The sequence below is a fragment of the Achromobacter sp. 1011811831 genome (assembly GCF_059760905.1).
In genome coordinates this window covers 1-52,296 of the sequence record NZ_JCBANG010000043.1, presented here as the reverse complement: position 1 = coordinate 52,296, position 52,296 = coordinate 1, and the positions used below count along the sequence as shown (strand labels likewise).

Here is a 52,296-nt window from a genome sequence, read left to right as displayed (position 1 = left end):
CCCCGCGCGCCAGGAAGTGGGTAGAAAGCGCCCCCCGCCCCCGGGCCCCCCGCCCCCGCCCCGCGCGCCCGCCCCTCCCCCGCCACATCGCGGCCGGCGGCCACGCGCACATCGCGCGCCGCCTGCATCGTGCCACTGGGCGTGATCTTGACGTCGCCCGCCGCGCTGACTTCCAGGTTGCCCGTCAAGGCGACCAGGTTGCCGCCCACGTTCACGCCCACGCCAGCCTCGGTGCCGACCAGGCGGATGCTATTGGCATACATGCCGCCCAGCGCCGCCGTGTCCAGCGCCACCGTCGGCGCCGGGCCTTCGCCCTGGCCCGCCGATACCGCGCCCGTCGCGTAATCGACCTTGGCCGCGCCGGCCGTCACGTGCAGCTGGTCGGCCCAGATGCCCGCGTTGATCTCCAGCGTGCGCGCCATCAGGTCCACGCGGCTCAGGTTCGCGCCGTTCAGGCCCGCGCCCTCCACGCGCAGCTTGCCGCCCGCCACATCAAAGCCGATGCCGCCGTCCGGTCCCACCATGGGCTTGCCGGTCGTGAGCGTGGCGCGGTCCGCGTTCAAAAAGCCGCAGCCGTTGCAGGTGATGCCCGCCGGGTTGGCGACGATGATGTTGGCGCGGTTGCCGGCCACTTCCATCGTGCCCATCAGCTGCGAGGGGTTGGGCGCGGTGACCTGGTTCAGGATGGTGGTGGCGCGCTGGTTGCCCAGCATCGGGTTGCCCGCGACCTGCCCGGCCAGCTGCGTCTGGCTGGCGCCGCCGCTGTTGTTCAGCACCACGCCGGACGGACCGACGTTGAACTGCGTGAACTTGTTGTTCGAGACCCCGCCGGCCGAGGGCGGCGCGATGTTGACCACCGGCACGCCGTTGCTCGTGCCCACGATCGGCCGTTGACCCGCAACGTTCTTGTCCACGCTGATCGGCAGCGTCTGCGCCAGCACGGGCGTCCAGATCTGGGTGTAGAGCACGAGCCAGACGATGGCGGAACGGAACTTGGACATGATGCGGCGCGCCTCGCAGGCCAGGGGGGGGATGTCCGTCGGGGAGGTCCACTGAGAAGGCTCAGCTCCGGACAGAAAGGACGGATGAAGAAAGACTGGCGATACGCTATGGCCGTTGCCGCCGGCATGCCATGGGACGCTTCCGATTTTGGGCGAGGGAAGCTTCAGACTTCACGCCTGAAAAGGCGTGGTCGTTTATGTACGAAGCGGACGCTGGCGTATCGCGACCGGCCGCAGGCACGGCCCTGCTCGCGGCCGGCGCCACGAAGCCGGCAAGCGCGATCAAGCGCGGAATGGAAATGGATATCGGCCGCGCGCCAGCCCCCGCGCCCGGCGCGGCCCGGCTTCAGCCCGAGACGCCCAGCAGGCCGGGCTGCCCATCGTGCGCGGCCTGGGCGCGCCGCAGGATGTACTCGATCATCATGGCAATGGCGCGCGGATGGTGGCGGTTGGGCATGTACAGCATGTACATGGCGCGACCGAAGATGCTCAGCCGCCAATCCGGCAGCGCCTGCACCAGATCGCCGCGCGCCACGTCCTCGTGCACCACGTAGTCGGGCACGATGCCCACGCCCAGGCCGGCGCGCATGGCGTCGCGCAGGAAGGCGTAATTGCGCGAGAGCACGGTGGGCTCCAGCACCACATGCTGCCTTGGCTGGCCGCCGTAATAAGCCGACAGCCGCAGCGGCCGGCCGATGACGGCGGCGCTGATGACGGGGCGGCGCGCCAGGTCCTCGGGCGTCGCGGGCAGCCCCTGGGACTCGGCATAGGCGCGCGAGGCGCAGGCCACGTAGCGGACCTGTCCCAGTTCGCGCGCCACCAGGTTCTGCGGCGGTTCCGACATGATGCGCACCGCGATGTCGACCTCGTCGCGCAGCAGATCATCCACGCTGTTCTCGAACAGCACGTCCAGCACGATGTCGGGATAGTCGCGCTTGAACTCCAGCAGCCAGGGCGTCATGACGAACTGGCCGTAGCCGCTGGGCACGCTGAGCCGGACCTTGCCCTGCGGCGTCTTGCCCAAACTCTGCACCGACTCGCGCGCGGCGACCAGTTCATCCTGGATGCTGCGGCCGTGCTGGTAGAGCTTCAGCCCGATCTCGGTGGCTTCCACGCGGCGCGTGCTGCGCCGCACCAGCTGCATGCCGACCGAACGCTCCAGCTGACTCAGGTGGTAGCTGACATTGGCGCGGGTCATCTTGAGCCGGCGCGCGGCCTCGCTCAGGTTGCCCGCGTCCAGGATCTCCACCAGCAGGGTCAGGGATTTGGTGTCCATGTCGGCCTATCGTCGTTCGATTGCATTCCGCCACATTGTCAAATTTTATTGATCGTGGTGTCAATTATTGATGGCATTGTCAAGACTTCTTTGCTGATCAAGAATTAGGCGCAGGGCGTGGACCGTTTCAAACGGTCCATGAACCCAGCCCTTACGCCGCGCCCCCAGGGGTCTGTCGCCTGCGATGGCGGCCCGGCGATGAAGAAACCGGCCACGGAGATGGCCAAGGAGACGCAAGCCATGACAGCCCAAGCCAGCGCCGGCACGCGCCACGCGGACAGCCTCGCCGCCGGGGATCCGCAATCAACCTCCCAGGACGCCCAGGCCAGCGCCGCGCTGGACGCGGCGCTGCGCGAGGCCGGCCCGGATCCGGTGACGCGCGCCGCCATCGAGCACGCCTTCCACGCCGAACGGCGGACTTGGCGCATTCCCGAGCTGGAGCAGGCCAGGCCGCGCCGGCTGGAGCACGTCGGCGTGGTGGGCGGCGGCACCATGGGCGCCGGCATCGCCGTGGCGCTGCTGGACGCGGGGCTGCCGGTGGTGATGGTGGAACAGGACGAGGCGGTGCTGGCGCGCGGCCGCGCGCGGGTCGATCAGGTCTACGCTCGGCTCGTGGGCAAGGGCCGCATGAGCGAGGACGAACGCGCGGCCCGCATGGCCCGCTGGCAGGGCGCCACCACGTATGACGCGCTGGGCGAGGCCGACCTGATCATCGAGGCCGTATTCGAGGACATGGACGTCAAGCTGGCGGTGTTCGCCGAGCTGGACCGCGTGGCGCGGCCGGGCGCGGTGCTGGCGACCAATACGTCCTATCTGGACATCAACCGCATCGCGCGCGCCACGCGCGGGCCGGCCGACGTGCTGGGCCTGCATTTCTTCTCGCCGGCCAACATCATGAAGCTGTTGGAGGTGGTGGCGGGCCTGTCAACCGCGCCCGACACCGTGGCCACCGGTTTCGAACTGGCGCGGCGGCTGGGCAAGACGCCCGTGCGGGCCGGCGTCTGCGACGGTTTCATCGGCAACCGCATCCTGGCCGTGCACCGGCAGGCGGCCGACCTGATGATGCAGGACGGCGCCTCGCCCTACGAGATCGACGCGGCCGTGCGCGCCTTCGGCTATCCCATGGGTCCGTACCAGATGGCCGACCTGGCCGGCGGCGACATCGGCTGGGCCACCCGCAAGCGCCGCGCCGCCACGCGCGACCCGGCGCTGCGCTACGTGCGCATTCCCGACCTGCTGTGCGAGCGCGGCTGGTTCGGCCAGAAAAGCGGACGCGGCTTCTACCTGTATCCGGACGGTGCGCGCCAGGGCGAGCCCGATCCCGAGGTGCTGGCCCTGATCGACGAGGAACGCCGCCGCGCCGGCGGCTCGCCCCGTGCATTCAGCCAGGACGAGATCCAGCGCCGCTACCTGGCCGCCATGATCAACGAGGCCGCCAACGTGCTGCGCGAGGGCATCGCGCTGCGCCCCTCGGATATCGACGTGGTGTTCCTGTACGGCTACGGCTTTCCCCGGCTGCGCGGCGGCCCCATGCACTACGCCGACAGCGTGGGCCTGGACCGAGTGCTGGCCGATGTGCGCGCCTATGCGGCCGAGGATCCGGCGTTCTGGAAGCCTTCGCCGCTGCTGGCCGAGCTGGCGGCATCCGGGCGCGGCTTCGCCAGCCTGAACCGTTGAACGCGGCGCCGCCCGCCCCTTCCCCTTTCCTGCGAGTACGCGACATGAGAGAAGCCGTCATCGTCTCCACCGCCCGCACGCCCATCACCAAGGCGCAGCGCGGCGAATTCAACCTGATCGCCGGCCCCACCCTGGCGGCGCACGCCGTGCGCGCCGCGGTGGAACGCGCCGGCTTGGACCCGGCCCTGATTGAGGACGCGCTGATCGGCTGCGGCTACCCCGAGGGCGCCACCGGCCGCAACATCGGCCGCCAGACCGTGATCCGCGCCGGACTGCCCGTGTCCGTGGGCGGCGCCACCATCAACCGTTACTGCGCCTCGGGCCTGCAGGCCATCGCCTCGGCGGCGGCACGCATCGTGATGGACGGCGCGCCGGCCATGATCGCCGGCGGCGTCGAATGCGTTTCGCAGATCCGCACCCGCGACGACGGCGTGAGCGGCATGGACCCGTGGATCCTGGCGCACAAGCCCGAGCTGTATCTGCCCATGATCGAGACCGCCGACATCGTCGCCGCCCGCTACGGCATCAGCCGCGAGGCGCAGGACCGCTACGCGGCGCAAAGCCAGCAGCGCGCCGAAACGGCCCAGGCCGCCGGCCGCTATCAGGAAGAGATCATTCCGGTCACCACGGTCATGGCCGTGACCGACCGCGCCACCGGCGCCGTCAGCGAGCGCGAGGTCACCGTGGACCGCGATACCTGCAACCGCCCCGGCACGACCTACGAGGCGCTGGCCGCGCTCAAGCCGGTGCGCGGGGACGGCCAGTTCGTCACCGCCGGCAATGCCTCGCAGCTGTCCGACGGCGCGGCGGCCTGCGTGCTGATAGAAGCAGCCGAGGCCCGCCGCGCCGGCATCGCGCCGCTGGGCGTCTTCCGAGGCCTGGCCATCGCCGGCTGCGAGCCCGACGAGATGGGCATCGGCCCCGTCTACGCCGTGCCGAAACTGCTGGCGCGGCATGGCTTGAAGGTGGACGACATCGACCTGTGGGAGCTGAACGAGGCCTTCGCCTCGCAGGCGTTGTACTGCCAGCAGCGCCTGGGCATTCCGATGGAGCGGCTGAACGTGAATGGCGGCGCCATCGCGCTGGGGCATCCCTTCGGCGTCACCGGCGCGCGGCTGGCCGGCCACGTGCTGCTGGAAGGCCGCCGCCGGGGCGCGCGCTACGCGGTGGTCACGATGTGCGTGGGCGGCGGCATGGGCGCCGCCGGATTGTTCGAAATGTAGAGCCCACCCCGAGCGCTACGCGCTCCCCCTCAAGGGGCGCCGCCACGGACCGGCAAAGCCGGCTCCGCGCGGCCCCGGTCGAGGCATCAGTTTTTTGAACTACACCGGCGCTTGGCGCCACGGATGACTGAGATGGATCTGGAATTCACTGCCGAAGAAACCGCGTTCCGCGACGAGGTGCGGGCCTTCCTGGCCGCGCAACTGCCCGCCGCGCTGTCCGACAAGGTGTTGCGCGGCCAGCCGCTGACGCGCGAGGATATGGCTGGCTGGCACGCCGTACTGAACCGGCGCGGCTGGCTGGCCAGCCATTGGCCGGCGGAGTACGGCGGCACCGGCTGGAACAGCACGCGGAAGTTCATCTTCGACAACGAGTGCGCGCTGGCCGGGGCGCCGCGCATCGTGCCGTTCGGCCTGAGCATGCTGGGGCCGGTGCTGATCAAGTACGGCAACGAAGCGCAGAAGCGCTATTGGCTGCCGCGCATCCTGGACGGCACGGACTGGTGGTGCCAGGGCTACTCCGAGCCGGGCGCCGGATCCGATTTGGCCGCCGTCCAGACCACGGCGGTGCGCGACGGCGACGATTACATCGTCAACGGCCAGAAGACCTGGACCACGCTGGGGCACTACGCCAACATGATCTTCTGCCTGGTGCGCACCTCGCACGAGGGCCGGCGCCAGGAAGGCATCAGCTTCCTGCTGATCGACATGCGCAGCCCGGGCGTGGAAGTACGCCCCATCATCACGCTGGACGGCGAGCACGAGGTCAACGAGGTGTTCTTCTCGGACGTGCGGGTGCCGGCCGCGAACCTGGTGGGCGAGGAAAACCGGGGCTGGACCTGCGCCAAGTACCTGCTGACCTATGAACGCACCAACATCGCCGGCGTCGGGCAGTCGACGGCGGCGCTGGCCCGCTTGAAGGCCGTTGCCGCGCGCCAGCGCCGCAACGGCCGCCCGCTGGCCGACGACCCCGACTTCGCCGCGCGGCTGGCGCGGGTGGAGATCGAGCTGGCCAACATGCGTACCACCAACCTGCGCGTGGTGGCCGCTGTCGCCGGCGGCGGCGCGCCGGGCGCAGAAAGCTCGATGCTGAAGATACGCGGCACCCAGATCCGCCAGGAACTCACCGCGCTGAACCGCCGCGCCATGGGTCCTTATGCCCGGGTCGGCGACGCCGGGACGCTGCATGGCGCCGACGCGCGCATCGGGCCGGGCGGCGCCGACACCGCCGCGGCCCAATACTTCAACAACCGCAAGCTGTCGATCTTCGGCGGCTCCAATGAAATCCAGAAGAACATCATCGCCAAGATGATCCTGGGACTGTGAGGGCCGGCCATGAACTTTGAGCACACCGAAGACCGCCGCATGCTGACCGACATGCTGCGGCGCTTTGTCGCCGAGCAGTACGACATCGCCACGCGCCACCGCAACGCCGGCGCCGAGCGCGGCCACAGCCCGGAATTCTGGCGCCGCTATGCCGAGCTGGGCGCCATCGGCGCCCTGTTCGTCGAGCGCGACGGCGGATTGGGCGGCGCCGGCTTCGACATCGCCGTGGTGTTCGAGGCGCTGGGGCGCGGCCTGGTGGTCGAGCCCTTCCTGGACGCGCTCATGGTGGGCAGCGCCATCGCCCAGGCCGGCACGCCAGTGCAGCGCGAATCGCTGGACGGCCTGATCGCCGGCGAGCGGGTCGCGGCGCTGGCCTGCGCCGAACCGGATGCCGGCTACGAGCTGTCGCGCGTCTCGACCCGCGCCGAGCGCGACGGCGCGGGCTGGCGGCTGCACGGGACCAAGGCCGTGGTCAACGCCGGCGCGCACGCCGACCTGTACCTGGTGTCGGCGCGCACGTCCGGCGCCGGGGACGAGGAAGACGGCATCAGCCTGTTCCTGGTCGAGGCCAGCGCGCCGGGCCTGAGCGCCCGTGGCTACGCGCTGGTCGACGGCGGCCGCGCGGCCGAGCTGACGCTGGACCAGGTGCGCGTGCCGCAAGCGGCGCTGCTGGGCCAGGCCGGCGCCGGCCACGCGCTGCTGGAACACGCCACCGGACGCGGCCTGCTGGCGCTGTGCGCCGAGGCCCTGGGCGCGATGGACTGCGCCCGCGACGCCACGCTGGAATACCTGCGCACGCGCCGCCAGTTCGGCGCGCCCATCGGCAGCTTCCAGGCGCTGCAGCATCGCATGGCCGATCTGTTGCTGGAGATCGAGCAGGCGCGTTCGGCGGTGATCAACGCCGCCGCCGCGCTCGACCTGCCCGACCGGCTGGCGCGCGAACAGGCGCTGTCGGCGGCCAAGTACACCATCGGCCGGATCGGCACGCTGGTGGCCGAGGAAAGCATCCAGCTGCACGGCGGCATCGGCATGACCTGGGAGCTGCCGCTGGCTCACTACGCCAAGCGGCTGGTCATGATCGACCACCAGCTGGGCGACGAGGACCACCATCTGCGGCGCTACATCGCGCTGGGCCGCCAACGCGACGGGAGCGCGTCATGACGGCCGCCCCCGCCTCTGCCACCGCGCAGGCGCAGGAACCGCCGCTGTCGCCGCCCTTTGCCGCGCCCTTCCCCGTGCGCGGCATCGAGGATGTGCGCCGATTGGAAGCCCGGCCCCTGGCCGAGACGCTGACGGTGCAAAGCACCTACGAGATCTTCCGCAACTCGGCCGCCGCCTTCGGCGACAAGACGGCGCTGACCTTCCTGAAGACCGCCGACCCGGACGGCGATACGGTGAGCTGGAGCTACCACGAACTGCTGGCCGGCATCCACCAGACGGCCAACCTGCTGCACAGCCTGGGGCTGGGTCCGCGCGACGCCGTCGGCATCCTGCTGCCTGGCTGCCTGGAGTACCACCTGGCGCTCTGGGGCGGCGAGGCGGCCTGCGCGGTGCAGCCGCTCAACCCGCTGCTGTCCGAGGACAAGCTGGCGGCGCTGCTGAACGCCACCGGCGCGCGCGCGCTGATCGCCTACGGCGCCGAGGCCGACTGCGAATCCTGGACCAAGGCGCTGCGCCTGCGCGAGCGCGTGCCCAGCCTGCGCAGCCTGCTGCGCGTCGCGCCGATGGACGAGTCCCCGTCGGCGCGGCCGGCGCTGCCGGAAGGCGCGCTGGACTTCAACGCCGCGCGCGCCGCCCTGCCCGCCGACCGTCTGGCCAGCGGCCGCCGCATCCAGGGCGGCGACGTGGCCGCCTATTTCCATACCGGGGGCACCACCGGCGCGCCCAAGCTGGCCATCCACACGCACGCCAACCAGGTCTTCACCGCCTGGGCCGCGGTGCAATTGCAGAACGCCGGCCCAGGCGACGTGGTCATCAACGGCTATCCGCTGTTCCACGTGGCCGGCGCCCTGCCCGCCTCGCTGGCCGCGCTGTCCGCCGGCGTCGCCACCATCATCCCCACGACCCAGCTGCTGCGCAACCGCGAGGTGCTGCGCAATTACTGGCGACTGGTCGAGCGCCACCGCGCCACTTCGCTGCAAGGCGTGCCGACCATCCTGGCGGCACTGGCCGACGTGCCGCTCTACGGCGCGGACATTTCCTCGCTGCGCTACTGCCGCACCGGCGCCGCGCCGCTGCCGGCCGAACTGGCCGCGCGCTTCGAGCGGCAATTCGGCCTGCACGTCAACGAGAGCCTGGGCATGACCGAAATGGCGGGGATCTCGTCCATCAGCCCGCCTGGCTCGGCCTTTCCGGTCAACTGCGTGGGCTTTCCGCTGCCCTACGTGCAGGTGCGCATCGCCGCGCTGGACGCCGCGCCCGGCCGGCCCACGCGCGATCTGCCGCCGGGCGAGGCCGGCATGGTGCTGTTCAAGGCGCCCAACGTGATCCCCGGATTCGTCGATCCGGCGGACACGGCACAAGCCTTCACCGAGGACGGCTGGCTCATCAGCGGCGACATCGGCCGGCTGGACGAACAAGGCCGGTTGCATCTGCAAGGCCGGGCCAAGGACCTGATCATCCGGGGCGGCCACAACATCGATCCCAAGACCATCGAGGACGCGCTGGCCTCGCATCCGGCCGTGCGCCTGTGCGCCGCGGTCGGCGCGCCGGACGCCTATGCCGGCGAGCTGCCGGTCGCCTTCGTCACGCTGGTCGAAGACGCCCGGATCACCGAGGCCGAACTGCTGGCCCATGCCGCCGCCACGGTCGACGAAGGCCCGGCGCGGCCGCGCCGCGTCATCGTGCTGGAACAGATGCCCATGACCAATGTGGGCAAGATCTACAAGCCCGACCTGCGCCGCCTGGCCGTCGCCGTGTCGGTCCAGGCGCTGGTGGCGCAGGCGCTGCGCGAGAGCGGCCTGCCCGAGGACAGCCCCTGCCTGCGCGTGCTGGCCGACGCGCAGCCCCAGGTCGCGGTGCAGGCCCTGCCGGACGCGCCCGCCACCTTGCGCGCACGGCTGCGCGAGATGCTGGCGCGGCTGCCCGTGGCCGTGCCGTTGCTTGAATGAACACGGAAAAAGACTAGCGCGCACAGACGCGCAGCCCGCCAGGACGCGGCCCGGGAGCCGCGCCCGCACATCCCCCAAGGAGACCCCGCCATGCCCAAGCAGTCCCTGCGCCGCGCCCTGCTCGGCGCCGCCCTGTACGCGCTCGCCGCCGCCCTGCCGGCCGCCGCGCAAAGCGCCTTTCCCGCAAAGCCAATCACGCTGATCGTGCCCTTTCCGGCCGGCGGCTCCACCGACCGCCATCTGCGCATCGTGGCGCAGGATGCGTCCAAGTACCTGGGCCAGCCCGTCATCGTGGAAAACCGGCCGGGCGCCGGCGGCACGCTAGGGCCGGCCAACATGGCCAAGACCGCCAAGCCGGACGGCTACACCATTTCGCTGTACACCCTGGCCATGCTGCGCATGCCCTACATGCACAAGACCAACTGGGACCCGATCAACGATTTCACCTTCATCATCGGCCTGTCGGGCTATACCTTCGGCTTCACCGTGCGCGCCGATTCGCCGTACAGGACCTTCAACGACTACATCGAGGCCGCGCGCAAGGCGCCTGGCAGCATCGACTACGGCTCGACCGGCGCAGGCTCGTCGCCGCACCTGCTGATGGAGGAAGTGGCGCGCAACGCCGGCGTCCAGCTCAACCACGTGCCGTTCAAGGGCAATGCCGACATGCAGCAGGCGCTATTGGGCGGACACGTGATGGCGCAGAGCGACGCCACCGGCTGGGACCAGTTCGTCGACGCCGGCAAGATGCGCCTGCTGATCACTTTCGGCGAACAGCGCACCACGCGCTGGCCCGACGTGCCCACGGCGCAGGAGCTGGGCTACAGGGTCGTGTCGACCTCGCCCTATGGGCTGGCCGGTCCGAAGGGCATGGACCCGGCCGTGGTGCGAACCCTGCACGATGCCTTCAAGCGCGCGCTGTACGACCCGGCCAGCCTGGACGTGATGCAGCAGCTGAACCAGCAGCCCGCCTATCGCGACAGCCAGGACTACCGCGAATGGGCGCGCGCGACCTACGCCAGGGAGAAGAGCCTGATCGAAGCGCTGGGCCTGATGGCCAAGGACTGAAGCGCCCGCGCCCTGCCCTGATTAGTTCCGGATTCCCGGTTTAAGCAAATGAGAATTCCTTGTTTGTTCGGCCTGTCCGCGCCGTACCACAATGCACGCCTTTTCCGCCGCCGCGCCGCCTGGCGCGGCGCGGCAACCGCAGTGATGGAGCAGCAACGTGGCAGGCATGAAAGGAATGATTCGGGCGGGCATGGCGGCATTGGCGGCCGTCGCCCTGTTAGGCGGCGCGGCGCGCGCCGAGAAGCCACTGACGCTGGGCGTGTCGGTGGGCCTGGGCAATGTGGCGATGGAAATCGCGGTGCGCGAGGCGCGGGCCCAGGGGTTGGACGTCAAGCTGGTGGAGTTCTCCGATTACATCAGCCAGAACGAGGGCGTGAACGACGGCTCGCTGGACGCGAACTACTACCAGCACCTGCCCTACCTGGAAAGCATGATCGCCGCCAAGGGCTACAAGCTGGTGCCCATCGCTCTGGGCTACACGTCGCGGATGGCGATCTATTCCAAGAAGCACCGCGCGCTGGCCGAGCTGCCCGAGGGCGCCGCCGTCGCCTACCCCAATGATCCGGTCAACACCGGCCACGCCCTGCTGATCCTGCAGGAAGCCGGCCTCATCACGCTCAAGCCGGACGTGGGCACCAAGGCCACGCTGCGCGACGTCACGGCCAATCCGCGCAAGCTGCGCTTTCGCGAGCTGGAAGGCAGCATCGTGGCGCGCGCGCTGGACGACGTGGACGCGGCCGTCATCTACCCTGGCTTCGTCGCGGTGGCCGGCGTCAAGCCGGAATCGGCGCTCTACGCCGAAAAGGACAGCTCGCTGTACGCCATCCGCTGGGTCACGCGGCCGGACAACGCCCAGGATCCGCGCCTGCTGAAGTTCATCGCCATCTATCAGGGCTCGGAGGAAGTGCGCGCCACGCTGCGCCGCCTGTACCACGACCTGATCGCCTTCCCCTGGCTGGAACAGGCGGGCTGAGATATGGGCAAGCAGATCAGGCTCAATGCCTTCGACATGAACACCGTCGGGCACATCGCCCACGGCTACTGGGCGCATCCGCGCGACCAGTCGCGCAACTACCGCGACCTGGACTACTGGGTCGAGCTCGCCGGCATCCTGGAGCGCGGCAAGTTCGACGGCCTGTTCCTGGCCGACACGCTGGGCATGGTGGACGGGCTGGAAAGCGATCCCGGCATCACGTTGCGCGAAGCGGTGCAGGCGCCGATGAACGATCCGCTGCTGCTGGTGCCGGCGATGGCGCACGCCACCCGCCACCTGGGCTTTGGCGTCACCGCCAATCTGAGCCACGCCTATCCCTATGTGTTCGCGCGCAGCATGTCCACGCTGGACCATCTGACGCGCGGACGCATCGGCTGGAACATCGTCACCGGCCACCAGGCCAGCGCCGCGCGCGCCCTGGGCCAGGAACTGGCCGCGCACGACGACCGCTACGCCATCGCCGACGATTTCATGGAAGCCGTGTACAAGCTGTGGGAAGGCAGCTGGGACGACGACGCGGTGCGCGTGGACCGCGAACGGCGCATCTTCGCCGACCCCGCCGGGATCCGCGTGCAGCGGCACGCGGGGCCGTACTACCGCTATGAGGGCGTGCACCTGTCCGAGCCCTCGCCGCAGCGCACGCCGGTGCTGTACCAGGCCGGCGCCTCCAGCCGGGGCCAGCGCTTCGCCGCCGCGCATGCCGAATGCGTGTTCCTGACCGGCGCGCAGCCGGCGGTGCGCGACATCGTCGCCGCGCTGCGCAAGCAGGCCCAGGACGCCGGCCGCCGGCGCGAGGACATCCAGGTCTACGCCATGGCCAGCGTCATCGTCGGCGAAACCGACGCCCAGGCCTGGGAAAAGCATGCCGAATACGCGCGCTACGCCAATCCCATGGCGGCCCTGGCGCACTACGGCAGCCAGGTCCATATCGATTTCTCGCGCTACGGCCTGGACGAGCCGATCCAGGCCCAGGCCACCCAGGGCATCCAGACCCTGCTGGACTCGATCACCACGCGCAGCGCGCAGACCTGGACCGTGCGCAAGCTGCTGGCGCAGATGCAGAACGGCTACCGGCTGCCCCCCATCGTGGGCAGTCCGCAGACCGTCGCCGACGCGCTGGCGGGCTGGATGCGCGAGACCGACATCGACGGTTTCAACCTTACCCGGCTGGTCGCGCATGAAAGCCTGCGCGACTTCGTCGAGCTAGTGGTGCCCGAGCTGCAATCGCGCGGCCTCTACAAGGAAGACTACGCGCCCGGCACGCTGCGCGAGAAACTGTTCGGCGCGGGCGGCGCGCGGCTGCCGGCCTCGCATCCGGCCGCCGGCCACCGGCCCGGCGGCGGCGCCTGAACCCGGGCGAGCGGGACATGCGGACGCCGGCCGGAGGCGCGGAGTTTGATAGACTGGCGGCCCCAAGCCCGCACCCGCCGGCCCGCGTGCCGCCGCCCATGACCCAGGACGCAAGCCCAGCCCCCAGCCCGGACCCCAGCGCCGACGATATCGCCAAGGACGTGTCCGCCGCCATCGTCGCGCACCGTCTGCCGCCCGGCACCCGCCTGCGCGAGGAAGCGCTGGGCCGGGCCTACCAGGTCAGCCGCACCAAGATCCGCGCCGCGCTGCTGATGCTGTCCAAGGACAAGCTGATCGATATCGTGCCGGACAAGGGCGCCTTCGTCAGCAAGCCCAGCGCCGACGAGGCGCGCGAGGTCTATGCCGTGCGCCGCATCCTGGAAACCGCGCTGGCGCGCGAGTTCACGGCCCGCGCCCGCCCGGCCGACTTCCGCCGCATCGAGGCCCACCTGGCCCAGGAGCGCCAGGCGCTGGAGAGTGGCGACGCGCAGGCGCGCAACCGCCTGCTGGGCGACTTCCACCTGCTGCTCGCCGAGATCGTCGGCAACCAGGTGCTCACCGACATGCTGCGCGAGCTGCTGGCGCGCAGCGCCGTCATCACCGCGCTGTACCAGAGCACGCACGACGCCGGCTGTTCCTCGCGCGAGCACCGTGCCTTCATCCAGGCTGCGCGCAAGGGCGACGCCGACGCCGCCAGCGCCCTGATGGACGAACACCTGCGCCATGTGCTGGACGCCCTGGATTTCCAGGCCGGCGCGCAAGGCAACGCCGACCTGGTCACCGCGCTGTTGCGCTGACGCGCCGTCCCCTCGTCCGCTTGATCCAGCGCAAGGCGCGGCGCCGGCAAGCCGATACAGTGTTACATGCAGCCGGCGTCCGCCGGATGCCGCGTCAGGCGCCCCGCGCGGGCGGCCAGCGCCGCGCGCCCGCAACAACCACACGCATGCCGGGAGACGCCATATGTACAAACACATCCTGATCCCCACCGACGGTTCGGCCCTGTCCAATGAGGCGCTGGTCCGCAGCCTGCAACTGGCCAAGACCTTCGGCGCCGCCGTCACGATCCTGACGGTCGAAGAACCCTTCCATGTGTTCTCGATGGGCTCGGCCCAGCTGGCCGCCAGCCTGAACGACTACCAGGACCAGATCCGCTCCCAGGCCGAACGGCTGCTGAACGAGGCCGCCGCCCAGGCGCGCGAGCTGGGCCTGTCCTGCGAGACCTTGCGGGTTTCGCACGAAGACCCGTACCAGGCCATCATCGACGCCTCCGCCAAGCGCGGCTGCGACCTGATCGCCATGGCCTCGCACGGCCGTCGCGGCATGGCCGCCGTGGTGCTGGGCAGCCAGACCCAGAAGGTGCTGACGCACTCGACCACGCCGGTGCTGGTGTATCGCAAGCAGTCCTAGGGACCGATCGCCACATCCGAGACCGGCACCGCGCAACAGGTCAGCACCTCGCGCGGGCCCAGCGGAAACGGCGGGTCCAGCAGATGGGCCACCTGCCCGGCGCGCAGGGTCTGGCGGCAGGCGCCACACACGCCGGCGCGGCAGTTCGCCGGCGGGTTCAGGCCCTGCGCCTCGGCCAGCTCCAGCAACGTGCCATCCTGCCGGCGCCACGTAGCCCGCACGTCCGTGCCGTCGAAACAGACCGACAAGGGGCCGTCCACCGGCGCGGGCCGGCGCGCCTGCTGCGTCGCCGAAGGCGAGGCGAACACCTCGCCATGGACGGCGTCCGGCGATACGCCCGCGTCCAGCGCCCAGCGGCGCACATCGGCCATGAAGCCGGTCGGCCCGCAGACATAGACCTGCGCATCGGCGGACAAGCCCGCGAATGCGTCGGCGCCCGGCCTGCCTGCCTCGGCCCGCAACGCGGGCCGAGCGCCATCCCCCCGACTCAGGAACAGTCGCGCGCGCGCTTCGGGCAGCGCGTCGACGAGCTCGCGAACCTCGTTCCACAGCGCCAGCGATTGCGCGTCGCGCGCCACGTGCAGGACCCGCACCGGCCGGCCCCGATCCTCCCTCGCCGCCAGCGCCCGCAGCATGGCCACGGCCGGCGTGATGCCGATGCCGGCGGTCGCCAGCACCAGCGGACGCATGTCGGACGGTCCCAGATGAAAGCCGCCGTGGGGGCCTGAAATCAGCAGCTGCGCGCCTTCCCGCAGTCCGGCATGGAGCTGGCGCGACACGGCGTCGCGCTCCCTCTCGTTCTTGATGCTCAGGCGCAGCAGCCCGTCCTCGACCGCCGAGATGGTGTAGGAACGCCAGTACGGCCGCGCGTCCGGCGCCGGCAGGCCGACGCGCAGATGCTGGCCCGGCAAGGGCGCCGGGCGCAGGCGCGCCAGCGGGTCGCGCAGCCAGAAGCTGTCCACCTCGGCGCTTTCGCGCACGCGCCCGACCACCTGCGCATAGCGCGGCCACTGCGCCGGCGGCGGCGCCAGCGGATGCGCGGCATCGGCCGGTGGCGCCGCCAGCGCCGGGCCGGCCGTATCCGCCAGCGTGATGGCGTCGCCCGCATGCACCCGGCCCGCGCGCAGCACGCGCGCATAGACGCCGCAATAGATATGGCCCTCGCCGCCCGCCAGCAGCGCGGGCAGGTTCAGGTCGGCGCGCGCGCTGGTCGGATCGATCGAGGTCGCCTTGCAACGCTCGATGGGCCGCAGGATCTCCAGCTCGACCTCGGCGCCGATGCGCACGCGCCGTCCGAGCCAGGCGAATTCGCGCCAGGCCGGCAGGCCGTCCAGATACAGGTTGCCGCGAAAGCGCAGCGGGTCCAGCTCCTTGCCGGCCTTGCGCGACAACGCGCGCACGGTCTCCTGGTTGATGAGTGACAGCGGCGCGTCGTCGAAGTCCCACCAGCCCAGGCCGCCCTGGCGACGCGCGAAGCGCGGGACGTCGAGCGCGCCGCGCGGGAACCAGGAGGCAATGGTCCGGTTGGCGGCGTCCCAGGTCGCGGGCGCGGCCACGTCGATGACGGCGTGCTCGCCTCCCGGCGACGCCAACGTCAGGCGCGCGCCGTCGCCCTGCTCTTCCAGGCTCAGGCGATAGGCCGGCAATCCTTCGTTGCGGGTCATGCGCACGAAGCCCTGGCACGGCGCCCAGCCCTCGCCCGGGATCACGGCATGGCCGTTGGCGATGCCCAGGCAACGGTCCAGCGCGATGCCCCGGCCGGGCTGCAAGGCCGCCTCGGCCAGCGACTGCCCGCTGAAACCCTTGACCGGATAGCGGTACAGCGCGGCCAGCACGGGCGCGGCGGCTTGCGGCGGCAACGGGCCGCCGTCCATCGGATCATGGCTCATCATTCAGCGCGCCGGCTCCATCGCCGTCAGCGCCTGCGCCAGATCGGCCTTCAGGTCCGCGCACTCTTCCAATCCCACGTTCAGGCGCACCAGCCGGCCCGCGTAGTCGCGGCCGGGCCGTTCCAGCGCGGGATAGACCAACGCCAGGCTGGTCACCCCGCCCCAGCTCATGCCGATCTTGAACAGCCGCAGCGCGTCCACGAAGGCCTCGATCTGGCGCGCGCTGTGGCGATCGTCGAACAGCACCGAGAACACGCTGGCCGAGCCGCTGAAATCGCGCTTCCAGGTCTCGTGCCCGGGGCAGGACGGCAGCGCCGGATGCAGCACCGTGGCGATGCCGGGCTGGCCGGCAAGCCAGCGGGCGATCTCCAGCGCCGAGGCCTCCAGCCGCTCCAGCCTCAGGCCCAGCGTCTGCAGGCCGCGCAACGCCAGGCTGCAATCGTCCGGCGAGACCGCCAGCCCCAGTTGCTTGAAGGTGTCGCCGACGCGATCCTTGTACGCCGCCTCGCGCACCGACACCGAGCCCAGCAGCAGGTCGCTATGGCCGCCCACGTATTTGGTCAGGGCCTGGATGCTGATGTCCACGCCATGCGCGAAGGCGTCGAACAGCACGCCGGCGGCATAGGTGTTGTCCAGCGCCACCGGTACGCCGCGCGCGTGCGCCGCCTCGCAGATGGCCGGCACGTCCTGGACTTCCATCGTCACCGAGCCGGGGCTTTCGGTCCAGACCAGCGCGGTGTTCGGACGAATGAGCGCGGCGATGCCGGCGCCGATGAGCGGATCGTAGGCCTCGACCTCGATGCCCAGGCGCTTGAGCATGCTGGCGGCCATTTCCTTGTTGGGACCGTAGGCGCTGTGCGGCACCAGCGCGTGCGAGCCCGCGCCGCACAAGGCCAGGTAGACCAGCGCGATGGCGGCCTGCCCGCCGGGCACCACGAAGGTGTGCAGCGCGCCTTCCAGCTGGCCCACGCGCGCCCCCAGCTCCAGCGCGGTGGGCGTGCCGTACAGGCCATAGGTGTAGCCCTTGTCGCGATGGCGCCAGTCGTCGGCCACGTCGGCCTGCCGCTCGAACAGCACGGTGGAACCGCGATGGGTGGGCACGGCCAGCGAGGCGAAACCGCCACGGGCCAGGGTCTGGGGTTGGACGAGCCGGGTGCGCCAATGCATGGGAAAGTCTCGCAGCGTAGAGTTCGGAGCGTGATAATTTAATTCGCGCGGCCCGACGATTTCCCTCTAAATTCACCCTTCAATCGATGGATTCCGTCAATCCTCCAGGGATTGCGCTGAATCAGCGCGACGCCGCGCCACGCCAGGGTCGCCCGCGCGCAGCAGCTGTTCCATACGTCCCAGGATCCAGCCGGCGGCGGCGCCGGGCTCGGCGCCCTGCAGCCATAGCGCCCGCACCGACAGCGGCGGCAAGGTAAGGCCGGCGCAGGGCACGCTCGCGAGCTGGTCGCGGTAGACCTCGTACTCGGCGATGTTCAGCGGCAGGATGGCCCAGCCCAGGCCATCCACGGCCATGCTCGCGATGCTGTAGAAACTGTCGGCGCGCCAGACCATCGGGCTCAGCACCCGCTCGTCCACGCCCTCCATCTTCATCACCAGCTGCCGATGCCGGGCCAGGTCGGCGCGCGTGGCCTGCGCCAGCCCGGCCAGCGGATGCGCGTGCGACACGAACACGCCCTGGGCCACGCGGCCCAGATACCGCTCGGCGAAAGCGGGGCCCGGATCGCCCCAGTCGAGATGGCAGCCCAGGCTGGCGCGGCCGGCCGCCACGTAGTCGGCGACCTCCGTCGCCGTGCCGTTGAGCTGGGTCAGTTCCAGCGCCGGAAAGCGTTCGGCGATTTCCTTGGCCAGATCGGCCAGCACCAGCGAAGGCAGCGCCTCGTCCAGCGCCACCGACAGGCGCGCCTCCTGGCCCGAGGCGAAGGACAGCGCCCGCTGCTGCAGGCCATCGGCCTGCCGCAACAACTCCAACGCTTCCTGCAGCAGCACTTCGCCGGCCGGCGTCAGCGTGGCATTGCGCCGCGAACGATCGAACAGCTCCACGCCCAGGTCGGCCTCCAGCAGGCCCACCGCCGTGCTGACGGCGGATTGCGCCTTGCCCAGCTGGCGCGCGGCCGCCGAGAACGAACCTTGGGCCGCCGCGGCGGCGAAATGCCTGAGCTGTTCCAGCGTCCAGTTCATGATTCACCCCATCCATCCATTTAACAGATGGATTCTAACTTTTTTCAATTGAATGGAAGATCGATAATCCGAACCCGGAACCCGGCCCTCGCGGCCTTCCCGGCGGCGTCCGCCGCTGGCGATCCCAGGTTCCGCCAAGTAGATACAAGGAGCAGGACCATGCAGCGCACCCCGACCAACGCCGCCGTGGCCGCACCCGGCCGCTGGCTGGTGCTGGCCATCGTCTCCAGCGCATTGCTGCTGATCGTGATCGACATGACGGTGCTGTACACGGCATTGCCGCGGCTCACTCACGACCTGGGCGTGTCGGCCTCGGCCAAGCTGTGGATCGTCAACATCTATGCCCTGGTCGTGTCCGGCCTGTTGCCGGGCATGGGCACGCTGGGCGATCGGCTCGGCCACAAGCGCCTGTTCATGGCCGGCCTGGCGGTCTTCGGCCTGGCCTCGCTGGCCGCCGCCTACTCGCCCTCCGCCGGCTGGCTGATCGCGGCGCGCACGCTGCTGGCGGTGGGCGCGGCGATGATGATGCCCGCCACGCTGTCCATCCTGCGACTCACCTTCACCGACGAGCGCGAGCGCGCCGTCGCCATCGGCGTCTGGGCCTCGGTGGCGTCCGGCGGCGCGGCGTTCGGCCCCGTCCTGGGCGGCGTGCTGCTGGAGCATTTCTGGTGGGGCTCGGTGTTCCTCATCAACCTGCCCATCGTGCTGCTGGCGCTGCCGCTGGCCTGGCGGCTGGTGCCGGCCAGCCGGCCCGACCGCAGCCGGCCCTGGGACCTGGTGGGATCGCTGCAGATCATGGCCGGCCTGATCCTGTGCGCCTATGCGCTCAAGCAGCTGGGCATGGCCTCGCCGTCCTGGCTGCATGCCGGCCTGGCCTGCGCGGCGGGCGTGGCGATGCTGGCGGTGTTCGTCCGCCGCCAGCGCGCGCGGCCCTATCCATTGATCGACTTCACGCTGTTCCGCAACCCCGTCTTCAGCTCGGCCGTGGCCACGGCGCTGTTCGCCGCCGCCGCGCTGCTGGGCATGGAACTGGTCTTCAGTCAGCGCCTGCAGCTGGTGCAGGGCATGTCGCCGATGCAGGCCGCGCTGTACATCCTGCCGCTGTCGCTGGCCGCCTTCGTGGCCGGCCCGCTGGCCGGCTGGATGCTGCCGCGCGTGGGCAGCCGCCGGATGCTGATTTCGTCGCTGCTGGTCTCGGGCGCCGGCATGGGCGGCTACCTGCTCAGCTACGACGCCACGCTGATCCCGCAGATGGCCAGCCTGTGCGTGCTCGGCGTCGGCATCGGCGCCGCCATGACCGCCGCGTCCGGCACCATCATGCAGAGCGCGCCCGTGGAGCGCGCCGGCATGGCCGCCTCGGTCGAGGAAGTGTCATACGAGCTGGGCGGCGCGCTGGGCGTGACGTTGATGGGCTCCATCCTGTCCGGCGTGTACGCACAGTCGCTGGCCCCGCCGGCCGGCGTCGCCGCCTCGCCGGCGCGCGACAGCCTGGACGAGGCGCTGATCGTGGCCGAGGGCCTGTCGGCCGAACTGGGCGGCGCCCTGGCGCAGCTGGCGCGCAGCGCGTTTGACGCGGGCTATGCCGCCGTGCTGGCCAGCTGCACGGCGATGCTGCTGGGCGCGGCGATCGTGGTGCTGCTGAAAGGCCGCCGCGGCGCGGCCTGACAGCAAGCCGGCCCCGGGGCACGGCCCCGTCTCGTGCCAGTCAAGCCATGCGCCGCGCCCTGCGGCCCCGGCCCAGCGCGACGCCGTCGCGGATATTGGCGCCCATCAACGCCAGGTTCAAGGCGCCCGCCACCAGTTCCAGCGCCTGCGCGCCGTAGAAGATCCCATCGAAAGCGTCCGCCCGCGCCCGGCCTGCCAGGAAAATGGCGCAAGGCACCAGAACCAGCAGTCCATTGGCGCCGATCAGCCCCATGCGCCGGCGCTTGCGCGACAGCAACGGATGCCCGCCCTTGCCGCCCAACGCGTAGCCGCTGGCTCCGGTCAACACGATCAGCGCAATAAAGGCCGGCAAGACCAACAGGATGGCCTGCTTGACCTGGGCCACCGCCGCATGTGACAGGAACAGTTCGGCCACGGCGGTCGCGCTCCAGAAAGCCACGAGCGTCACCGTGGCCAAACAAGCGCAGACGATATGCAGCCTGCCCAGAATCGCTCTATTCCGCATCGCGCTCTCCTGGCGCCGCCGCGTGCAGCGCCGTCAGCGCCGCCAGCAGTTCGCGCGCCGTGGCCAAATCCTCGCGACCAAAGCGCGCGGCCACCTGTTCGGCATGGCCACGCCAGCGCGCATCGATCGACTGGTAGACGCGGCTGCCCTCGACCGTCAGCGCATGCAGCGGCGAGCGCTTGTGGCCGGGATTGGCGATCAACTCGATCAAGCCGGCTTCGGCCAGCAGGTTGAGCTGCTTCTGCGCGCCCTGCCGCGTCACCCCCATCCGCTCGGCGATCTGCGGCGCGGACAAGGGCCGCTCGGCCAGGGCGATGGCGCCCAGCATCTGCCAGCGAGCGCTGCTCAGGCCGGCGGACGCGCTGAAATCGTCGCCCCAGTTGATCATCGCGCCATTCAGCCGGAACACCGCCAGGACCAGATCGGTCAGGATATCGGACTTATTCTGCTTCACCAGTATCTCCCATAGAATTGACAACCAGTTTCCAATATTGGAAACTGGTTGTCAATTTGGAAGACAGGCAGATCGGCGCTGTCCGCGCTAGCCGGCGCCCGCCGCGCCAACCATCCGCCTGAGCGCCCGCAAATCCAGCATCGCCGGCCCCGGCGCATCGATATCCACGATGCGCCGGCACCGGCCGGCGAAGGCGGCGCGGAAATGGTTCTTGGCCTTCACACACAGCAGGCGGGTGCGCGCCAGGTCGATGCCATGTAGATCAAAAAAGGCCGGGTCGTTGCACGGCGCGACGTGCGTGGTGACGATGAGCTGCGCCTCGCCCACGGCCAGCACCACGGTCGGCCCGCAGTGCACGGCCAGTCCCGTTTCCATCGGGCCGCTGTTGACGAAGACGCCGTCGGTGTAGCGCAGCACGCGCGCGCGCAGCGCCACCGGCTCACCATACAGCGGCGTGCGCCGCCCGCCCAGGCGCAGGTCCAGCGTGGCGCCCTCGCCCGCCGCGCGGGCGCGTTCGACCACGCCCGGATCGGCCAGGCTGGCATAGACGCTGGGTTCTTCCAGGCCGGCGGCCAGCAAGGCCGCCAGCAGCGCGGGCGTGTCGCCGATGCCGCCGGACAGCGGGTTGTCCGCCGGGTCCGTCACCGCCACCAGGCCCGGCGTCCGCAGGGCCTGACGGATGCCGTCGGCCGGCGCGATGAGCTCGGGCTCGAAGTCGGCGAAGCGCGCCTCATAGGCCGCGTAGATCTCGTCCAGCGCCCGCGCCGCCCCCTCGCCGGTGTCCGCCCAGACCCATACCGACGCGCCGCTGTGCGGTGAATTGGCATAGGGAAAGCCGCCATGCAGCGCGATGTCCCGCACTGGCCCGACCGTGCCGGCGCGCGCCAGCGCCTGCAGATCCGCCATGGGCCCGGCGTCGGTGCGCATGTTGGCGCTTTGCAGCCACGCGCCGCCATTGCGGAACGCGGCGACGGGACGGCTCGCGCCCTCGGCGATGGCGATCAGCTGCTCAAGGCAGCGCGCGGCCGTCTCGCGCATGTCGATGTGCGGATAGGTCCGGTAGCTGGCGCTGCACGACAGCAGCGGCGGCAAGGCCGGCGGGATATTGGCGTGCAGGTCGAAGCTGGCGCCGATCGGGACGCGTGGATGCTCGGCGCGTATGGCGCGCAGCAGGCTCAATTCCGGGCTGCCGTCCGCGTCGGTGATGCAGGCGCCGTGCAGGCTCAGGTAGATGGCGTCCCAGTGCTGGCCGCGCAGATCGTCCAGCACCTCGTCCACGTATGCCTGGAAGAACGGCTGCGGCACGGGGCCGGCCGGCTGGGCCGAGGCACAGCGCGAGGCGCGGACCTCCCAGTCCGCGCGGCTGTCCTGGAAATCCGCGACGGCCGCCAGCTCGGTGGCCTTGCCGCGCGCGGCGTCCAGGCCCGCCTGGCCGCGCAGCCATTCGCGGCGCTCGAAATCCTCGCGCCCGGCCGGCTGCAGGCAGAAGGCGTTGCCCTCGTACCAGAACCGCGCCACCGCCAGCCGCTTGCGTCGCGTCATGTTCATTCCATCCGGATATTGGCGCTGGCGATGAGCTGCTTGAACTTGCGCTGTTCGGACGCGATGAAGGCGGCGTAGGCCTGGCTGCCCGCGCCGTCCACGCGCGCGCCCAGCGCCTCGATGCGCTGGCGCAGCGCCGGACGTTGCAAGGCCTGGCCGATGGCGTCCGCCAATCGCGCGACTTCCCGCGCCGGCAGGGACGCCGGGCCGACGATGCCGAACCAGGATTCGATCTCATAGCCCGGCAAGCGCGAGGCGATGGCCGGCACGTCCGGCAGCGCCGTGGCGGGCGCCGGCGAGCTGACGCCCAGCGCCGTCACCTTGCCCGACTGGATATGCGCCAGCGCGGTCGGCAGATTGTCGAACATCAGGTCGATCTGCCCGCCCAGCAGGTCGTTCATGGCCCGAGCCACGCCCTTGTACGGCACATGGGTCAGGTCGATGCCGGCGGCGGCCTTGAGCAGTTCGCCCGCCAGATGGCTGGTGCTGCCCACGCCCGCGCTGCCGTAGGTGATGCGGCCCGGCTCGGCCTGGGCGCGGGCGATCAGTTCCCGCAATGAGCGGATGCCGCTCTGGGAGCTGGCCATCAGCACGTTGGCCACGAAGGCCACGTTGTTGATGGCGGCGAAATCCTTTTCGGCGTTGTAGCCCGGCTTGGGATAGAGATACTGGTTCACCGCCAGCGGGCCGGGCGTGGCCATCATGAGCGTCGCGCCGTCGCCGGCCGCGCGCGCCACTTCGGCGGCGCCGATGTTGCCGCCCGCCCCGCCCTTGTTCTCGACCAGCACCGGCTGTCCCAGGACCGCGCGCAGTTCCTCGGCCAGCAGGCGGGCCAGCACGTCGGTCGTGCCGCCCGCCGCGAAGGGCACGACCAGACGGATCGGCGGCCGCTTGGCCGCGTCCTGCGCCCGCGACGCGGCGGGTCCGACCAGGCCAGCGGCCGCCAGCGCCATGCAAAGACTGAAGCGGCGACGGGAAAGCGACGGCGCGGGCGCCAGGGTGGGAATCTGCTGTCGGGACACGATAAGCCTTGAAACGTGGTGAGGATGCGCCGGCCTCAGGCGCGGCCGGCGGCGCGCAATCCGGTCATGTTTTCCTGGCACCTCGGCGCGGGGTCGGCGAAGGGCCGCCGAAATAGGCGCTGGACGCTTCCAGCCGCCGCTCGAAGGCGTCGATGCGCTGTTGCGCGGCCTCGCCGCCGGCGACGGCCAGCTTGGCCAGCAGCCGCTCGACCAGCGCCAGCGATCCCACCATCGAATGGAAATAGGACGGCGTGCCAGCATCGAACAGCAAGGCCTGCGTGGCGTGGGCCTGGATCGGCGCCAGCGGGCTGTCGGTCAGCGCCAGCACCGGCACGCCGGCCTGGCGGCAATCCCGCGCCGCTTCCAGCGCCTGGCGTCCATAGGGATTCTGCGTGACGCAGACCAGCAGGTCCTCCGGCCCGGCGGCGTCGAGCTGGTCGGGATAGGTGCCGCCCAGTCCATGCACCAGCACGCCGTTGCCGGCGATCATGCTGTACGCGTAGGCGAAGTGATAGCTGATGGCGAAGCAGGACCGCGTGCCCAGGAAATAGAGGCGCCGCGCCGCGCGCATGCGCTGCACGGCCCGCGCGATGTCCTTGGGCGCATTGGCCACCGTGGGCGAGCGCGCATTGTCCAGGTGCGTGCGCAGCAGCGCGTCATCGAACTGGCTGGCGGTTTCGCCTTGCAGCCGGCGCACGCGTTCCTTGTAGGCCGGCGCGCCATGCCCCAGCGCGTCCTGGAACACCTGCCGGAACGGGCCGTAGCCGTCGTAGCCCAGCGCCTGCGCCAGACGCGCCATGCTGTTGGGCGACACGCCCGCCTGCGCGGCCTGCTGGCGCATCGACAGCAGACCCGCGTCGCGCGGGTTGCGCGCCACCCAGGCGGCGGCGCGCTGCAACTCGACGCCCAGCGCGGGGACTTGGGCCTCGATCAAGGCCATCAGTTCCTGGATCTGCATCCTGCCTTCTACACATTTGTACCGTGACGGTACAAATGTACCAGTGCGCGCGGCCAAGCGGCGCTGGGGAAAACGCTTAGGGCGCGGCGCGCGCGCCCGCGCGCCGCTACCCTCGCCCGCCGCCTCAGGCCAGGCTGCGGAACGCCTGATCCATGTCGGCGATCAGGTCTTCCTCGTGCTCCAGGCCGATGGAGACGCGGATCAGCCCTTCGGACACGCCGGCCGCGTCGCGCTCGGCCGCCGGCACGCCCGAGTGCGTGGTCGAGGCCGGATGGCAGACCAGCGATTCCGTGCCGCCCAGGCTCACCGCCGACTTGAACAGGCGCAGCGCGTTGATGATGCGGAAGGCCTTGGCGCGGCCGCCGTCCAGCACGAAGGCGAAGGTCGAGCCCGCGCCGCTGCATTGGCGCTTGTACACGTCCTGGTAGGCGGCATCGGCGATCAGTTCCGGGTGGTAGATGCGCACCGGCTCATGCGGATTGCCGGCCAGCCACTGCGCCACCTTGCCGGCGCTGCGGGCGGCCTGCTTCATGCGCAGCACCACGGTTTCCATCGAGCGCGTGATCATCCAGCAGGAATGCGGATCCAGCTGCGAGCCAAAGGCGCTACGGATGGCGCGCACCTTCTTGATCAGCTCCTTGCCGCCGGTGACGCCGCCGGCCACCAGATCGCTGTGGCCGCCGACATACTTGGTCAGCGAATACACGCACAGGTCCACGCCGTGCTCGGCCGGCTTCTGGAAGATGGGGCCGAGCAGCGTGTTGTCGCACACCGAGATCGGGCGATAGCCGTGGCGCGATTCGAAGGCGTCCAGCTCGGCCTTCATGGCGGCGAAGTCGACCAGCGAGTTGGTGGGATTGGCCGGCGTCTCGACGAAGAACAGCTTCACCGGCCCCTTGGCCGCGGCCGCTTCCAGCGCCTCGCGCATGCTGGCCGCCGACAGGCAGTCGCGCACCGGATGCGAGGCGACGCCCCACTCGGGGAAGATCTTGGAGATCAGCGTCTCGGTGCCGCCATACAGCGGCACCGACTGCACCAGCTGGTCGCCGGGCCGCAGGAAGGCCAGGAACACGGCGCTGATCGCCGACATGCCGCTGGATGTCACGGCGGCCGCCTCGGAGCCGTCCAGCAGCGACAGGCGGTCCTCGACGATTTCCAGGTTGGGATGGTTGAAGCGGCTGTACACCAGGCCGGCCGACTCGCCTTGCGGCAGGGGCTTGCGGCCCGACACCAGATCAAAGAACTCGGCGCCGTCCTCGGCCGAGCGGAACGCGAAGGTGGACGTCAGGAACACCGGCGGCTTGACCGCGCCTTCGGACAGGAAGGGGTCGAAACCGTAGGACATCATCTGCGTCTCGGCGTGCAGGGGACGGCCGAAGATGTCTTTCTTGTGGTAGTTCGAATAGCTCATGCTGTGCCTCAGTATCGGATGGGACCGGCCTGCCGGGCGGGCGCGTAGTGCTCGGAAAACGATAGCGCCGGCGGGCTCGGGGTGCACTGAAGTATGGGCGTGCGCGCCCGTAATATTCTTTCCATTTGAATTGTCATGAATGGATAATGGGAAAGACCCTTTCCTTTACGGCGATTTCAATGAAAGACACTGCCTTGTTACATCAACTTGACGCGATCGATTGGAAAATCATGAAAATCCTTCAAGAAGATGGGCGCCTGTCCAACGCCGAGCTGGCCGAGCGCGTGTCGCTGTCGGCCTCGCCTTGCTGGAAGCGGCTCAAGCGCCTGGAATCGTCCGGCGTGATCCGCGGCTATCAGGCCGTGCTGGACCGCCGCGCGCTGGGCATGGGCGTGGTGGCCTTCGTCAGCATCTCGCTGGAGAACCACACGGAAAAGACCTGCCAGGCCTTCGAGGCCAGCGTGCTCGCCATGCCCGAGGTCCTGGCCTGCCACAACACCACCGGCCAGCACGACTACCTGCTGCACATCATGGCGCGCGACTTCGACGCCTATTCCGAATTCCTGCGCAACCGGCTGCGCACGCTGCCCGGCGTGAAGGAACTGCTCAGCATGTTGTCCATGCACGAGGTCAAGTCCTCGACCCGGCTGCATCTCTGAGGGGCGATGTCATCTGGATGTAGCCAGCGCCGCCTAGAGTGTCGATTCCGATTGAATCCCAAAGAGGACTCCTTTCATGAAATCGACTCTCCGCATCGCGGCGGCTGGCGCCTGCCTGTCCGCTCTGGCGCTCGCCGCCACGCCCGTCCGGGCAGCCTCCCCCACCGTCACCCTGTATGGCCTGATCGACACCGGCCTGCAATACGTCAGCAATGGCCCGGGCGGCCACGGCAAGACGGGCATGAGCACGGGTAACCTGAGCGGTTCGCGCTGGGGCCTGCGCGGCTCCGAGGACCTGGGCGGCGGCCTGTCCGCCATCTTCACGCTGGAAAACGGCTTCGACTCCAGCAACGGCCAGACCATGCAGGGCGACCGCCTGTTCGGTCGCCAGGCCTATGTGGGCCTGTCCAGCAAGGACTGGGGCCGCTTCACGCTGGGCCGCCACAACACGCTGATGATCGAATGGATGAGCAAGTACAACCCGTTCGACAACGCCAACTTCTCGATCAAGCGCCCCGACCCCGCCTTCTCCGACCGCAGCGACAACACCGCGATGTACGTGGGCAAGTTCGGCCCGGTCTCGGTGGGCGCGTACTACAGCTTCGGCTGGAACAACGACCAGTCCTTCAGCGACCGCAGCCTGGGCCGCATGGTCGGCGGCGGCCTGCGTTACAAGTCGGGCGGCCTGGACGCCGGGCTGCTGTATCACGGCAAGAACGCCGACAAGCCCAAGACCGGCGCCGACAGCGGCAACCGCGAAGACCGCGTGATCGCCGCACTGTCCTATGACTTCGACGGCCTGCAGCTCTACGCCGGCTATCGCTGGCTCGAACAGAAGCTGGCGCGACGCAACTACAAGAACAACATGACCTGGCTGGGCGCGACCTACCTGCCGCGCCAGGACACACGCCTGTCCTTCGCCGCCTATCACCTGGACGACGCCGTCTGCGACGACATGAACAACGCCGTCTGCCCGGCCGCGCAGGCCGCCGGCTCCGGCCAGAAGTCCACCATGTTCGTGCTGGGCAGCGAGCATGACCTGTCCAAGCGCACCACGCTGTACGCGGTGGCCGCCTACGTGATCAACGACGACAAGGCCGCGCTCAGCCTGCTGGGCGGCAAGTACGGCGCCAACGTCGAGCCGGGCAAGAACCAGTTCGGCCTGAACCTCGGCCTGCGGCACCGGTTTTGAACGCGCCCGCCCCTGAATCGGGCGGCGCGGCCATCGCCGTGCGCGGCCTGCGCCACGCCTATAACGGCCACACCGTGCTCGACGGCGTGGACCTGGACGTGCCGGCCGGCACGGTGCTGGCCCTGCTGGGCCCGTCGGGCTGCGGCAAGAGCACGCTGCTCAAGGCCCTGGCCGGGCTGCTGCGCCCGCAGTCCGGCAGCATCAGCATCGGCGGCCAGACCGCGTTCGACGGCCGCCGCCACGATCCGCCCGAAGCGCGCGGCCTGGGCATGGTGTTCCAGGACTACGCCTTGTGGCCGCACATGAGCGTGGCGCAGAACGTCGGCTTTCCGCTGGAAATGCGCGGCGTGCCACGGCGCGAGCGGCCCGGGCGGGTCGCCGAGGCGCTGGCGCTGGTCGGGCTGGAAGCGCTGGCCGGGCGCCGCCCGTCCCAGCTGTCCGGCGGCCAGCAGCAGCGCGTCGCGCTGGCCCGCGCCATCGTCGCCCGCCCGCGCCTGCTGCTGTTCGACGAGCCGCTGTCCAACCTGGACCGCGACCTGCGCGAAACGCTCTGCGCCGAGATTGGCGCGTTGCTGCGCCGCCTGGGCGCCACCGCCGTCTATGTGACCCACGACCACCAGGAAGCCCATGCGCTGGCGCACGTGATCGCGCGCATGAAGCACGGCCAAATAGTGCCCACCCCCGAAGCGCTGCGCGCTTCCCCCTCCAGGGGGCGCCACTGCGGACCGGCAGAGCCGGATCCGCGTGGCCCCGCAGCGTAGCGCCCGCTGCAAGCGCTGCGAATCGCGCCCCACTACTACGGACGATTAGAATGAATCTCTTGAATTCCCCCAAACTTCTCGCATCGCTCTTCATGACCTTCACGCTCGGATTGGCCGCAGTACCGGCCAAGGCGCTCACCGTATACACCGCCGGCCCCGGCGGCCTGATCAAGCAACTGGCCGCCGGCTTCCAGGAAAAGACCGGCATCAAGGTCGACGTGTTCCAGGCCACCACCGGCAAGGTCATGGCGCGGCTCGAAGCCGAGGCCGCCAACCCGCGCGCCGACGTGCTGATCTCGGCCTCGTGGGACACCGCCCAGGACCTGGACCAGCGCGGCTGGCTGCTGCCCTACGAAAGCCCCAACGCGGCCCAGGTGCCGGCGCGCTTCAAGGCGCCGTCCTATGTGGCCCAGGGCATCTCGGCGCTGGGCATTGTCTGGAACACCAAGAGCGGCACGCCCGAGCCGCGCGACTGGGCCGACCTGACCGGCCCCGGCTTCAAGCAGGCGGTGACCATGCCCGACCCGGCGCTGTCCGGCGCCTCGCTGGACCTGCTGTTGGGCCTGCAGAACGCCCAGGGCGAGGCGGCGTGGAAGCTGTTCGAGACGCTGCGCGACAACGGCATGACCATTTCCGGCCCCAATGCCCAGGCGCTGACGCCGGTGCTGCAGGGCGCCAAGGCCGCCGTGTTCGGCGCGGTGGACTATGTGTCCTACGCCAGCGTCGAAAAGGGCGAGTCGGTGAAGGTGATCTTCCCGGCAGGCGGCACCGCCATCGCGCCGCGCCCCATGATGATCCTCAAGACCGCGCGCCAGCCCGACGAGGCGCGCAAGTTCATCGACTACGTGCTGTCCGAGGAAGGCCAGCGCGCCGTGGCCGACGCCTGGCTGATGCCGGCGCGCCAGGACGTGGCGGCCAAGCGCCCGCTGTTCAAGGAGCTGGCGCTGCTGCCCGAGGCCCAGGGCGCGTCCAGCGCGTCGCGGGCCGAGATTCTCGCCCGCTTCGCCCGCATCTTTAGCCAATAGGGGTTGTGCCCCCCCCGAAGCGCTACGCGCTCCCCCCAGGGGCGCGGCTGCGGCCCGAAAAGGTGGCCCCCACCCGAAGCGCTCCGCGCTTCCCCCCAGGGGGCGCGGCTGCGGCCCGGCAAAGCCGGCTCCGCGCTGCCCCGCTTGAGGGGGCATCGTCGAATGTCGTAATTCTGTATTCCCTTGCATGCTGTGCGGGTGGAGTACCCGTGCAATAACAACCGAGCAATCATGAAGAGCGTATTCATCCTGGCGGCCGCCACCGTGGCCGCCCTGGGCGTGCTCGTCGCGCTGCCCGTGGCCTTTGTCGTCCTGCAGGCCGTGTTTCCGCGACTGGCCGAAGGCTCGCTGGGCGATCCCTTCGGCGCCTGGGGCGCGGTGCTGTCGCAGCCCGGCACGCTGGCGCTGGTCGGCGGCACGCTGAAGCTGGGCCTGTCCGTGGCGGCGGTCAGCGCCGTCATCGGCATCCCGCTGGGCGCGTTGCGCGGCCTGTTCCGCCTGCCGCTGGCGCGGCTGTGGGATCTGCTGTTTCTCATCCCCTTCCTGCTGCCGCCCTATATCGCGGCCCTGTCCTGGACCATGGCGCTACAGCCGCGCGGTTTCCTGCAACAGCTGGCGGGCTGGCACCTCGGACCGCTGCTGTTCTCGTCCACCGGCGTGGCGCTGGTGATGGGACTGGCGATCTTTCCGGTGGTGTACTTCGCCGTGTCGCGCAGCATGGCGGCCTCGGGCTCTCGGCTGACCGAGGCGGCGCGGGTCTTTGGCGCGGGGCCGTGGCGCGGCTTCTTCCGCGTCACGCTGCCGCTGTCGCTGCCGGCCATCGGCGCCAGCCTGCTGCTGGCCTTCACGCTGGCCATCGAGGAATACGGCGTGCCGGCGGCGCTGGGCGCGCAGTCCGGCGTCAACGTGCTGACCACCGCCATCGAGCGCCGCCTGGCCGACTGGCCCATCGACCTGCCCGGCGCGGCGCTGCTGTCGCTGGTGCTGGTGGCGCTGGCGCTGACCGCCTTCGCGGTGCAGCGCGCGCTGCTCGCCGGCCGCGGCTTCGAGACCACCACCGGCAAGCCCGCGCCGCTGGCGCAGGCCGAGCTGGGCGCCTGGCGTCTGCCCGTGCTGCTGCTGTTCGCGCTGGTCGCGCTGGCGGCGGTGGCCGCGCCGCTGGCGTCCATGCTGGCGGCGGCGCTGACGCGCAACCTGTCCGGCGGGCTGTCGCTCGCCAACCTGACACTGGCCAATTTCAGCGCGCTGTTCCAGGCGCGCGGCGAGGCCTGGGACGCGCTGTCCACCAGCCTGTCGCTGGCCGCCGGCACCGCGCTGCTGGCCGGCTCGGTCGGCCTGCTGGCGGCCTGGTGCGTGGCCGGCCGCCACGTGCCCGGCGCCGCCGCCATCGACGGACTGGCGCTGCTGCCGGCGGCGCTGCCCGGCGTGGTGGTGGGCGTGGGCCTGATCCTGGCCTGGAACCAGCCCTTCTGGCCGGCCACGCCCTATGGCACCTGGGGCATCCTGCTGCTGTCCTATACCTGCCTGCTGCTGCCCTACCCCGTGCGCTACGTCGGCGCGGCGCTGGCGCAGATCGGCCCCAACCTGGAAGCGGCGGCGCGCGTGCACGGCGCCAGCGCCGCGCGCGCCTTGCGGCGCATCGTGCTGCCGCTGGTGCTGCCGGGGCTGGCGGCGTCCATGCTGATGGTGTTCGCGGTGGCCTCGCGCGAACTGGTCACGTCGCTGCTGCTGGCGCCGGCCGGCGTGCAGACGGTGTCGATCTATGTATGGCGCCAGTTCGAGCAGGGTTCGGTAGGCGAAGGCATGGCCATGGCGACGGTGGCCGTGGCGGCCAGCCTGACGCTGATGCTGGTCGCCAGCATCATCCGGCGGCGCGGCGCGGATTAGCTCGCGTCATCCGCTTGCCCCGGCCGCCGGCAGGCGGGCTACAGCGCGCCCTGCACCACGCGGTTGCGGCCCTGGCGCTTGGCCTGGTAGAGGCCACGGTCGGCCACCTGGATCAGGTCGGTGCAAGGCTGGTCTTCGGCGGGCAGCGCCGTGGCCGTGCCCACGCTGATCGTGAGCCAGGGGCCGCCGCCCGAGTCCTTCTGCGGGATCTGCATGGCTTCCACCGCGCGGCGCAGCTTCTCGGCCACCAGGCGCGCGCTGCCGGCCGGCGTGCCGGGCAGTACCAGGGCGAACTCCTCGCCGCCGAAGCGCGCCGCCAGATCGGTCGAGCGGTCGCAGCTGGCGAAGATGGTGTTGGCCACGCGCTTGAGCGCTTCGTCGCCGGCGATGTGGCCGTAGGTGTCGTTGTAGGACTTGAAGTGGTCCACATCGATCATCAACATGCTGATCTCGCGGCCATCGCGGCGCGCGCGCTGCCATTCGGCGTTCAGGTATTCGTCGAAATAGCGGCGGTTGCCCAGCCCGGTCAGGCCGTCGGAATTGGTCAGGCGGCGCAGTTCCATATTGCTTTCCAGCAGCTGCTGCTGGCTCTGGCGCAGCGCCTGGTAGGCCTCGTCGCGTTGCACCAGCGCCAGGTAGGAGCGCGAGTGGTAGCGGATGCGCGCCACCAGCTCGATGGAATCGGGCAGCTTGACCAGGTAGTCATTGGCGCCGGAGGAGAACGCCGCGCTCTTGATGGCTGGGTCTTCCTTGGTGGACAGCACGATGATGGGGATGTCGCGCGTGACCGGATGGTTGCGGTATTCCTTGACCAGGCTCAGCCCGTCCACGCCCGGCAGCACCAGATCCTGCAGGATCACCGTGGGCCGGGTCTGGATGGCCACGGTCAGCGCCTTGTACGGGTCCGAGCAATAGTGGAAGTCGATGTTGCCTTCCGTGGACAGGGCCCGCCTGATGGCTTCGGCGACCATGACCTGGTCGTCCACCAGCAGGACCATGGCGGCATGCGAATTCAGGTCGGCCGTGATCGGGCTGTCTATGGGAGGGTGCATGGTGCTTTCCTTGAATTACGTACTTTGTCTTGCTTTGCGCGCCGCTCAGGCAAAAGCCTTGATCAGGCGCGGCGCGATTTGGTCCAACGGCCGGATCTCCACGGCGGCCTGCATGGCCGCGGCCGCCTTCGGCATGCCATAGACGGCGCTGGTGGCCTGGTCCTGGGCGATGGTCAGGCAGCCGCGCTCGCGCAACGCCTTCAGCCCCCGGGCGCCGTCCTGCCCCATGCCCGTCAGCAGCACCCCCACCGCCATGCCGCGCCAGTGCTCTGCCACGCTATGGAAAAATACATCAATGGAGGGCCGGTACAAGCTTTCCTTGGGCTTCTCGGTGTAACGCAGGGTACCATCGGCCAGCATGTGCAGATGATCGTCGGTGCCGGCCAGCAACACCTGTCCGGCGGCCGGTTTTTCGCCCTCGCGCACCAGCCTGACGGGCAGCGGCACCTGATCGTTGAGCCAGTCCGCCATGCCGGCGGCGAACGAGGCATCCACATGCTGGACCAGCACGATGCCAGCCGGAAAATCCAACGGAATATCGCGTAACAACTGTGCCAGGGTGGCGGGCCCGCCCGCCGAGGCGCCGATCACCAGCAGGCGCCGGGAATCCGGCTGTTCGCTGGGCCGGGCCACCGGCGTCAGCGTCGGCCGGCTGCCGTAGCGGCCGATCAGCCAGCCGATATTGCGGATCTTGCGCAGCAGCGGCGCCGCCGCGCCGCGCAGGTCGGCGCTTCCAACCACCGGCGTGTCGGCCGCGTCCAGCGCGCCGTAGCCCATGGCGTCGAACACCCGCGCCGTGTGGCGCGCCACGTCCACCGTAACCACCACGATGGCGCAGGGCGTCTCGGCCATGATGCGGCGGGTGGCCTCGACGCCATCCATGACGGGCATGATCAGGTCCATCAGCACGACGTCGGGACGGTCGCGGGCGCATTGCTCGACGGCTTCCTGGCCGTTGGACGCCACCCAGGCCACTTCCAGGCCGGGCTCCAGCGCGATCGCCCGCCGCAGGGTTTCGACCGCGATCTGCAAATCGTTGACGATCCCGATTCTCACGTCTGAGCCCTTCCGATGAGGTCCTCGACGGCATCCAGCAGCGCATCGTCGTGGAAACTGCCCTTGGCCAGGTAATAATCCGCGCCCGCGTCCAGACCCCGCCTGCGATCCTCTTCGCGGTCCTTGTAGGACACTACCATTACCGGCAGGCTTTGCAAACGCGGGTCAGCCTTTATACGGGACACCAGTTCGATGCCGTCCATGCGCGGCATGTCCACGTCCGTGACCACCAGGTCGAAGGCATCGGTGCGCAGCATGTTCCAGCCGTCCATGCCGTCCACCGCCACGGCCACCTCGAAGCCCCGGTTGACCAGCAGCTTGCGCTCCAGCTCGCGCACGGTCAGCGAATCGTCGACCACCAGCACGCGCTTGCGCCGGCGCGCCTGCGCCACCTGGCCGCCGCCGTCCACCCGGGTCAGCCGGCCGCCCTCGATGAGCTTCTGCACCGACAGCAGCATATCCTCGACATCCAGGATCAATAGCGGCCGGCCGTCATCCATCAACGCCCCGGCCATCACGTCCTGCACCTTGCCCAGGCGCGGATCCAGCGGCTGCACGACCACGGTGCGCTCGCCCACGTAGCGGTCCACGGCGATGCCGTACAGCCGTTCGTGGTCGCCCACCAGCACCACGCAGACCGATTCGGCGGCCGGCGCGGGCTCGCCCGAGCGCAGGATCTGGCGCGCCGAGACCAGCCCGACCTGCCGGTCCATGAAGCGGAAATGCTGGTGCCCCTCGAGCTGCTCGATGTCGATCGCCGGCACCTGCAGCGCGTGGCTGACATAGGCCAGCGGGAAGGCGTAGATCTCGTTCTGCACCTCGACCAGCAGGCTGCGCACGACCGATAGCGACAGCGGCATCTCCAGCACGAAGCGCGTGCCCTGCCCCGTGTGCTGATGCACGCGGACCGCGCCGCGCAACTGGCGCACCATGTTCTGGACCACGTCCAGCCCCACGCCGCGCCCGGAAATCTCGGTGACTTCGCCACGCGTGCTGAAGCCGGACAGGAACAGGAATTCCAGCAGTTCGGGTTCGCTCAGGCGCGCGGCCGTCTCGGCGTTGGTCAGCTTGCGCTGCACCACCTCGACCCGCAGCCGGTCCAGCGAGATGCCGCCGCCGTCGTCCGACAGTTCGATCAGCAGCATGCCGGCGGCATGCCGCGCCGACAGGCGGATCAGGCCTTCCGGCGGCTTGCCGGCCTCGATGCGGTCCATCGGCATCTCAATGCCGTGGTCCACCGCATTGCGCAGCAGGTGCATCAGCGGCGCGTCCAGCTTGTCCAGGATGTCGCGGTCGACCTGGGTGGATTCGCCCTCCACCTCCAGCCGCACCTGCTTGCCCAGCGAGCGCCCCAGGTCGCGCACCATGCGCGCCATGCCGCCCAGGCCGTCGCCGAAGGGCCGCATGCGGCAGGCCAGCGCCGTGTCGTACAGCCGCTGCGCCAGATGGCCCATGCGCCAGCCGAACTCGTCGACCTCGGCCGTGCGTTCGGCCAGCTCGCGCTCTGACTGTTCGACGATGCGCTGGGCGTCGTCCAGCGCCGCCTGCACCCGCGCGTCGATCGTCTGGCCGGCCAGCGCCGCGCGCACGCCGTCCAGCGCCTGCCCGGCGCCCGCCTGCATGCGCCGCAGCCGCAGCATGGACGCGCTGAACGGCGCGATCCAGTGTGATTCGACCAGCGTCTCGCTGGACAGGCCCAGCAGCTTGTTCAAGGTATCGGCGGTGACGCGCAGCACGCGCTCGCCTTCGGCCAGGGCCTGGTCGCTGGAGCGCCGCAACGGCACCGGGTCGGACGGCGCGGGCGGCGGATCGTCCGGCCGGTGCAATGGCGGCAGGAAATCGGATGGCCGGGGCTCGCGCGGCGGCGGCGGTGGCGCATCCGGCGGCAGGTTGGGCGCGTTGCTCAGGCGCTCGACCAGCTGGTCGATCTCCGCGCCCAGCTCGACGCCGGGCGTGGCCACGCGCTGCAGCAGGTCCGTGCCCAGCAGCAGCGCGTCGATATCGCTGGCCTGCAGGCGCAGCCGGCCTTCCTGCGCCGCCACCAGGCAGTCTTCCATCGCATGCGCGATGCGCACCGCCGGATGCAGGTCAACGATGCGCGCGGCGCCCTTGAGCGAATGCGCCGCGCGCATGCAGGCTTCCAGCTGCGCGGCCGAGGTCGGGTCGTGCTCCAGCGCCAGCAGGCCGTTGTTCAGCACCTGCACCTGGGTGCGGGTTTCCAGCTGGAACAACTCCAGCAGGGACGCGTCTCGCATCTGGTCCGGGTTCACGCCAGACTCCGTTCCAAGGCTTGCATCAGCAAGGTTTCATCCAGGACGCCCACGCTGTGGCCGCCGCAGCGCGCCACCCCGCGCGAGTATTTCAGGCTGGCGCCCGCCACCGTGGCCGGCAAGGGCTCCAACCGCTCCAGGTCGACGGAATGGATGCCCTCGACCTCGTCCACCGGCAGCACCACGGCGCGGCCCGCGCCGCCGAAGATCAGCATGCGCGCGGCGCCGGCGCGCTCGCGCGGTTCGGGCCCGGCGGCCTCCAGCCCGAGCAGCCGCGCCAGCGACAGGCAGACGGTCAGCGTGCCGCGCACATTGGTCACGCCCAGCACCGTCGGATCGCGCCGGTGCGGCAGCGGCAACACCGGGCGCGTGGCGGCCACCTCGTCCAGCGCCCGGGTCGGCAACCCCAGCCATTCACGGTGCAGCCTGAACACCAACAGCGAGGCGCGCCGAAAGGCGGGTTCGCGCGCCGTCGCGGCGGGGTCGCCGACGGTATCGCCGTCCTCCAGCTCGGCCTGCGGCGGCAGCCGGTCCAGGATGCGCTTGGCGGCGGTGGCGTACACCGGGCAATTGCGGCAATGCACATGTTCGGGAAGCTTTGGACAGCTCTGGTCGCCGCGGATGCCGATGCGGTTCCAGCAGTCGTCCACGTCCGCCAGCGCGGCATGCAGTTCAGTCACGTCGGGCCTCCTGGCGCGCCGCGCGCGCCTGCAGCCTGCGCGCGCCCTCGTGGTCGCCTTCCGAGGCGACCAGCGCGGCCAGGTGCAGCAGGGCTTCGCGATGGTTGGGCTGCAGGTACAGGACCTTGCGGTAGGCGGCCTGCGCCTGGCGGGCATCGCCCGCCGCGTCCTGCAGCAGGCCTTGCAGATAGAAGCCATCGGCGCTGGCGCCATAGCGCTCCAGGTGCGCGCCGCAGCGCGCGATCGCGTCCTGCACGCGCCCCTGGTCCGCCAATGCCTCGATCTGGCGCAGCGAGATCTCGGCCTCGGATTCCGGGCTGGCCGCGACGGCCACGGCCGGCGCAACCGGCGGCAGCGGACGGGCCGGGCCGGGCACGGGCCGCGCCGGCGCGGGCTGGCGCGGCGCGACAAGGCGCGGCGCCGGCTGGACCGACAAGGCGACCGGCTTGAACAAGGGCGCGACAGCCGCCGCCGCATCGGGGCGAGGCCGCGCCAGGAAGGCGAAGCAATGCGGTATCGCCACCGGCGGCAGCCGGCGCGCCGTGAGCAGGCTGGTTTCCGCCGGACCCACGAACAGCACGCCATCGTCGCGCGTGTGGCGCCTGAGCACCTGCACGGCGCGCTCCTGGGTGGCCTGGTCGAAGTAGATCAGCAGGTTGCGGCAGAACACGAAGTCGTAGGCCGGCGCGTGCGCCAGCAGCCCGGCATCGAACAGGTTGCCCGACTGGAAGCGCACCCGCTCCATCACCTGCTGCGACAGCTGGTGGCCGTCGCCGGTCTCGATGAAATGGCGATCGCGGTAGTCCAGCGCATCGCCACGGAAGGAATTGCGCCCGTACAGGCCCCGACGCGCGAACTCGACCACGCGCTCGCTGATGTCCAGCGCATCGATCAGGAAGCGCGAGGCGGGCACGCCGGCGTCCAACAGGGCCATGGCGATGGAATACGGCTCCTCGCCGCTCGAACAGGGCAGGCTCAGCACGCGCAGCACGCGCTCGTCGGCCGCGCCGGCGCCGAACAGCCGCTCGCAGGCCAGCTGCGCCATCGCCTGCTGCGACTCCGGATAGCGGAAGAACCAGGTCTCGGGCACGACCACCGATTCGATCAGCAGCTGCATCTCGGCGGGCGAGGCCTGCACCCGCATCAGGTAATCGCGCTCATCGTCCACGCCGGTCGCGCCCATGCGGTGGCGCACGGCGCGCTCGACCGCGGCCGCGCCGATCGAGCGGCTGTCCAGCCCCATCTTGCGCTTGAGCAGCCCGCTGAACTCGTCGACCAGCATCATGGCGCGGCTCCCGGCCGCGCGTCGTCGGGCGCGGGATACAGCAGCGCCCGCGCCTCGGGCGGCAACAGGTCATCGACGGTCACGGCCTGCACCATGCCGCCGGCGTCGGATAGCACCGGCCCCAGGTAGCGCGCCTGCCGGTTGTCCAGCGCCAGCGGCCGGAAGGCGGCCGGGTCGAAGTGCACGGTCTCGGTGGCCTGCTCCAGGATCAGCCCCAGCACCCGCTCGCCGCCCAGGGCCGGCGCGCGATAGCGCAGCAGCGCCAGCCGCGTGCTGGTGACGGTGGCGGCCTGGCCGCAGCCGGCCAGCGCGCTCATGTCGATGACCGGCACGCCCTCGCCGTGCCTGGACAACAGGCCCGCCACCCAGGCCGGCGTGCCCGGCACGCGCTTGAGCGGACGCCAGCCCAGCACCTCGATGATGTCGGCCGCGTCCAGCGCGTAGCGGTCCCGGCCGATGCGGAACAGCAGGTAAAGCCGCCGCCCCGTGGAAGCGGCGGCTGGCGGCGCGGACAGTGATTCGGTCATGACGGCGGTCACACCTTGAAGCGGGACACGCCGCTGCGCAGGTCGTTGGCCACCAGCGTCAGTTCCTCGATGGCCAGGCTGGACTGGCGCAGCGATTCCACGGTCTGTTGCGCGGCGTCGCTGAGCTGCTGCAGGGCCTGGTTGATCTGCTCGGCGCCGGTGGCCTGGGCCTGCATGCCCTCGTTGACCATCTGGACGCGCGGCGCCAGCGTCTGCACCTGCTGGATGATTTGCGACAGCTGGTCGCCGACCTGCTGCATGTCGGCCATGCCGCGCCGCACTTCCTCGGAGAACTTGTCCATGCCCATCACGCCGGCCGAGACCGAGGACTGGATCTCGCGCACCATCTGCTCGATATCGTAGGTGGCGACGGCGGTCTGGTCCGCCAGGCGGCGGATCTCGGTGGCCACGACCACGAAGCCGCGACCGTATTCACCGGCTTTTTCCGCCTCGATGGCGGCGTTCAGGGACAGCAGGTTGGTCTGGTCGGCCACCTTGGTGATCGTGGTCACGACCTGGGTGATGTTGCCGGCCTTCTCGTTCAGGATGGCCAGCTTGGCGTTGACCGAGCCAGCCGCGTCCACCACGTTGCGCATGGTGTCTTCCATGCGCGCCAGGCCGACCTGGCCGCTGCCGGCCAGCGAGGCGGTCTGCTCGGCCGCGCCCGACACTTCGGTCATGGTGCGCACCAGCTCGCGCGAGGTGGCGGAGATTTCGCGCGAGGTGGCGCCGATCTCGGTGGTGGTGGCCGCCACTTCGGACGCGGTGGCCTGCTGCTGCTTGGACGTGGCGGCGATCTCGGTGACCGAGGTGGCGACCTGCACGGCCGAACGCTGGGTCTTGCCGACCAGGCCGGTCAGCTCGTCCACCATGCCGTTGAAGCCGGTTTCGATGGCATTGAATTCGTCCTTGCGCGCCAGGCGCAGGCGGCGGCTGAGATCGCCGCTGCCGGTCAGCTCCAGGGTGCGGACGATGTCGCGCATGGGATCAACGATGGCGCGCAGCAACAGGTAGCCACAGATGATGGCCGCGACGATGGCCATGGCCAGCGAGATCAGCATGCCGTATTCAGCGGTGTCCACGGCCTTGCCGATGCTGGTGCTGGACAGGTCGGCCTGTGCCTTGTTGGCCGCCACGATCTGGGCGATCAGTTCGCGCCCGGAATAGAAAGCGGGCCGCAACTCGGTCTTGATGCGGGCCTCGGTGCGCGCCAGGTCGACCTGCGTGGACGCGCCCAGGATGTCGGCGCGGATGCGCTTGTATTCCTGCAGCGCCTTCTCGAAGCCGTCGAACATCTTGATATCGTCGGCGCGCGACATGGTGCGGCGGTACTGCTCGACGTTGGTATCCAGCGCCTGGTCGTTCTTGGGCAGCGAATCGAGCAGCGCGCGGCGTTCCTGGTCGGTATCGGCGTGGAAGGCGTCCTGCACCGCCACGAAACCGGCGAACCAGGCCGAGCGGATCTCGGTGCTGTAGTACAGGCCAGGCACCGCATCGTCCCTGATGGTCATGGCCTCCGACTCGATATGCAGCAGCCGACGGTAGTCGACCACCACCATCAGCGTCATGATGGCCAGGATGACCAGGAAGCTGGCGAGGATGCGTTGGCGCAGAGTCAGATTCTTCATGCCGGGAGACCTTGTGCGAGAACGACGCGGTCCGTCATGCGGGCCGCGCCGAGGGATGTTCCCGCGCAGCTTGCGGCGGCGCGGGAACCCCGTCCATTACGGAGGTGTTCAAATTTCCAGCAATTATTGCAAAGCCATCGCCGGCAAGCCATGAAAATAGGGGGGCAACCCCCAATAAAGCGCTTCCGCGTCGGAAAAAAGCAAAGCCCGGTTACAACGGGCTTGTCTTTTTCCCTGCCAAACCGTACCGAAGCCGGCGGTCCGGCCCCGGTTCTCGCGCCGTTCAACCAGCCCAGAGCGCCGACGGCGGCCGGGCCGACACCCAGTCCCGCGCCTGTCCGTAGGCATGGGCCAGCCGCAGCACGTCCAGGTCGCCCTGGGGCGGCCCGATCAGTTGCAGCCCCGCCGGCAGGCCGGCCTGGCCGAAACCGGCCGGCACGCTGATCACCGGGCAGCCGGACAGCGTCCAGGGCGTCACCACCTCCATCCAGCGGTGATAGGTGTCCATGTCGCGGTCCGCGATCCGCTTGGGCCAGTCCAGCTCGGCGTCGAAGGGAAAGACCTGGGCCGTCGGCACCGCCAGGTAGTCGAACTCGTCGAACATGGCCAACACCGTCTGATACCAGGCGCTGCGCTCGGTGGAAGCCTGGTAGACCTGGTGCGCGGTCATGCCGGACAGGCCCTCCACTTCCCAGACCAGCGCCGGCTTGACCAGCGCGCGCTTGGCCGGATCCTGCAGCAGCGCCTGGAACTGGCCGCCCACCATCAGGTGGCGATGCGCCAGCCAGATGCGCCACAGGCGTTCGCCGTCGAACGGCACGCGGTGGGCGTCGACCTCGCAGCCCACCGCCCGCAGATCCTCCAGCGCCGCCTCGCACAGCGCCAGCACGCCCGGCTCCATCGGCAGGTGGCCGCCCCAGTCGCCCAGCCAGCCGATGCGCTTGCCGCGCAGGTCGGCGTCCAGCGGCTGCGCGAACTGCGCCGGATCGCCGGTCAGCGACAAGGGCACGCGGCGGTCATGGCCGGCCAGCACCGACAGCATCAAGGCCACGTCGCGCGGGTTGCGGCCCATCGGTCCTTCGTAGGCCAGCTGCTTGAGGAACACCTCCGGCGCCGGGCCGTAGGGCACGCGGCCCGCCGAGGGGCGAAAACCGTAGACATTGCAGAAGCCCGCCGGATTGCGCAGCGAACCGCCGAAGTCGCTGCCGTCGGCCACCGGCAGCATGCGCGCCGCCAATGCCGCGGCCGCCCCGCCGCTGCTGCCACCGGCGCTGCGCGCCAGGTCATAGGGATTGCGGGTGATGCCGTACACCTGGTTGTAGGTATGCGAGCCCAGGCCGAACTCGGGCACGTTGCTGCGCCCGATGAAGACCGCGCCCACCGCGCGCATGCGCCCGGCGACGATGGAATCGTGCGCCGTCACCTGGTCCTTGAACACCAGCGAGCCCATCGACGTCACCATGCCGCGCACCGCCGTCAGGTCCTTGGGCGCCTGCGGCATGCCATGCAGCCAGCCGCGCCACTGGCCGGCCGCCAGCTCGGCGTCGCGGTCGTCGGCCTCGCGCAGCAGCTCGTCGCTGTCGCGGCGCGCCACGATGGCGTTGACCGCAGGATTGACCCGGTCGATATGCGCCAGATAGGCAACCATGACTTCGCGGCACGACACATGACGCTGGCGTATGGCATCGGACAAGGCGTGCGCCGGCATGGCGACGATGTCGTTCAGGTCGGGCGGTGTGGCTGCGTGCATGCGGGTCTCCTTGTGGCGCCGCCGCCTGCGGCGGCGCGCTGTCGTTTTGTCGGACCGCGGCATCGTGGCCGCGGTCCCCGCGCATATACTACGCCGCCCCGCCGCGCGCGGCGCAAGCGCCCGCTCAGTCCGGCTTGCGTTCCTTGCCGATCAGGTCGACGAGGCCGTCGGACAGCGTCCCGCGCCAGCTCAGGTAGTCATGGCCGCCCTCCACTTCCTGGTGGGTGACGCGATAGCCCTTGGCGCGCAGCACGTCGCGCAGGTGCCGGTTGGTCTCGACGATGCCCGGCTGGCTGCCGCGCCCCATTTCGAAGCGTCCGGCCACCATGTAGAAGCGCACCGGCAGCGTGCGGATGGCGGCGAACTGGCGGGTCAGCCACTGGTCTTCCTCGCCCGTCGGCGCCCACCAATAGGATCCGGACTGGCTCAGTACATTGCCGAACACCTCCGGATGCCGCAGCGCCGCATACGACGAGGCCAGCCCGCCGTAGCTCGAACCGCCGATCACCGTGCGCGCGGCCGGTGCGTACAGGCCCTGCCTGCGCGCCCAGGGCATCAGCTCGCGCGCCAGGAACTCGGCGAAATCGGGATTGGGCGGCAGCTCGGCCGAACGCGAATCGGCGGTGGGATTGGAGATCAGAATCGCGGCGGTGGGCGGGATCGCGCCGGCCGCGATCATGTTGTCCAGGATCACGGGCGTGGGCACCCGGCTCAGGTACGGACCGGCATCGAACAGCACCAGCACGTGATTGTCGGCGCCGGCGGGCTGCCAGCCCGCCGGCCGGTACAGATGGATCTCGCGGGTATTGCCCAGGATGGCGCTCTTGAGTTCCAGGGCCTGCACCGTGCCCGGCGTGACGCCGGCGCGCGGCGCGATCCAGGGCTGCGGCGGCGCATCGGCCAGTTCCAGCGCCGAGGAATACTGGAAGGGATCGATGCCGCGCGCCGGATAGGCCTTGGCATTGAGCGGATCGGCCTGCGCGGTGGCCAGGATGGCGCGCCGGCGCTGGCCGTCCGAGGCTGGCAGCTCGGGCACGTCCGGCGCCAGCCGGTACGACAGGCGCGCCGTGCGCGGCAGCGCGAAACTGCGGTACCAGACATCGGACTGGCCCAGGCGCTCCAGTTGCGCGTGGTCCGAGGTCGGGCTGCCGAACAGCCGCACATTGCGCTCGGCCCCGCGCCACAGGAAGGTGACGAGATCGCGCTTGTCGTCCAGCCGCTCGACCAGCGGCGCGCCCTGCTGCGCCACCTCGCGCCAGAAGGCGGCGGTGTCGCCGCCCTGCCCCAGCGTGCGCGCCAGCGCGGCGATGCGCGGGCTGTCGATCCCGGGCGCGGGCGCCTGCTGCGCCGACAGCGGCAGGCGCTCGACCACCTTGAACTGGTAAGCGCCGTCGCCCTGCGCCCGCAGCGTGTAGCGGCCGGTCGCCGGCGCCACCAGCATCAGCGCCCCGGCGGGCTTTTCGGCGTCGCTCAAGCGCCGCAGGTGCCGGCCGTCGGCGTCCAGCAGGTCCAGCGTGACGCCGCTGGCGGCGGCCCAGGTGCCGCTCAGGTAATCGCCGCGTTCCAGGTCGAGCCGGGTATCGACCGGCGCGCGCGGCGTGACCACGCCCTGCGCCTGCTGCGCCGACACCGCGCCCGCCCAGGCCAGGATCAGCCCGGCGGCGCGCCAGGCATGGCGTTGCGCCATCTTGTGCTTCATGGATGCTCCCGCGGGTCTGCCCGCAAGTGATATGTAAATAGAAATCTATTTCATTATCACAGAAAAACGGGGCCAGCTTGCTGCCGCCGCCCCGCCCTTCAGGGAAACAGGCGCTGCGCCAGATGGTCGATGAAGACCCGCAGCTTGGGAGAAACATGCCGGCTGGCCGGCCACAGCGCCCACAGCGTGCCGTTGCCCCGGGTGCGCTCTTCCATGACGATGCGCAGGCTGCCCCCGGCCAGCTCCCGGCGCACGGTGAAGTCCGGCAGGCAGACGATGCCCTGTGCGTTCAGCGCCAGGTGGATGCGCATCTCCACGCTGTTGCAGACGAGTGTCAGCGGCAGTTCGGGCGCCTGCGCCTCGGCCGCCGTCTTCAGCGGCCAGCGTTCGAGCCGGCCGGTGCTGGGATAGCGGTAATGCAGGCAGGCGTGGCGCTGCAGGTCGGCGGCCTTGCGCGGCTCGCCGTGCTGGCGCAGGTACTCGGGCGACGCCACCAGGATGCGGCGGAACGCGCCCAGCCGGCGGCGCTTGAGTCCGGAATCGTCCATCTCGCCCGTGCGCACCACGGCGTCGTAGCCGTCGCCGATCACGTCGACCATGCGGTCGGTGAAATCCAGGTCCAGCGATACATCGGGATAGCGCTGCATGAACTCGGCGATGGCCGGCTCGAACAGGCCGCTGTAACGCGGCAGGCTCACCCGCAGCTTGCCGCGTGGCGCGTCGGATGCCTCGGACAGCTCCAGCTCGGCCGCCTCGACCTCGCACAGGATGCGGCGGCAGCGCTCCAGGAACTTCTCGCCCTCCGGCGTCAGGGCGATATGCCGCGTGCTGCGGTGAAACAGCCGCACTTTCAGCCGTTCCTCCATGCGTGCCACGCTCTTGCCCACCGCCGACGGCGACACGCCCAGCACGCGTCCCGCCTCGGAAAAACTGCGCGTTTCCGCCACCAGCACGAACACGCTGATGCCGCTCAGGCTGTCCATCGCTACCGCTCCCCGGCTTGCCGCGACAGCGTCGCGGACTTCTGCATTACGGACTTCAATGTCCTGAATATTCGGAATACTAGCCTGTTTTTCTTTAACGGCCAGCCCCCTATTCTTGCCGGGACCGTGGCGCCAGGCGCGCCTCTCCTCTTGGCTTCCCGCAACATGACGACTGACCCGAACTCCGTTTCCACCACTTCCCGGCGCTGGCTGCAGCTGCTTTCCGCCTGCCTGACCGCCCTGCTCATCCCGCTCTGCTTCACCGGCCCTGCCGTGGTGCTGCCATCCATCAGCCAGGCCCTGGGCGGCACGCCCGTCGAGCTGAACTGGGTGCTCAACGGCTACATCCTGGCCTATGGCAGCGTCATCATGGTGGCCGGCAGCCTGGTCGACCTGATCGGCCCGCGCCGCGTCTGGCTGCTGGGCCTGGCGCTGTTCTGCGCCGCCACCTTCCTGCTGCCGCTGGCGCCGTCGGTCTTCTGGATGGACGTGCTGCGGCTCGCCCAGGGCACGGGCGGCGCGGCCGCCTTCGCCGCCGCCATGTCCTCGCTGGCGCCGCTGTTCCACGGCGCGGCGCGCGCCCGCGCCTTCAGCCTGCTGGGCACCACCTTCGGCATCGGCCTGTCCTTCGGTCCGCTGGCCTCCGGCTGGCTGGTCGAGGCGGCGGGATGGCAATGGGTGTTCCTGGCCACCGGCCTGGTCGGCCTGCTGGGCGCGGCCATGGTCGCGGCCAGCGTGCGCGCGGCGCCCGCCGGCATGCGCGGCCGGCTCGACTGGCGCGGCGCGCTCTGCTTCACCGGCGCGCTGGGCCTGTTCACCTGCGGCATGCTGCTGGCGCCCGAAACCGGCTGGAGCAGCCCCGGCGTGCTGGCCGCGCTGCTGGCCTCGGCCGTGCTGACCGTGGTGTTCGTGCGCGTCGAACGCCGCGTCGCCAGCCCGCTGCTGGAGCTGGGCCTGTTCCGCAACGCCCGCTTCGTCGGCGTGCAGGCGCTGGCCGCCTCGCCCGCCTTCCTTTTCATCGCGCTGATCGCCATGCTGCCGGGCCGCTTCATCGGCATGGATGGCTACGGCGCGCTGGCGGCCGGCCAGCTCATGATCGGCCTGGCCGCGCCGCTGCTGGTCGTGCCCTTCCTGGCCGCGCTGCTGACGCGCTGGTTCAGCCACGGCCTGCTGTCGGCGGCGGGCCTGCTGGTCGCGGCTTGCGGCCTGCTCCTGCTGGAAGACGCCCTGGCGCAAGGCGGCGGCCTGCTCCTGCCCATGGGCCTGATCGGCGCCGGCATCGGCCTGCCCTGGGGCCTGATGGACGCGCTGGCGGTCAGCGTGGTCGACAAGGACAAGGTCGGCATGGCCACCGGCATCTTCAACACGGTGCGGGTATCGGCCGACGGCGTGGCCATCGCGGTGCTGAGCGCGCTGCTGGCCTTCCTGATCCAGGCGCGGCTGGGCGCGGCGCTGCCCGCCGACCCCGCGCTGGCCCTGGCCGCGAACCGCGCGGCGCTGGGCCAGCTGGCCGAGGCGTCCGCCCTGCTGCCGGGCGCGGCCGACCTGCTGCGCCAGAGCTACGGCCAAGCCTTCGGCGTCGTGCTGCGGGTGCTGGCGGCCATCGCGGTGCTGACCGCCGTGCTGATCTACGCGCTGCTCGGCAGGCGCGAAGGCGCGCGCGCCGGGGGCCGCGCCACGGCCTGAGTGGCCGCCCTGCCCCGGGGAGCATGCGTGCCGCCGGGACCGGCCCGCCTCGCTCGCCGCGAGGCGCCGACCTGCCCGCCGCCACGCTTGCGCCAGATCAAGCCGGCCCGCTGTGGCGCGCTCTAAGATCGCCTGCCTTCACTTCCGCCCGGAGACGATCTTGGACACGCCGCCCCTCTGCACTGAAGACGATATCCGGGACCTGGTCGAGACCTTCTATGGCAAGGTCCGTTCCGACGCGCTCCTGGGACCCGTGTTCAACGGCATGGTCCATGACTGGGACGAGCACCTGACGCGGCTGTCGGACTTCTGGTCGGCCGTGCTGCTGGGCACGCGGCGCTTTGCCGGCATGCCCATGCCCACGCATGTGGCCATGCCCAATCTCAGCGCCGCCCTGTTCGAACGCTGGCTGGCCCTGTTCGGCCAGACCACCGCCGCGCTGCCCAACCGCCCGATGGCCGACGCCGCGATGCAGATGGCGCAGCGCATGGCGCGCAGCCTCTGGTACGGCTACCAGCTCAGCCGCGATCCCAGCCTGCCGCTGGCCGAGCTGCGGCCGGCCGCGCCGCCCCACTGAAGACGGCCGGACAACACCCCGCATCGTTCCCGGCCAACCGCGCTCAGCGCAGCGTCCACCAGGCCGGCAACAGCGCGCGCACCTTGGCGCGGCGATAGCGGTCGTCGATCAGGTGCACGGTGCCGCTGTCGTGCTCCGTGCGGATCACGCGGCCGGCCGCCTGCACCACCTTCTGCATGCCCGGGTAAAGATAGGCGTAGTCGTAGCCGTGTTCCTGGCCATAGCGCGCGTCCAGCAGGCGCCGCATGTTCTCGTTCACCGGATTGACCTGCGGCAGGCCCAGCGTGGCGATGAAGGCGCCGATCAGCCGCTTGCCGGGCAGGTCCACGCCCTCGGCGAAGGCCCCGCCCAGCACCGCGAAGCCCACGCCGCGCCCCTCTTCCGTGAAGCGCGCCAGGAAGGCCGCGCGGCCCGCCTCGTCCATGCCCGGCGTCTGCTGCCAGACCGGCACCTGCGGATGGCGCGCGCGCATCAGCTCGGCCACGCGCGCCAGATAGTCGAAGCTGCTCAGGAAGCCCAGGTAGTTGCCCGGCCGGCTGGCGTACTGGCTGGCGATCAGGTCGGCGATAGGCTCGAGCGAACGCTCGCGGTCGCGGTAGCGCGTGGACACATGGCCGGCCACTCGCACGTCCAGCTGCTCGGCCCGGAACGGCGCGGCCACGTCGATCCAGTCGGTGGCGGCGGGCAGGCCCAGCGTGTCCTGGAAGAAGCGCGGCGGACTGAGCGTGCCCGAGAACAGCACCGTGGCATGCGCCGTCGCGAAGCGTCCGGCCAGGTGCGGCGCCGGAATCACGTTGCGCACACACAGCGTGGACAGCGGCGTCTTGGCCCCGGCCGCGCCCGGCTGCGCCAGCGTGGCGTCGAACAGCGCGTGCGGGCCGTACAGCTCGGCCAGGCGCTGGAAGTGCAGCGCCTCGAAATGGAAGGCCAGCACCGGATCGTCCTGCCCCAGCGGCATCTCGGCCAGCACCTCGGTGATCGCCGCCGTGGCCTTCTGCAACGCCGCCAGCACGCCCGCCGGCGGCGCGTCATAGGCCTGGTACGGCTCGGCCTGCTTGCGGTTGAAGGCCTGCCAGGAGCGGTGCAACCCGTCCAGCGCCTTCTTCAGTGGCTTGGGCGCGGCCTGGCGCGCGCCGGCCAGCGTGGCCTGCGACAGCTCGGCGGTGTACATGCGGCGCGCGCGGTCGACCAGGTTGTGCGCCTCGTCCGCCAGCACCGCGACCTTCCACTGGCCGGCCTGCGTCAGCGCGTGCAGCATGGCCGTGGCGTCGTAGTAATAGTTGTAGTCGCCCACCACCACGTCGCTCCAGCGGGTCAGCTCCTGCGCCAGGTAGTAGGGGCAGACGCCGTGGGCCGCCGCTACCTGGCGCAGCGCGGCGGCGTCCATGCGGCCGTGCGCCAGCGCGCCGGCGCGGGCCGGCGGCAGGCGGTCGTAGAAGCCTCGCGCCAGCGGGCAGGACTCGCCGTGGCAGGCCTTGTCCGGATGCTCGCAGAGCTTGTCGCGCGCCTGCAGTTCCAGCACCCGCAGGCCGGGCGCGGCCGGCTGCGCGTTCAGCGTGTCCAGCGCCTGCAGCGCCAGCGCGCGGCCCGGCCCCTTGGCGGCCAGGAAGAACAACTTGTCCAGGCCGGCCTCGGGCGCGGCCTTGAGCAGCGGGAACAGCGTGCCCAGCGTCTTGCCGATGCCGGTCGGCGCCTGCGCCAGCAGGCAGCCGCCGTCGCGCGCCTTGCGGTAGGCGGCCACCGCCAGCTCGCGTTGGCCGCTGCGGAACGCGTGCGGAAAGCGCAGCGCCGCCAGCGCCTCGTCGCGCGCGCGGCGATGCGCCTGTTCCTGCCGCGCCCAGGCCAGGTAGCGCTCGCAATGCGCGTTGAAGAACGCTTCCAGCTCGGCGGCCGGATGCGTCTCGGCCAGCACGGTTTCCTCTTCGGTGGCGACGTTGAAATACACCAGCGCCACCGTCAGGCTGGCCAGCCCGCGCGCCTGGCACAGCAGATGGCCGTAGACCTTGGCCTGCGCCCAGTGCGCGGCGCGGTGGTTCTCGCGCACGCTGTCCAGGCGCCCGCGATAGGTCTTGATCTCTTCCAGGCGCTTGGCGACGGGGTCGTAGCCGTCGGCGCGGCCGCGCACCAGCAGTTCGCCGTATTCGCCGGACAGGGCGATCTCGGTTTCATAGCCGGGGCCGCGCCGGCCCGTCACCACGCCGTGCCCGGCCACGCCTTCCTGGCCGGTCGGCGCGGGCGTGAAGCGCAGGTCCAGGTCGCCGGCGCGCGCGGTGAACTCGCACAGGGTGCGCACGGCGGCCACGCAGCTCATCGGCCGTCTCCCTGCGCGGCAGGCGCGGCTTCCATGTCCTGCCAGCGCACATGGCAGACGCTGACGGGCATGCCATGAGACAGGCAATAGTCCAGCCAGCGGATCTGGTTGTCCTGCAGCTTGTCGCCGGGGCCCTTCACCTCGACCAGCTCGTAGCGCCTTTCCGCCGGCCAGAAGCGGATCAGGTCAGGCAGGCCGGAACGGTTGATCTTGACGTCCGACAGCAGGCGCTCGAACACGCGCTTCAGATGAGCCGCCGGCACGCAGTCCAGCGCCAGCGCCAGCAGCGGTTCGGACAGCGCGTCCCACGATACGAAGGGAGACTGCAGGCCCTGCTTGTCGCGGTAGCGGCGCCATATCTCGTCGCGATATTCCGGCGTGTCCAGCAGCGCGAGGCAGGCCTGGAACTGCGCGGCGCGCCGTGCCGGAAAATCGGGCGCGCCCAGGTCGGCGGGGCCGCGCTGGAACGGATGGAAGAATGCGCCCGGCACCGGCGCGAACACCGCCGGCCAGCACAGCAGACCGAACAGCGCATTGAACAGCGTGTTCTCGACATAGTGCGCCGGCGTCTCGTCGCGGTGCCAGTGGTCGCGCACGGCCAGTTCCACCGGCAGGCCGTCCGCCGGCCGGGGCAGCACCAGGTCGTGGCGCGGCGCCGTGCGCAGCCCGGCGGCCGGCGGCCGGGGCTGACCCAGCGCCCGCCGCAGGCGCGGCAACATGCGCGCCACCCGCTGCGCTTCCTCTTCGCTTTCAGGCGCGGCCAGGGCCTGTTCCGCCAGCGCCAGCGCCTCGGGCAACAATGTCATGCGTTCGTGCACGCGGATGCGGCGGTGGCGCGCGCCCGGATAGGCGCATTGCGCGTACACCCGTTCCGCCGCCGGCCAGTCGCCCGCCCGCTCGCAGGCCTGGCCGATGCGCAGCAGCACCTTGGCGCGGCGCTGCTCCAGCCAGTGATTGGCGCTGGCGCAGGCCTGGACCTGAGCCAGCAAGGCGTCCAGCCGCGCGCCCGTCGTCGCCAGCGGCGTCTCGTCCAGCGCCGCGCGGCAGGCGTGCAAAGCCAGATAGCGGTCCACGTCGGCGCGCGACTGGAACGCGCGCGAGGCCGCGTCGAAAGGCACGCTCTCGTACTGGAACACGCCCAGGTCGGCCAGCACGAACTCCGACCAGTCCTGATGCAGGTTGCCGAAGAACATCAGCCGGAAGCGCTCGCAGACCTCGCCCGCCATCAGGCGCCAGACGGCTTCGCCGGCGTCCGGATGCCAGTCCCGATAGGGTTTCGCGTCGGGCTGCCGGGCGCGCAGCGCGTCCAGCAGCTCGGCCTTGCGCGCCGACGCGGGAAGATGGGGAAACAGCCGCAGCAATTCGGGCTTGGTATGCAGGCCGAACAGCTCGTCCGGCGTCATGGCCGCGTCCCGGTCCAGCCAGCCCAGCGCCTCCAGCGGCGCGGCGGCCGTCTCGGCCGGGCCGATTTCCTCGTAGTTCAGGCCGCTGGCGCGGAACCACGGCCCGCGCCGCAGCAGCAGCCGAGCCAGCAGCGCCTGCGACGGCCGCGGCAGCGCCGCGTAGTCGGCGACGAAGCGACGCTGCGGTTCGTCCAGCACATCGTCATAGCGCTCGGCCACCCAGGCCAGCGCGCGCTGGAAGTTGTGCAGGTAGTAATAACGGTGGGGAGGAAACATCGGCCGGGCCGGCGGGCTGGAAATAACTGGATATTTATCCAGCAATCATAGCAGGCGCCGCCCGGCGCGGTTCAGCCCTCCAGCGTGAATTGCGGCAGCACGATGTCGTCCGACACCCGCTCGAAGCAGACCCGCACCCGGCTGCCGATGCGCACCGCCTCGGGCGGGCTGTCGACGATGTTGGCCATCATGCGCACGCCTTCGTCCAGGTCGATCGCCGCGACCACATAGGGCACCCGCTCGCCGAAGGCCGCGCCCGCGCCGCGCCGGTTGATGGTGTAGGTGTACACGGCGCCCTTGCCGCTGCACTCGATCCAGCCCAGGTCTGCCGACAGGCAGGCGGTGCAGAATTCGCGCGGGAAGAACTGGCGCGCCTTGCAATGGGCGCACTGCTGGATCACCAGGCGGCCCTCCCTGGCCGCGTCCCAATACGGCTGGGTGACGCGGGTGGGTTGCGGCAGCGGACGTTGCACGGTTTCCATGGTCAGGCTCCGAGGATCAGGGTGGTATTGCAGGAAAACACCAGGCCGGGCGCGTGCACCAGCGCCAGCTCGGCCTTGGGCAGTTGCCGCTCGCCGCATTCCTTGCGCAGCTGGTGCACCGCTTCGAGCAGCAGCAGCATGCCGAACTGTCCGGGATGGTTGTAGGACAGGCCGCCGCCCGAGGTGTTGATGGGAAAGTCCCCGCCGGGCGCCAGCCGGCCGCCGGCCACGAAGGCGCCGCCCTCGCCGCGCTTGCAGAAGCCCAGCTCCTCCAGCGACTGGATCACGCCGATGGTGAAGTGGTCGTATATCTGCACCACGTCGATGTCCTGGCGCGTGACGCCGGCCATCGCCAGCGCCGCGTCCGCCGTCGCCGCCACGCTGGTGTCGAGCCAGTCGGACGTGTTGAACGGCGTGTAGTGATGCGAAAAGGATTCGGCGATGCCCAGCACGTGCACCGGCGGGCGGCGCAGCGAGCGGGCGCGCTCGGCCGTGGTCAGGATGAAGGCGCCGCCGGCATCGGTCACCAGGCAGCAGTCGCGCTGGCGCAGCGGGTCCGCGATCAGGCGCGAGGCCATCACCTCGTCGATCGACGTGTCCTCGCGCCGGTAGGCATGGGGATTGAGCTGCGCCCATTTGCGCGCCGCCACCGCCACCTCCGCCAGGTCGCGATGGGTGGTGCCGTAGCGCTGCATGTGCAGCTGCGCCACCATCGCGTAGTAGCCGATGGGACTGAGCTGGCCATAAGGCGTGATGAACTGCCCGCGCGGCATGCGCATGTCCTCGGGCGTGCCGCCGACCTTGCGCGAGCCGTCCGACAGCTGGGTGCTGCCGTAGGCCACCAGCGCCACCTCGCACATACCCGCCTGGATCGCCGCCATCGCGTGGCGCACGTGCATGACGTTGGACATGCCGCCGACGCTGGTCGAATCGACGTAGCGCGGACGGATGCCCAGGTATTCGGCCAGCTGCAGGCCGGCGCACTATGTCGAGAACACGCTGTTCAATGCGCTGTTCGGTCTGCTGTGCTGGCCGGCGGTGTTCG

43 protein-coding genes are annotated in these 52,296 nt (G+C 70.4%); 18 read left to right on the top strand and 25 right to left on the bottom strand.

Annotated features, from left to right (window positions below; translation table 11 throughout):
- Both AC6LJ9_RS17230 and AC6LJ9_RS17225 read right to left on the bottom strand, forming a co-directional pair.
- On the bottom strand, positions 1 to 1,001 hold a 1,001-nt coding region (locus AC6LJ9_RS17230; RefSeq protein ID WP_498148515.1), incomplete at its 3' end, for a filamentous hemagglutinin N-terminal domain-containing protein.
- Between the two features lie 346 nt (positions 1,002 to 1,347).
- Complete coding sequence (locus tag AC6LJ9_RS17225) at positions 1,348 to 2,277, bottom strand: LysR family transcriptional regulator (RefSeq protein WP_498148514.1); 930 nt, start codon at positions 2,275 to 2,277, stop codon at positions 1,348 to 1,350.
- A 138-nt stretch (positions 2,278 to 2,415) separates the two neighbouring features.
- On the opposite strand from AC6LJ9_RS17225, the gene AC6LJ9_RS17220 reads away from it, so the two are divergent.
- The 10 genes from AC6LJ9_RS17220 to AC6LJ9_RS17175 all read left to right on the top strand — a co-directional run bounded on the left by AC6LJ9_RS17220 (position 2,416) and on the right by AC6LJ9_RS17175 (position 14,429).
- Positions 2,416 to 3,954 (top strand): 3-hydroxyacyl-CoA dehydrogenase, encoded by a 1,539-nt coding sequence (locus AC6LJ9_RS17220; protein WP_498148513.1) that lies wholly within the window; start codon positions 2,416 to 2,418, stop codon positions 3,952 to 3,954.
- A 44-nt stretch (positions 3,955 to 3,998) separates the two neighbouring features.
- Positions 3,999 to 5,177, top strand: coding sequence for an acetyl-CoA C-acyltransferase (locus AC6LJ9_RS17215; RefSeq protein WP_498148512.1), 1,179 nt, complete (start codon positions 3,999 to 4,001; stop codon positions 5,175 to 5,177).
- 132 nt (positions 5,178 to 5,309) lie between these two features.
- Positions 5,310 to 6,500 carry an acyl-CoA dehydrogenase family protein gene (locus AC6LJ9_RS17210; protein WP_498148516.1) on the top strand — a complete coding sequence of 397 codons (1,191 nt, stop codon included), beginning with the start codon at positions 5,310 to 5,312 and terminating at the stop codon, positions 6,498 to 6,500.
- Between the two features lie 9 nt (positions 6,501 to 6,509).
- Positions 6,510 to 7,661 (top strand): acyl-CoA dehydrogenase family protein, encoded by a 1,152-nt coding sequence (locus AC6LJ9_RS17205; RefSeq protein ID WP_498148511.1) that lies wholly within the window; start codon positions 6,510 to 6,512, stop codon positions 7,659 to 7,661.
- A complete protein-coding gene (locus AC6LJ9_RS17200) occupies positions 7,658 to 9,610 on the top strand; it encodes an acyl-CoA synthetase (protein ID WP_498148510.1) in 1,953 nt (650 codons plus the stop codon). Before AC6LJ9_RS17205 ends, AC6LJ9_RS17200 begins: the two co-directional genes overlap by 4 nt.
- A 90-nt stretch (positions 9,611 to 9,700) precedes the next feature.
- Positions 9,701 to 10,678, top strand: coding sequence for a tripartite tricarboxylate transporter substrate binding protein (locus AC6LJ9_RS17195; RefSeq protein ID WP_498148509.1), 978 nt, complete (start codon positions 9,701 to 9,703; stop codon positions 10,676 to 10,678).
- A gap of 166 nt (positions 10,679 to 10,844) precedes the next feature.
- Positions 10,845 to 11,651 carry a MetQ/NlpA family ABC transporter substrate-binding protein gene (locus tag AC6LJ9_RS17190; RefSeq protein WP_498148508.1) on the top strand — a complete coding sequence of 269 codons (807 nt, stop codon included), beginning with the start codon at positions 10,845 to 10,847 and terminating at the stop codon, positions 11,649 to 11,651.
- Between the two features lie 3 nt (positions 11,652 to 11,654).
- Positions 11,655 to 13,022 (top strand): LLM class flavin-dependent oxidoreductase, encoded by a 1,368-nt coding sequence (locus AC6LJ9_RS17185; RefSeq protein WP_498148507.1) that lies wholly within the window; start codon positions 11,655 to 11,657, stop codon positions 13,020 to 13,022.
- Between the two features lie 98 nt (positions 13,023 to 13,120).
- Positions 13,121 to 13,819, top strand: coding sequence for a GntR family transcriptional regulator (locus AC6LJ9_RS17180; protein ID WP_498148506.1), 699 nt, complete (start codon positions 13,121 to 13,123; stop codon positions 13,817 to 13,819).
- 163 nt (positions 13,820 to 13,982) lie between these two features.
- Complete coding sequence (locus tag AC6LJ9_RS17175) at positions 13,983 to 14,429, top strand: universal stress protein (RefSeq protein WP_498148505.1); 447 nt, start codon at positions 13,983 to 13,985, stop codon at positions 14,427 to 14,429.
- Here AC6LJ9_RS17175 and AC6LJ9_RS17170 read toward each other — a convergent pair.
- From AC6LJ9_RS17170 to AC6LJ9_RS17160, 3 genes are all read right to left on the bottom strand, one after another.
- Positions 14,426 to 16,321, bottom strand: coding sequence for an MOSC domain-containing protein (locus AC6LJ9_RS17170; protein ID WP_498148504.1), 1,896 nt, complete (start codon positions 16,319 to 16,321; stop codon positions 14,426 to 14,428). The two genes, AC6LJ9_RS17175 and AC6LJ9_RS17170, sit on opposite strands and share 4 nt — an antisense overlap.
- Positions 16,322 to 17,485 carry a cystathionine beta-lyase gene (locus tag AC6LJ9_RS17165; RefSeq protein ID WP_498148503.1) on the bottom strand — a complete coding sequence of 388 codons (1,164 nt, stop codon included), beginning with the start codon at positions 17,483 to 17,485 and terminating at the stop codon, positions 16,322 to 16,324.
- A gap of 96 nt (positions 17,486 to 17,581) precedes the next feature.
- Positions 17,582 to 18,505, bottom strand: a complete 924-nt coding sequence (locus AC6LJ9_RS17160) for a LysR family transcriptional regulator (RefSeq protein ID WP_498148502.1) — start codon at positions 18,503 to 18,505, stop codon at positions 17,582 to 17,584.
- A gap of 159 nt (positions 18,506 to 18,664) precedes the next feature.
- On the opposite strand from AC6LJ9_RS17160, the gene AC6LJ9_RS17155 reads away from it, so the two are divergent.
- Positions 18,665 to 20,170, top strand: coding sequence for an MFS transporter (locus tag AC6LJ9_RS17155; protein WP_498148501.1), 1,506 nt, complete (start codon positions 18,665 to 18,667; stop codon positions 20,168 to 20,170).
- A 40-nt stretch (positions 20,171 to 20,210) separates the two neighbouring features.
- On the opposite strand, the gene AC6LJ9_RS17150 is transcribed toward AC6LJ9_RS17155, so the two are convergent.
- The 6 genes from AC6LJ9_RS17150 to AC6LJ9_RS17125 form a co-directional block, all read right to left on the bottom strand.
- Entirely contained in the window at positions 20,211 to 20,609 is a 399-nt protein-coding gene (locus AC6LJ9_RS17150) for a hypothetical protein (RefSeq protein WP_498148500.1), read from the bottom strand.
- Positions 20,610 to 20,664: 55 nt separating this feature from the next.
- On the bottom strand, positions 20,665 to 21,129 hold the full coding sequence (locus tag AC6LJ9_RS17145) for a MarR family winged helix-turn-helix transcriptional regulator (protein WP_498148499.1): 465 nt from the start codon (positions 21,127 to 21,129) through the stop codon (positions 20,665 to 20,667).
- Positions 21,130 to 21,216: 87 nt separating this feature from the next.
- Positions 21,217 to 22,671 carry a M81 family metallopeptidase gene (locus AC6LJ9_RS17140; protein ID WP_498148498.1) on the bottom strand — a complete coding sequence of 485 codons (1,455 nt, stop codon included), beginning with the start codon at positions 22,669 to 22,671 and terminating at the stop codon, positions 21,217 to 21,219.
- 2 nt (positions 22,672 to 22,673) lie between these two features.
- Positions 22,674 to 23,693 carry a Bug family tripartite tricarboxylate transporter substrate binding protein gene (locus AC6LJ9_RS17135; RefSeq protein WP_498148497.1) on the bottom strand — a complete coding sequence of 340 codons (1,020 nt, stop codon included), beginning with the start codon at positions 23,691 to 23,693 and terminating at the stop codon, positions 22,674 to 22,676.
- Between the two features lie 64 nt (positions 23,694 to 23,757).
- A complete protein-coding gene (locus tag AC6LJ9_RS17130; RefSeq protein ID WP_498148496.1) occupies positions 23,758 to 24,651 on the bottom strand; it encodes a MurR/RpiR family transcriptional regulator in 894 nt (297 codons plus the stop codon).
- A 124-nt stretch (positions 24,652 to 24,775) separates the two neighbouring features.
- On the bottom strand, positions 24,776 to 26,062 hold the full coding sequence (locus AC6LJ9_RS17125; RefSeq protein WP_498148495.1) for a cystathionine gamma-synthase family protein: 1,287 nt from the start codon (positions 26,060 to 26,062) through the stop codon (positions 24,776 to 24,778).
- A 179-nt stretch (positions 26,063 to 26,241) separates the two neighbouring features.
- Here AC6LJ9_RS17125 and AC6LJ9_RS17120 point away from each other — a divergent pair, with 179 nt between their 5' ends.
- From AC6LJ9_RS17120 to AC6LJ9_RS17100, 5 genes are all read left to right on the top strand, one after another.
- On the top strand, positions 26,242 to 26,721 hold the full coding sequence (locus AC6LJ9_RS17120) for an Lrp/AsnC family transcriptional regulator (protein ID WP_212317658.1): 480 nt from the start codon (positions 26,242 to 26,244) through the stop codon (positions 26,719 to 26,721).
- A 76-nt stretch (positions 26,722 to 26,797) separates the two neighbouring features.
- Positions 26,798 to 27,913 (top strand): porin, encoded by a 1,116-nt coding sequence (locus tag AC6LJ9_RS17115; RefSeq protein ID WP_498148494.1) that lies wholly within the window; start codon positions 26,798 to 26,800, stop codon positions 27,911 to 27,913.
- A complete protein-coding gene (locus AC6LJ9_RS17110) occupies positions 27,910 to 28,674 on the top strand; it encodes an ABC transporter ATP-binding protein (RefSeq protein ID WP_498148493.1) in 765 nt (254 codons plus the stop codon). Before AC6LJ9_RS17115 ends, AC6LJ9_RS17110 begins: the two co-directional genes overlap by 4 nt.
- Before the next feature lie 92 nt (positions 28,675 to 28,766).
- Positions 28,767 to 29,699 carry an ABC transporter substrate-binding protein gene (locus AC6LJ9_RS17105; RefSeq protein WP_498148492.1) on the top strand — a complete coding sequence of 311 codons (933 nt, stop codon included), beginning with the start codon at positions 28,767 to 28,769 and terminating at the stop codon, positions 29,697 to 29,699.
- Positions 29,700 to 29,930: 231 nt separating this feature from the next.
- Positions 29,931 to 31,586: an ABC transporter permease gene (locus tag AC6LJ9_RS17100; protein ID WP_498148491.1), complete on the top strand. Its 1,656-nt coding sequence runs from the start codon at positions 29,931 to 29,933 to the stop codon at positions 31,584 to 31,586.
- 38 nt (positions 31,587 to 31,624) lie between these two features.
- On the opposite strand, the gene AC6LJ9_RS17095 is transcribed toward AC6LJ9_RS17100, so the two are convergent.
- The 10 genes from AC6LJ9_RS17095 to AC6LJ9_RS17050 all read right to left on the bottom strand — a co-directional run bounded on the left by AC6LJ9_RS17095 (position 31,625) and on the right by AC6LJ9_RS17050 (position 44,516).
- The gene (locus AC6LJ9_RS17095; protein WP_498148490.1) at positions 31,625 to 32,638 is read right to left on the bottom strand and encodes a diguanylate cyclase; all 1,014 of its coding nucleotides are present in this window, start codon (positions 32,636 to 32,638) and stop codon (positions 31,625 to 31,627) included.
- 45 nt (positions 32,639 to 32,683) lie between these two features.
- Positions 32,684 to 33,694 (bottom strand): chemotaxis response regulator protein-glutamate methylesterase, encoded by a 1,011-nt coding sequence (locus tag AC6LJ9_RS17090; protein WP_103274773.1) that lies wholly within the window; start codon positions 33,692 to 33,694, stop codon positions 32,684 to 32,686.
- Complete coding sequence (locus AC6LJ9_RS17085; RefSeq protein WP_498148489.1) at positions 33,691 to 35,964, bottom strand: hybrid sensor histidine kinase/response regulator; 2,274 nt, start codon at positions 35,962 to 35,964, stop codon at positions 33,691 to 33,693. The genes AC6LJ9_RS17090 and AC6LJ9_RS17085 overlap by 4 nt, the downstream gene beginning before the upstream one ends.
- Positions 35,961 to 36,644 carry a chemotaxis protein CheW gene (locus tag AC6LJ9_RS17080; protein WP_498148488.1) on the bottom strand — a complete coding sequence of 228 codons (684 nt, stop codon included), beginning with the start codon at positions 36,642 to 36,644 and terminating at the stop codon, positions 35,961 to 35,963. Before AC6LJ9_RS17080 ends, AC6LJ9_RS17085 begins: the two co-directional genes overlap by 4 nt.
- A complete protein-coding gene (locus tag AC6LJ9_RS17075; RefSeq protein ID WP_498148487.1) occupies positions 36,637 to 37,929 on the bottom strand; it encodes a CheR family methyltransferase in 1,293 nt (430 codons plus the stop codon). Before AC6LJ9_RS17075 ends, AC6LJ9_RS17080 begins: the two co-directional genes overlap by 8 nt.
- Positions 37,926 to 38,456, bottom strand: a complete 531-nt coding sequence (locus AC6LJ9_RS17070; RefSeq protein ID WP_498148486.1) for a chemotaxis protein CheW — start codon at positions 38,454 to 38,456, stop codon at positions 37,926 to 37,928. The genes AC6LJ9_RS17075 and AC6LJ9_RS17070 overlap by 4 nt, the downstream gene beginning before the upstream one ends.
- An 8-nt stretch (positions 38,457 to 38,464) precedes the next feature.
- The gene (locus tag AC6LJ9_RS17065; RefSeq protein WP_498148485.1) at positions 38,465 to 40,084 is read right to left on the bottom strand and encodes a methyl-accepting chemotaxis protein; all 1,620 of its coding nucleotides are present in this window, start codon (positions 40,082 to 40,084) and stop codon (positions 38,465 to 38,467) included.
- 283 nt (positions 40,085 to 40,367) lie between these two features.
- Entirely contained in the window at positions 40,368 to 41,834 is a 1,467-nt protein-coding gene (locus tag AC6LJ9_RS17060) for an amidase (RefSeq protein ID WP_498148484.1), read from the bottom strand.
- A gap of 124 nt (positions 41,835 to 41,958) precedes the next feature.
- Positions 41,959 to 43,533 carry an enterochelin esterase gene (gene fes / locus AC6LJ9_RS17055; RefSeq protein ID WP_498148483.1) on the bottom strand — a complete coding sequence of 525 codons (1,575 nt, stop codon included), beginning with the start codon at positions 43,531 to 43,533 and terminating at the stop codon, positions 41,959 to 41,961.
- 98 nt (positions 43,534 to 43,631) lie between these two features.
- Positions 43,632 to 44,516, bottom strand: coding sequence for a LysR family transcriptional regulator (locus tag AC6LJ9_RS17050; RefSeq protein WP_498148482.1), 885 nt, complete (start codon positions 44,514 to 44,516; stop codon positions 43,632 to 43,634).
- Positions 44,517 to 44,681: 165 nt separating this feature from the next.
- On the opposite strand from AC6LJ9_RS17050, the gene AC6LJ9_RS17045 reads away from it, so the two are divergent.
- Positions 44,682 to 46,202 carry an MFS transporter gene (locus AC6LJ9_RS17045; RefSeq protein WP_498148481.1) on the top strand — a complete coding sequence of 507 codons (1,521 nt, stop codon included), beginning with the start codon at positions 44,682 to 44,684 and terminating at the stop codon, positions 46,200 to 46,202.
- 160 nt (positions 46,203 to 46,362) lie between these two features.
- Positions 46,363 to 46,779, top strand: coding sequence for a group III truncated hemoglobin (locus AC6LJ9_RS17040; protein WP_498148480.1), 417 nt, complete (start codon positions 46,363 to 46,365; stop codon positions 46,777 to 46,779).
- Between the two features lie 43 nt (positions 46,780 to 46,822).
- Here AC6LJ9_RS17040 and AC6LJ9_RS17035 read toward each other — a convergent pair whose 3' ends face one another.
- The 4 genes from AC6LJ9_RS17035 to AC6LJ9_RS17020 form a co-directional block, all read right to left on the bottom strand.
- Entirely contained in the window at positions 46,823 to 49,090 is a 2,268-nt protein-coding gene (locus AC6LJ9_RS17035) for an ATP-dependent DNA helicase (protein WP_498148479.1), read from the bottom strand.
- Positions 49,087 to 50,769 carry a VRR-NUC domain-containing protein gene (locus AC6LJ9_RS17030; RefSeq protein WP_498148478.1) on the bottom strand — a complete coding sequence of 561 codons (1,683 nt, stop codon included), beginning with the start codon at positions 50,767 to 50,769 and terminating at the stop codon, positions 49,087 to 49,089. The genes AC6LJ9_RS17035 and AC6LJ9_RS17030 overlap by 4 nt, the downstream gene beginning before the upstream one ends.
- Positions 50,770 to 50,840: 71 nt before the next feature.
- Complete coding sequence (locus AC6LJ9_RS17025; protein WP_498148477.1) at positions 50,841 to 51,251, bottom strand: Zn-ribbon domain-containing OB-fold protein; 411 nt, start codon at positions 51,249 to 51,251, stop codon at positions 50,841 to 50,843.
- Positions 51,252 to 51,253: 2 nt separating this feature from the next.
- Positions 51,254 to 52,162 (bottom strand): thiolase C-terminal domain-containing protein, encoded by a 909-nt coding sequence (locus AC6LJ9_RS17020; RefSeq protein WP_498148476.1) that lies wholly within the window; start codon positions 52,160 to 52,162, stop codon positions 51,254 to 51,256.
- Positions 52,163 to 52,296 lie beyond the last annotated feature (134 nt).

Bases quoted from the DNA above. Each gene is read 5' to 3' on its own strand.
- AC6LJ9_RS17065 (WP_498148485.1), bottom strand. From the start codon at position 40,084: ATGAAGAATCTGACTCTGCGCCAACGCATCCTCGCCAGCTTCCTGGTC.
- AC6LJ9_RS17165 (WP_498148503.1), bottom strand. From the start codon at position 17,485: ATGCATTGGCGCACCCGGCTCGTCCAACCCCAGACCCTGGCCCGTGGC.
- AC6LJ9_RS17220 (WP_498148513.1), top strand. From the start codon at position 2,416: ATGAACCCAGCCCTTACGCCGCGCCCCCAGGGGTCTGTCGCCTGCGAT.
- AC6LJ9_RS17170 (WP_498148504.1), bottom strand. From the start codon at position 16,321: ATGATGAGCCATGATCCGATGGACGGCGGCCCGTTGCCGCCGCAAGCC.
- AC6LJ9_RS17095 (WP_498148490.1), bottom strand. From the start codon at position 32,638: ATGCACCCTCCCATAGACAGCCCGATCACGGCCGACCTGAATTCGCAT.
- AC6LJ9_RS17175 (WP_498148505.1), top strand. From the start codon at position 13,983: ATGTACAAACACATCCTGATCCCCACCGACGGTTCGGCCCTGTCCAAT.
- AC6LJ9_RS17050 (WP_498148482.1), bottom strand. From the start codon at position 44,516: ATGGACAGCCTGAGCGGCATCAGCGTGTTCGTGCTGGTGGCGGAAACG.
- AC6LJ9_RS17130 (WP_498148496.1), bottom strand. From the start codon at position 24,651: ATGCAGATCCAGGAACTGATGGCCTTGATCGAGGCCCAAGTCCCCGCG.
- AC6LJ9_RS17210 (WP_498148516.1), top strand. From the start codon at position 5,310: ATGGATCTGGAATTCACTGCCGAAGAAACCGCGTTCCGCGACGAGGTG.
- AC6LJ9_RS17100 (WP_498148491.1), top strand. From the start codon at position 29,931: ATGAAGAGCGTATTCATCCTGGCGGCCGCCACCGTGGCCGCCCTGGGC.
- AC6LJ9_RS17180 (WP_498148506.1), top strand. From the start codon at position 13,121: ATGACCCAGGACGCAAGCCCAGCCCCCAGCCCGGACCCCAGCGCCGAC.
- AC6LJ9_RS17185 (WP_498148507.1), top strand. From the start codon at position 11,655: ATGGGCAAGCAGATCAGGCTCAATGCCTTCGACATGAACACCGTCGGG.
- AC6LJ9_RS17200 (WP_498148510.1), top strand. From the start codon at position 7,658: ATGACGGCCGCCCCCGCCTCTGCCACCGCGCAGGCGCAGGAACCGCCG.
- AC6LJ9_RS17060 (WP_498148484.1), bottom strand. From the start codon at position 41,834: ATGCACGCAGCCACACCGCCCGACCTGAACGACATCGTCGCCATGCCG.
- AC6LJ9_RS17190 (WP_498148508.1), top strand. From the start codon at position 10,845: ATGAAAGGAATGATTCGGGCGGGCATGGCGGCATTGGCGGCCGTCGCC.
- AC6LJ9_RS17045 (WP_498148481.1), top strand. From the start codon at position 44,682: ATGACGACTGACCCGAACTCCGTTTCCACCACTTCCCGGCGCTGGCTG.
- fes (WP_498148483.1), bottom strand. From the start codon at position 43,533: ATGAAGCACAAGATGGCGCAACGCCATGCCTGGCGCGCCGCCGGGCTG.
- AC6LJ9_RS17115 (WP_498148494.1), top strand. From the start codon at position 26,798: ATGAAATCGACTCTCCGCATCGCGGCGGCTGGCGCCTGCCTGTCCGCT.
- AC6LJ9_RS17160 (WP_498148502.1), bottom strand. From the start codon at position 18,505: ATGAACTGGACGCTGGAACAGCTCAGGCATTTCGCCGCCGCGGCGGCC.
- AC6LJ9_RS17140 (WP_498148498.1), bottom strand. From the start codon at position 22,671: ATGACGCGACGCAAGCGGCTGGCGGTGGCGCGGTTCTGGTACGAGGGC.
- AC6LJ9_RS17155 (WP_498148501.1), top strand. From the start codon at position 18,665: ATGCAGCGCACCCCGACCAACGCCGCCGTGGCCGCACCCGGCCGCTGG.
- AC6LJ9_RS17075 (WP_498148487.1), bottom strand. From the start codon at position 37,929: ATGATGCTGGTCGACGAGTTCAGCGGGCTGCTCAAGCGCAAGATGGGG.
- AC6LJ9_RS17195 (WP_498148509.1), top strand. From the start codon at position 9,701: ATGCCCAAGCAGTCCCTGCGCCGCGCCCTGCTCGGCGCCGCCCTGTAC.
- AC6LJ9_RS17025 (WP_498148477.1), bottom strand. From the start codon at position 51,251: ATGGAAACCGTGCAACGTCCGCTGCCGCAACCCACCCGCGTCACCCAG.
- AC6LJ9_RS17215 (WP_498148512.1), top strand. From the start codon at position 3,999: ATGAGAGAAGCCGTCATCGTCTCCACCGCCCGCACGCCCATCACCAAG.
- AC6LJ9_RS17030 (WP_498148478.1), bottom strand. From the start codon at position 50,769: ATGTTTCCTCCCCACCGTTATTACTACCTGCACAACTTCCAGCGCGCG.
- AC6LJ9_RS17020 (WP_498148476.1), bottom strand. From the start codon at position 52,162: ATGTCCAACGTCATGCACGTGCGCCACGCGATGGCGGCGATCCAGGCG.
- AC6LJ9_RS17105 (WP_498148492.1), top strand. From the start codon at position 28,767: ATGACCTTCACGCTCGGATTGGCCGCAGTACCGGCCAAGGCGCTCACC.
- AC6LJ9_RS17070 (WP_498148486.1), bottom strand. From the start codon at position 38,456: ATGACCGAATCACTGTCCGCGCCGCCAGCCGCCGCTTCCACGGGGCGG.
- AC6LJ9_RS17120 (WP_212317658.1), top strand. From the start codon at position 26,242: ATGAAAGACACTGCCTTGTTACATCAACTTGACGCGATCGATTGGAAA.
- AC6LJ9_RS17035 (WP_498148479.1), bottom strand. From the start codon at position 49,090: ATGAGCTGCGTGGCCGCCGTGCGCACCCTGTGCGAGTTCACCGCGCGC.
- AC6LJ9_RS17225 (WP_498148514.1), bottom strand. From the start codon at position 2,277: ATGGACACCAAATCCCTGACCCTGCTGGTGGAGATCCTGGACGCGGGC.
- AC6LJ9_RS17125 (WP_498148495.1), bottom strand. From the start codon at position 26,062: ATGAGCTATTCGAACTACCACAAGAAAGACATCTTCGGCCGTCCCCTG.
- AC6LJ9_RS17205 (WP_498148511.1), top strand. From the start codon at position 6,510: ATGAACTTTGAGCACACCGAAGACCGCCGCATGCTGACCGACATGCTG.